This window comes from Natronocalculus amylovorans, from assembly GCF_023638035.1.
Classification (GTDB): domain Archaea; phylum Halobacteriota; class Halobacteria; order Halobacteriales; family Haloferacaceae; genus Natronocalculus; species Natronocalculus amylovorans.
This window is the reverse complement of record NZ_JAKRVX010000005.1, coordinates 113,900-163,188: the sequence shown is the minus strand read 5'-3', so window position 1 is coordinate 163,188 and position 49,289 is coordinate 113,900. Positions and strand designations below refer to the sequence as shown.

The following is a 49,289-nucleotide window of genomic DNA, read 5'->3' as shown; positions in this document are numbered from 1 at the left end:
AGAGTATGACGTATTCGCAATCCGGCTTCGAACTCAAAAACACGAGTGGCCGACATGCAACGTTAGAACTCTCCAAAGTAGGAGATGTGCAGATTCGCTACCACCGCGAAATCCCTGACCACGCCGAGATTAAGGAAGTCACCATCAAGAAGGAAACAACTGGCGAATGGTTCGTCTCCTTTGGACTCGAAACTGATGACACTGACTTGCCTGAGAAACCCGATGTGGACTCGATCGATACGAGCAACAGCATCGGAATCGACCTCGGCATCCTGAATTACATCCACACGTCGGATGGGAAGACTGTGGACTGGCTCGATCTTGAAGACGACTACGAACGAGTCCGACGAGAGCAACGCAAACTCTCGCGAAAGCAGAAAGGTTCGAACAACTACGAGAAACAACGCCTGAAAGTCGCCAAAGCCAAGCGTCGTATTCGTCGGCAGGTGCTAGACTACCAGCACAAACTCACAACGTGGCTCGTCAAAGAGTACGACGCCGTGTTCGTAGAAGACCTGCACGTTCAGAGTATGCTTCAGGGTGAGGGCAACGCTCACAACAAACAGAATGCGGCGTGGCGTCAGTTCATCACGCTCCTCGAATACAAAGGCGACTTGTACGGTACACACGTTGTCCAAGTAGAGGCCCGAGGAACGACCAAAGAGTGTGCGTCGTGTGGTGTGGAGACGGTGAAACCTATCTGGGTCCGGGAACACGCATGCCCAAGTTGTGGGTTCGAGTGCGACCGGGACGCGAACGCTTCGTTGAACGTCTTGCAGAGAGGCTTTTCTGAAGTAGGGCTGGGATGGCCCGAATCAACGCCTGTGGAGACTGCGCTCCCTACGGACACTCATTCGGTGTCTGCAAAGCGCGTCGTGGAAACGGGAAGCCTCGGGGCTTGACCCCGAGGTGGTTCACACAATTGAGACAAACACAGGTGCCTCCGACGAGTGGCAGTTTATGACCGGCAATCAGGTGACATCATCACCGACAGTCTCCGACGAACTCGTCTATGTTGGAAGCACGGATGGGACAGTCTATGCGCTCTCAAAGGCCGATGGATCCAAACAGTGGCAATTTGAAACTGATGGAGCTGTTGTGTCGTCACCAGCTGTTGTCAGTGGAGTCGTCTATATTGGAAGTACAGACGGGACAGTCTACACGATCAACGCTGCAGATGGATCTGAGCAGTGGGCTACCGAAACCGGAAGCGATGTCTACTCCTCGCCGACGGTTGTCAACGGGGCCGTCTATATCGGGAGTTACGACACTAACCTCTATGCGCTCGCAGCGACCGACGGAACTGAACAGTGGCAGGCTGCAACTGGAGACGAGATCTGGTCGTCGCCCACTGTCTTCGATGAGAGGGTCTACATCGGGAGTAAGGGCGGATCTGTCTACGCATTTGATAGCGAAACTGGAACCGAAGAGTGGGTGTTTGAGACCGAAGGAGATATTTATTCTTCACCAACGATCGCTGACGGGACCGTCTACATCGGAAGCGACGACAGTCATCTTTACGCCATTGAGGGTATACCGATGGCACCGAGGTGTGGCGGTTTGAGACTGGAAATCACGTCCAGTCATCACCAACTGTTGTTGACGGGACACTCTACGTTGGTAGCTATGACAACAGTCTCTATGCGCTTGAAATAGACGGGAATGGGTCCAGCGACGGCTCACGAGTCAAACAACAGACACTCGGTCATCATCACTAGTAGCACAGCAGATCAGATTATCACGACACTGAAAGATCGACTTAACTAACAAGGCAGAAGCTCACCCGCTTACGGGTGGGAGGAGTCCAACACTCAGGAGATAATTTTAGCGCCGTATCAGAATCGATCGAAGATATCACGGCGATTCAGGTCGAGTTCTGTGACTGTCGCTGGAGGATCTTGGTCTGCGGCGTAGACGATCGCATCGGCGACATCGGATGCATCCAAGGTAGTCGCGCTATCAAGGGCAACTTCATTCACGTGTTCACGATATTCCGAACCGAACTGTGTGGTGACACCGGATGGGTTAACGAGTGTGACACCGACACCGTCAGGCCCCACCTGTCCGGCAACGCTGAGCGCAAATCCACGAAGCCACCACTTCGACGCAGCATACACTGGTGTCGAGGTACTGGGATACTTTCCTTTATAACTACCAACAAATACGATCGATCCACCTGTTTCACGTAATGCTGGAAGCACTGACTGGGTGGTATAATATGCACCGTTGACGTTTGTCTCCGTTACACGTTCAAATTGTTCGATCGGCAGATCCGAAATTGGCACGTCGCGAGTTTCTCCGATGCCGGCATTCACCACTGCAGTGTCAAGCTGACCGAACCGTTCGAGTGTTGCATCGATGAGAGCATCCACAGCTTCATGATCTGTCACATCTGTTGGGACGGTTAGTGTATCGACACCCGAGGCCTCGCACTCTTTTGCAACAGCTGCTAGCGATCCCTCATTGCGTGCAGCGAGTACAACATCCATACCGGAGCCTGCAAACCGACGAGCTGTTTCGGCACCGATACCAGAACTCGCTCCAGTGATTAGTACAACACCGTTTGTCCTACGATCCTGTGTGTTCACGATGAATAATACAGGTGGTTAGCTGTTATATGGTTGATGCCCTTGACATCCACCCACGACTAAAGTCGTGGGCTTTCTCCTTGACTTTGTGTAAATCTCCCAAACCAGCAAGCCTCCGCTTGTGGGAAGCTCCGTCATCAGAACACATGTGTTCTGATTGGCCAACAAGACGCAAGCGTCTTGTGACGCTGTTTACGGCGGAGAGGATGTCACACAGCTGTATTTTTGTCTGCTGATGTTGCTGTTCAAAGAGTGGTATGTGATGCGCAGTAATACTTATTAAGTATTACTTCTTTAGTAAAGATATGCCACGCGTTACCACTAAAGGTCAAGTCACCATCCCCAAGGCAATTCGGGACGAACTCGGCATTGAACCCGGTGATGAGATAACCTTCGAAGAGTTTGGGTCTGGATACAAGATTGAAAAGAAACAACCAACCACGGCAGACGGAGATGATCCCTTCGAAAAACACCGTGGTAGCGCCGAAAGCGACGAGACAATGCCGGAGCGTATGCGCCGGCTCCGTGGTGAGTACCCTCGTGATATCGGTATCAAAAAAGACACTGAGTCGGGAGTAGATGCGTGATTACGGCAGTCGATACGAACGCTCTTCTCGCACTTTTGTACGAAGACGAACATACTGATACAAGCGAAGCGGAACTCCGCCGCGTCTATCAAAAGGGACGAGTTGTGATCACGCCGATCGTGTACGCCGAACTTTCTGCCGATGGGCACTTCGATACCGCGTCAGAACTGGATCAGTTTCTTACGGACTTCAGTATCCAGCTCGCTGAGCCATCACGAGAGGCGTTGTTCCGAGCAGGCGAGCAATTCCAGCAGTACACTGTTCGGAGGCCAGATGGTCTTCAGTGTCCATCTTGCGGAATGAAACAATCTGTCCGCTGCAATGAGTGTAATGAAAATATCGCCCCGCGTCAGCATATCGCGGCGGACTTTCTCATCGGTGGACACGCGAGTGTCGATGGAGATGGATTGGTAACCTTCGATACTGGCTTCTACGAGACATATTTCCCAACACTGACGGTCTATCCTGAACCAGGCACAAGCGACTGAAGCTGTTGGCTTCCGCGCTGTTACCGACTCTACATGCCGATCAAGGATTCCAACATGAACATGGACGTGGCTACATCGGTTCCCGTGACATCGATCTTGGAATCCATGTTGAGCCGGATTGGACGGCAGAAGAGTACCATGATACTGGTGTTGGGAAAACGTTAATAAATGGTTGATGATCATCTCGTCAAGACAGAGCTATACACTTGCAGGTGCGCTATCTGCGTCACGATCGTCGAGCAACGAATAATCAATGTGCATTTCGATGTGGTCGAAGGAGACGACAGGCTGGACTGTGCCGCTAGGTCCACCTTCCTTGAGTGAGAGAATACCAAGCACTTCGAGTTGTTTAAGATCAGAGTGGACGTCAGAGATATCCCGATCGACAAGACGAGCTGCTTCTCGCATACTTGTCGGACGCGTTTTTGCGATCGTTTGAATTAACGACAGACGAAGTGGTGTGAGGTGTGAAACAAGGTCGTCGTATGTTCCAAACTGGAGCACATGGCGATCATCGCTATTTTGTTCTTCAGCATTCGAAACGAATTGGAGTGTCTCTTCACGAAGCTGTTCTCGATCGCCAACCGTCATATGTAGTGTTGTCATGATTTTGTGGTGAGTAGTCATTGTTGCTGAACGAGGATTGTGGAGTCGTTGTTGGATTCACACGTGCTTGTCAGACGTGGTCTGGCAGGCAACCAGAACGCAAGCGTTCTGGTGACGGCGTAAACGACGGGGTTCTCTTCTTGAAGAAGAATAGTATGAAGTCTGTGTTAGCATCCTCAAAATCTGCAGACTGATCGCTAGTACTCGAGTGAACAATTTGGATTCACTGAGGCCCTGTTGGCAATTGTACGCCGATTGTAGTTCCATTTGTGGTGGTAGAGACAGACAACGACCCATCAAGATTTGTTATAGCCCAGTACGCCATCCAAAGCCCAAGTCCAGTACCATGTACCAGTGGTGTTTCGTTGCCGCGTTCTAACACCGTTTTTTCACTCTCAGGCAATCCTGGACCATCATCACTCACAAAGATTGTTGTGCTCTCATGTCCTTTCTCGATCGAGATCGGTACAGTGGGTGACTCACCACTATGCTTTGCAGCATTTTCGATGAGTTCTTTCAGTGCAGTTTCGATACGTGGTGATGTGTATACAACGACATTCACTGGTGTATTTAGGTTGATCGTCGCAGCGGGGTATTCCGACTGAACTTCCGTTACAACCCGGTTGAGAATCGGCTTTAGTCGTGTTTCTTTTAAACTAGTTGCTGTTTTCACATTGCGCTGAAGATTTTGCGCGGTTTCACTAATATCAAGCAACCGATCGGCAGCTGTTTGAATCCGATCGAGTGCTAGACGTGCATCAGCGTCATTAGCAACAGTCTGTTCAAGCATATCCGAATACCCTCGAATAACGCCAACATCATTCCGCAGGTTGTGCCGTAAGACGCGATGAATAACGCTCATGAAGCCTTGTCTGCGGCGACGGTCGGTTGCATCGCGAATGATCCCTTGGACGCCGATAATATCAGTTGTCGATCGATCTTCAACTGTAACTGTAGTGTCATAGATTGGTGCTCCCCGAAAATCAACATAACATATCTCTCCATTGCGCTTCTCGATCGGAAAGTCCCACTCCTCAACAGTTTCACCCGAGAGCGCTCTGTCGAGCATACCTTGGACGTCAATCGAGCCATACTCTTCGGCGTACAGTGATCCAACAAACGTACCTTCCAACTCGCGCTTTGTGTAGCCGATCAACTCTTCAGCTGATGAGGATGTATATGTTATTTGTCCACTTCGATCTGTCCGGAAAGTGACATTGAAATTGATATCGGTAAGAGCACGATTGATCTCTGCATGTTTTTGTAATTCTTCTTCTCGTGTGGACAGTTTGGATTCGTAGTCCTGTTGCTCAAATTCGTAGCCAACAATACTCGCAATCAGGTGGCTGAATGATTTTTCTTGTTCGGTAAACGCTGTTTCTCTGGCAGCTTGCGCAGCAAAACACACTGTTCCATATGGCTCACCGTCGACAACGATCGGGGCACCGTGATAACAATGTACGCCATATTTTTGTGTTGCTGGATGATTCTCTAGGCCGACAGTAGAAACGTCTGGAAATGCAAATACTGCTTCATTTTCGATCGTACGTTGACAAAATGTATTTGAGAGTGTGTCTGAAAGCCCTTTGAGACTTGGTTGCGTCTCTGAATTGGTGCTCACAATAATCTCTAAGTGGTCTTTTTCAGGATCCAGCTGTGTGATATATCCAACATCGACACCGAAATGTTCAACACCAATTTCAAGTGCATTTTCGAGACGATCGTGAAGGGGTTCTTCGTTGGTATGAATGACGTCGTAGAGACGTTTGTACGCTTTCGACTGCCGCATCGACTCAGACCGATCGCTCATAATGTAGAGATTTAATTTTAGTGCTGAAGCCACAAAAACGATCGGAGAGTTCCCACTACGTAGAGTGTCGGCACTGTGGTTCATCAGTCATCGACCAACAAGCAAATTGCTCTCACTGACTGTGGGTCAACTGAGTTCTCAGAATATAGTTTCGAGGGATGACAATGTGGGAATCAAACCGATCGTTTCCAGCGTGGATTGAGAATGCGTATGATGCAGTTGAAAAGCGATCGAGCGAATTATTGCTGTCGTGAAAGACTTCGACCCGCTGCTCGAAGGCCTCACGTTTGAGGTAGATGTTCACGATCGAGCGATTGAGCAGGGCCATACCAGCACGCCGATGACTGAGGAACATACGTCACAAACGCAGTTGGTCGATACCTAGTCAAGATCAAAAGGAGGCCCATCTTTGCAACCCACTGTGCGAACGATATCTGGAAGCTGAGCTAATCGGCTTTCTACAACAGCCATCGGATGTTTATTAAGGAATTCAGCGCGCTTACGGAATACCTCAACGTCTGGCTGGTTAATTTGAAAGTGAACTTCCCCATGTTCAGGATGGTCAGTATCTTGATGCCAGCCAAAAAGGAGATTCCTCTCCGGCTCAACCCAATTAAACCAATAGAAATCATGGGTAGCAGATCCCTCTACATCAAATCCAATTTCAAGTCGAACAATCTTCGTTGGATATTTACTCTCGCTCAACAACACCCGTGGATCGGTCTCTACAACGACTCGATATGGCCCAGGTTCACGATGTGTTGCAACTCGGAGTTGGACAGAGTCAAATGTGGCATCCGTCTGAAATCGATTGGCGATTCGACGGTGTACTCGTTTGTTTCGGAGGCTGTCTCTGTTAGCAAGAAAAATCATTTATATTATGCAGTAACAGGGTGGTTATCATCAGTTGAATCCGAAAGACGAGAGACATCCTCATAGAGTTGAAGAGCGTGCTTTGTGAGACTGATTTCGGCTTCTAGTGTTTCCCATGTTGATACTACATCTCTGATCTCTCTCAGTTGCTCTGTGGAGCGATCGTCTCTCACAAATTCGTCCCGGAGTTCAGACTGCGTCTTAACATCGTATTCATCTTGCAAGGACTCGATTTGTGATTTGTATGTAATAAGAGTAGACTCCAACTCGGCTCGGGTATTTTCACTAATGAGATCTAAGATCTCTTCGACGAGTATCTGGACAGGGTTAGGTCCATACTTTGTTTTTCCATCGGTTGTGTGTTCTTTGACCTTCTTTTTAGTCTGCAAATTCGTTAATTCGCTATCTGCGGTCCCCCATGCAACATTCGCACTCTCTGCGATGTCAGAGACCGTCGCGGGCTCGTCGAGTGTTTCTACGACCATCCGGATACGCTCACGTCCACTGTACGTGTCTTCCCACGCTTTTGGATCCAATTCAGTCATCTCTAGGTGCTCTTACGGGGTCAATACTCAAATAATTTTGTTTGTTCTATATAATTGAGAACAAATGATTCTAGCGAAGCGATCAAGGATCGAAATTGACGAACTGCTCAGCGCGGCACTGTCTATTTAAGAACCTCCTCAGCTGGCGTTCGATTATCTAGCGATTGGTGCGGTCGTTGATGGTTATAATAATGTACAAACTGTTCAATCCATTGGCGAACGCTTCTCCGACTGCCCACCCATGAGTGATAGAAGCGGTCGATGGGTTGTTTGAGTGTCTGAAACCATTTTTCAATGAGGTTTCTGTCAGTATAGTTTCGGCGACCGCGTAATCCTAATCGAGCAAGGGCAGTCTGATAGCCAAAGCCGTCGACGAGAAACACGGCCTTCACAAGACGAACGTCTTGTGGGCACACCAGAAACGCTGTTTCTGGGGATCGTCAGAGAGATCGTGTTTCTCGGCAAGGCGATAAAGAAACGCAGCCGCTGGATCAGTGCCATGCCGTCCGAACAATTCAGCGTCAAGAATCAATTTTGAGTCAAGGTCTATTGCAGTATACAACCAACACAACTCGCCGTTAATTTTGACAGCGGTCTCGTCAACCGCGACCCGCTTCGGCTTCACCTCAGGCGGGTCGGGAACGGCGTCAGAAATTTGATGCACCCACTGCCAAATCGCTTGATGAGAACGTTCTACGCCGAATAGCCGAAGAATTTCTTGTGTTTCTCTGAGAGAACAACCGGTCGCGTGGAGGCGGACGGCAAACACCCTGACGGGTGTTGCTGTCCGCTCACGCTCCCAACATTCAAGATTTGTCGTATCCAACGTCTCCGTGAGCAGTTCTGGTGACAGCATAGACAACTCAAACCACGAACTGCTCGCTTCTCAAACTGGCTTATCTAGACAGTGCCATTCGTATTAGCGTTGAATATCCATCCTGCGATCGAGCGGTGGATTGAGTAGTCAAGTGACGCGATTCACGCCCGTTGAGCAAACCTTCGGTTTGCGATGCCCGTCAGAACGCTTGCGTTCTGAGGACGCCGTAAACGGCGGGATTCTCTCGCTGTTTAAAGATAGGAACCTGTGGTAGGATTCAGTCTAGATATCAAAATCATGTAGAGTCGTTCTCGCTATCTCACCAACTGCTGAGCCTTCCTGTTGTTGGAGTAGCAATTACACTCCTACCACTGGAAGCATTGACGATCGCTAGTATGGATTTCAGAGCAGCGAACAGCCATCTTCTACGTATCCTCGTCCACCAAATAGCGGAAATCTAGCAAATCAATGACTCAGGGCCCACGGATAACCGCCACTGGAGTGGTGCGCCGTTCCTGAGTGATCATGGTGATCACAACCCCCATGACAGTCGGAATGGTGATGATCCGATTTCGACTCGGCGGCTGTTTCAACTGAATCAATACGGAGCACCATCGATGCGGCTTCGAACGCAGTACGTAAGCTGTGTTCAAAAACCACACGTGGCTCTAAAACGCCAGCTTCGCTCATATCGCGTGGCGTCCCAGACCGACTGATGCCAACGCTAGAGTTACCGTCGTTGTGTCGGTTGCGAAGAACCGCGAGCGTGTCTATCGGATTGTTCCCTGCATTCGTTGCGAGTACCCTTGGAACCCGTTCAAGAGCGTCAGCAAATTCTCTGATTGCAAGTTGCTGCCTACCGGATACACTATCGGCGAACGCCAAGAGGTCTTGAGCCAGCGCCATCGCTGTGGCTCCACCTCCAGCTATCACTGACCCATCTCTATGTGCGTGTTGGATGACTGTCGAACACGTCTGTGTGATGCGTTCTATCTCATCTGAAACATGGGGAGTTCCACCTCGCATACAGAGCGTTGCGTGCGACTCTTTGTTCTGACCAGAGATAGTGAGCACGTTCGCCGATCCAAACTGTCGTTGTCTTACTGATTCAGCATAGCCAATAGCCTGCTGAGTCAGCTCGTCGACTGACTGGAGAACGGTTGCCCCTGTGGACCGAGCGATGGCATCAAACTCGTCTTGCCGCGTGCGTTCGACGGCGAGAATACCTTCGGAAGCCAACTTAGAACGGATCTCCTTGTCGACCGATTTTTGACAGAAAACAATATCTGTTTCTACCGCACGCAGCTGATGGACGACTGTGTCCCGAACCGTCTGTTCATATTTTCGGAACGCATTTACCTGTTGTGGATCCGTAAGCGAAGCTCTCTCGACACGGTTGGGAGTGTCAACGGTGAGTTCGGATCCCACCAATGCGATACGTGGTCTGTTGAAACTCTGGAAGCCATACGAATCGAGCACTTCGATCGTTGTTGAGGACGTATCGAGATCCACAAGGATTCCATCGATAATATGAGACTCGCTGAGTTCGCCACCAGGATAAGCATCAATCGAAAGTCGATGCGGTTCGAAATCGACTGCACGGAGGGCCAAGACCGTACGTGAAGCGAATAATTCAGTCGACTGATCGTCCCACCGACCTGTTACAGCCGTCTCCGCAACGCTCTGGAGACGCTTATCACCGTTACTTGAGAGACTAAGTATGTAATTCGGAAGTTGCCCCTGAGCGAATATAGCGGCTTGATGATATCCTTCAATAATGGTTGTCGGATGGAGTCCGTCTTCTCTGAGCGATTGGGCGTTCGATAGAAGTGCTCCGATAAGCACTAGCGAAGTTGTGGTCCCATCACCAACCGCCTGCTGTTGAATCTGGACCATGTTCTCCAAGACTTTACCAATCGGTTGAGTGATATCTAACCGCTCAAGGATACTGGATCCATTGTTGGTAACAATAACTCGGCCATTGGAGCCGACCAGCATCTTGTCCATTCCGTTCGGTCCAAGCGTCGTATGAATTGCCTCCGCGAGTGTAATTCCCGATTCGATCGGTTCGGACTCAACAGGCTCAAAATCAACGCTATCAGTAGATTTGGGAGTGGTTGCCATTTATAAAATACGGGTGGTAAGAGAGTTACGACAGTGGATTGTCAGTCACGCAGACGTTACCGCGGTCTGTACTATTGTCTCCGAGACCGCTGGGAGAGATGTCAAACTCGAAGGCCCCTTTCGGAACGGCAAGTGTCGAACAGGCGTTGGGAATGTCAACGACACCACTCTGTCTACCTTCAACCGGAACGGTTCCGAGAATGTGGTAGGCTTGTTCGCCAGTGTAGCCGAACTTTTTGAGGTAATCGATTGCCTGCAGTGAGGCACGCCGGTAGGCGATATGAGAATCGATGTATTTCTGTTCGCCGTCTTCGGTGACCGAGTACCCACAGAAGGTGACGTAGTCCTCAAACGTGGGTCCTCGGTGACCTGGCTCAAAGATTGGATGGTCGACGCCGTGTTTTTCCATCCCGTTTTTGATCACATCGAACTTCACGTCAGCATACCCTGCCATCTCAATTGCCCCACAGAAGGTGATTTCGCCGTCTCCCTGAGAGGCATGGAAGTCTCCGAGTGCAAATTTTGCACCTTCAACGTAGACAGGGAAATAGACTGTAGACCCTATTGAGAGATCTTTGATGTCGTGGTTACCACCATGTTCACGTGGTGGAACCGTACGAGCAGCCTCTTCGGCAGCTGCTTCGGCTTCCTCGGGATCCATTTCACCCATCATTGCTCCTTCTGGAGTCGGGGGATTTGCGACACCAGGTTCCGCTTTCCCTGTTGGGTGATTTGGTATCGATTCCGGATCTTCAGCGTGTTTGTCGATCAACTCTTGTTCACGTTTGTTCCACTCTTCGAGGAGCTCTTGGCTCGGCGCACAGCCAGCAAGACCGGGGTGAATTTTTCCTTCGTAGCGAACATCTGGAATATGGCGAGACGACACTGTGTAGCCTTCGAGGTTCCAGATCGATTTTGTGGCGTTCGGGAAGTGGTCTGTGAGGAATCCACCGCCATTCTGTTGGGAGAAGGTGCCTGTGAATCCGAACTCTGAACGATTATTGAGTGGACCCATATCGAGGAATTCGACTTTGAGAAGATCTCCAGGCCCTGCACCGTTTACGTGCACTGGTCCGGCTAAATAGTGAACCTGACTGAGGTCTACATCTCGGACATCGTTCGCGTTATCATCGTCTTTGATCTGTCCGCCGGTCCAATCAAGAGCCTCCAATCGCATCGTTTCGCCGGGGTCGGCTTCTACCACTGCTGGAATATCTGGATGCCATCGGTTGAACGGTTTGGCATCCGGCTGCTCGCTCGGGGGGCTGTCAACGTCAACTTCAAAGGCAATCTCGGGCATTGATTATTAACCTACACACAAAAAAATTACACACACTGTCATAAATCTATTTCAGAAAAAGTGTTATAAGATATAGTAAAAGCAAAATTCGTTGTTAAAAGTTATCATTTTGTTGTTTAAAAAAGTAGTTTTGTAAAATAAATATTGGCCCGAAAGTCAGTCTAAGAGAGATAGATTCTGTTTTCAACCGAACCAATGATAAAAATAGTCTCCCGTGAGGCCTTTATCCGGATACGCTCGCGTCCACTGTACGTGTCTTCCCACGCTTTTGGATCCAATTCAGTCATTCCTGGGTGCTCTTCCGGCTTCCAATGCTCAAATAATTGTATTTGTTTTACATAATTGAGAAAAAGTGATTCTAGCGAAGCGATCCAAGATCGAAATTGACGAACTGCTCAACGCGATCGATCAGTCTGTTGTACTGTGAGAATAACGTCGACGACGCGTACAGACCCTTCGCCACCGGTTAATTGAATGTGCTGAGATATTTCCCCACCGATAATTAGTAGTACTTAGACGTTTTAGTACAACATATTATGTTAAGTAGTACTCGTAAACCAGAGGTTGTACGCGTCTCACAGAAGGGACAGGCGACAATCCCAAAAGCGCTCCGAGAGAAGTTCGGGATCGACACACCCGGTGAGGTGTTCATCTACGAGGAAGAAGAGCGGATTGTCGTCGAACCAATTCCATCACTTGAAGAGTTAGGTGGGATTCACGCCGACACCGATCGAAAGCGTGGCGACATGATCGAGCGAGTTCGCGAACTGAAACATGTGGAACACCGACGTGAAGAGGCCCGTGCTGACAGGCTTCGACCGACTGACACGGAAAACAAATGAGCGATCGGTACGTCTTTGACACTGAAGCAATCATCGCATACCTCTACGGCGAGCCAGGCCGAGATGTCGTCGAAGAATATCTTCGAAGTGTTCGTGATGGGGCTGCCGAAGGACTGCTGGCAGAGACCAACGCTGGTGAGGTACTCTATCTCGTTGCACGCTTCGAAGGTATTGACGACAAACCAACGACAGACTCACTTCGAACTGCCGATCGCGATCTCCGTGCGCTTGAACGGTGGGGTGTTCAAATTGAACGGGCTGGCTGGCAGCTTGCCGCCGAGGTGAAAGCAGACGGTCACATCTCGTTCGCGGACGCTCATGGCGTTGCACTCGCCCACGAGCGGGATGCGACGCTCATCGCCGGTGCTGATGACGACTTCGAGACACTTCCGATCGACGTTGATGTCGTTCGATTTCGCAAACAGGGCGTATAACCAATTTTATAATAGGTGCCTATCACACAATAGGTACCTACTCAACGTGAATCCCGCGTACGCCTCGAAGACGTGCCACTGTTGCGGAGAACAGGGATACCGTCCAAAGCAGGCGACATTCAAATGTTCCAACTCGGAGTGTTGGGTTTCTGAGTACCAAGCAGACGTTAACGCCGCACTCAATATTGCAGATCGCTATCTCGAAAATCAAGGATTTTCGACGAGTACGCGAATCTCCGATTCGCTTGACCTCAGCGGAGAGAGCTACTCAAGAGAAGACACGAGTGGCGATGACTCGGCTGAGGAAGGGGGACGTTTGACCGTCCCACAAGACAGCCAAGCCGATGCTGACACCCAGCAAGAGACGCTTGGAACGTATGCGTCTTGAAACCTTAGGGCCGCGCTCGGCCTGAAATCCCATGGTGGGATTCCCGCGACTTTAGGCGCGGGAGGAGGTCAATCTGTCTCAATCGTTTTGACTCATTTCTTGGGCTGTCTCAAGCCGATTGATAAGTTCTGCATCTGCTGTGCCACCAATCTCGTCAGTTGCAGCCATGTATCGCTCTATGAGTGCAATCTCGTCCATCTGTCGGTCTTGCGCTCGATAGATGGTTGCAAGACGTCTGTAGTACGCCTTCGGGAGCTCTCGGTATCTTTTAACCGTTGATTCTGCTTCTATAAATTCAATGCACCACAACAAGAGCGCTTCAGCCTCCTCATACTGATCACGATAGGTCAACTGTTTTGCATCACCGATCGCATCAGTATAATGTGTGTACGGATAGTCTTCGATCCGATCGAAGAACTGGTGTTCTCCTCCGTCAGTTTGGAGTGCACTTGTCGCAGGCTGGTAGAGCGGTGCAGTGGAACGTTGATCTTCTGTCATGGCGTCGGACGCGGTTGATTCGTCCTGATGTTCTTGTGTGTCTGATTTAGGTAGCCAGTTCAATAACGGTCGGATCATAACCACTCTTAGAGGTTGATATTTTAAAGTTCGCGGATAAATTGTCAGCAGGGGATGTCTGTTGGCTTCAAGATCCAACAGGTGCACATTCTTGTCGCTGGAGTTAAGCAACGGTTCTATTTGAATCGAGTCAATGAAATGAGTTCACTGATCGGGTTCAGTCGCTTGTTGAGGAGAATGAGTCACTTGAGGAGAAGTTTTCTAGTGAACGCGATCGGCGTCTGGAGCTTGAACGTGAGTTAGAGGCTCGGTCGGAGGTATCAAAATTTGGAGGCTCGCTTGACTCATCTCGATCGAGGTGGTGTTCAGGGGCTGGTTCTTTATGCTCAGTGAGGCAAGCCCGCGACTTCAGGCGTGAGGGGAGTCACGAAAAAGTCACAAAATAAAGAATGGGATCGTCCATATCGAAGCGTGGGCGATGCTGGGAACAATAAGATTATTCTTATGATATATGCGCACAGATACCACATATCCCCATCCCCCCCTCTCGGTTGATCACCCTCCAAACGGTTCGTATCGACGTCAAGATATCGCGATGATCGGCCCTCGCAAGCGTGCGTCTCTCTTCGGTATCAGTCATTCAAATTCGTTCGGGGGAAATTCTTTACACTTACTCGTTGAAATGTATGTATGGTGTCCCTCCCCACAGAGCCTCTCCACCATGTTTGTACTCGATACGGACCTGGAAGGCTTCCCGGCGCAAATCGCCCGGACGTCGGCGCAGGCTATGCAGCAGCAAGTGCCGCCCTCGGCGCATCGCTTCTATTTGCTACTGGAGCAATCGTCGGTGAGACCGTAGGATTGTTGTCGTCGAACGACGGGGTCGTGTGGTTTGCGTTCACCGGACTTGCGGTCCCGGTCGTAGTCCCGACTGCGCTTGTCGCCGGTGTGGTTGTTTGGCGAATCCTGCCTTCAGAGATCCCGTTTTTCGGAGCTGTTGCTGGTATATTTGGCACACTTGGGACGTACGTTGGTAGCCTGCTGGCCCTCATGCTTATTTTGACAGCAACTGCTACTCTCGGGCTATCCGGTAGCGATCCCCTGAGTGCAGCAGCCTTCTCGTTTGGCGTCATCTATATCGCATTTCTGCTCACGTGGTGGGTAACGTTCCCGGTCGGAGCTGTAAGCGGGGTTATATATACTGACATTGTTAAACAGTCCAAGTGAGCCAACGCAGCGAGTGTTTGCTAACTTCGAACGCCCCTCGCCGTGGTAATCGGTGGATTCCCTTTTTGTATGAAGATGTCGGAAGAGCTTGGTTGGTCCCTTGTCTTCGACGATTCCGTGTGAGTCATTGATTCGGATTTGGATTGTTTAAGTAACGAGAGTTAGTGAATGATCGGCTAAGGTTGGCCTCACGCTCGATCGAGGTTCTCAAGTTCTTCCTCAATATTCAGGTCAGTCACACGATTGCGATCGGGTTGTTGCTCTCTATTATTTTCCGTTACAGCATCAGTGCCCAGCAAGGTCTCCAATCGGCGTTCGAACTCCTCTTGCGAGACGATGGCGTATTAGCATTGTTCCTCCCAAAATGCACGTTGACGGGCTTCAATCTCGGAAAGAGCTATCGAGAGAACGTCACGCCAATCGCTGGGATGCGATGAATCATCTCCTGGTGTCGGTGCATTTGGACCAGGGTGGATGTGGTCGCGAGTGTTGTGACCCGATGGATGACGGTCCCATCGATGATCGAATTGTTCTTGTTCATAATCTTCGTGGTAGTGAAGCGAGAAGTCACCGTTCTCAAACCAGACGATTTCAATCTGAGCATTTTGGACGCTTGGAGGGTAAAATCGTGTATCGTACACACAAACTAGCCGTTCAGGGGCGAATTCAGGTCGATCGACTATTTGTGTGAATCGATCGTCTGTAGCAAATCGATCTCGGATGACGTCTAAGCGGTCAAAATCAACAGGAGCACCTGAAACCGAGTGAGTTCTTTTGCTCCCATCTTGTCCTGTCATACTGTTGTTCGCTGATCAGCAGCGTCGATCGACTCGGTTGCTAACGCTCGTTCAAGGAGCACAACTCGACGCCGAGCCGTCTTCCACGCAGAAACGTCCTCCCAAACCGCTTCTATCGGTTGGGTAGTAGCTACCGCATGCTGTGAGATAGAAACCGCGTCCGGTGATGCGACGTCGAACTTCTCAGCTAAATCCTCAGCCCGTACAGTCTCGGCTTTCAAGAACTCAACAAGCTCCGCTGGCGAATATTTATCTTGGAGTGTCTGGATGCGCCGCCAGTTCAAGTACGACTGGTTCCGCTCGTACGTGGCTGGCGATTCGGTGATCTGCCTTACAATACCCATTCTTTCGAACCACTCAAGATACTCTCTTGCAGCGTCGACACCGTGGCCTGCGAGATCAGCAACTTCGCTGGCGGTAGCTGGACTAGTGAGTCCCAGAACAGCATCAAAAAAGTCGTCCCGTGTCCGTTCTCCCCGAACAAGCTCCTCTGGCGAGACCAGAGCGTCGAAGTCTGGCGATTTACTTCGCTCCTCAGCATCAGCCAGTAGCTCAGAGCCTGGTTCTTCCATACTCACATCAGGTAATATAGCGTAATAAATCTTGTTAGGACGGAATATCCCGTTTATGCAACGAAACTTGTCTCACGAACGATCGACGCGTTGTTGGCCCTCACAAAGAACAGAGTAGCAATCAGACGCAAGACTGAACGAAAGAATGGCCTCTCGTATGTGGAACGACGGATCATCTTCCCCAGTGATGTCTCGATTCCCGGGGAGTTTGGTAATCCCTCAGTAGACGAGACACACGATCGGCCGAAGACAGGTGGTGTCCACGGGTAGGGGTGTCACCACGAATGGTTAACAGCTTCCAGAGGTTCCCAAGCGGGAATTAAGAGCTTACACAAAAACTATACCAGCATTCCATCGAGGATGTTAAATCGTAAATCTCCCAAACCAGCAAGCCTCCGCTTGTGGGAAGCTCCGTCATCAGAACACATGTGTTCTGATTGGCCAACAAGACGCAAGCGTCTTGTGACGCCGCTCACGGTGAGGAGGATGTTACAATTAGCTACGTCTCTGTGGTGGCATTGATATTGGCAAGTCGATCTCGTAGATACTCTCGAAGTTGATCGTCACAACAGTAGATGTAACACCCTTTGAGACCACGGCTCAGAAGCGTCCGATACGTATTTTTGATGACTTCATCAATGATCTTACCCGCTTGCTCCGGCTCTTCTCGAAGCATCTTTTTGACGCCAAATAGCGATCGATCGGTGCTCGCCCGCCCTTCATGATCGGTGACGATTTGCCCGTTTCTGTACTTGAGATCGGGCCCGATAATGACACCTGCGTAATCAAATTCAAGCCCTTGACACGTGTGGATACACCCAACTTCGTCGATCGATCCTTCGTCGATCGCCCATGGGTCGCCCCCATCTCGGTTCCAACTTTTCCTGTAGTCGCCGATCTCAATATCGTAATACGAAGAATCGTCTCTGCCTTCTTTGTCCCACTCCCAGCAGTACCCTGCAACGACACGCGAGAGTGTCCCCTGAGCATCTTTCTGTGCGATCTCGTCGTGCATCCGTTGTGGATCGTCGTAGAGTCTCACATCGAACTCCAAGTCGAAGCCATCAGCGTTCGCTGTATCTCTAATTTCTAGGACATCATCTACCCACGAAATATAGCCATCTGACCCACTACATCGGAACTGTGCCTCGAGTTTCAGCGTTTCAAGTTCTGCACCCAGCTCGTCTGCAAACTTCTTGATCTCTTGTTTTGAGCCGATATCGTTGATGTGAACGCGTTGCTTCTCATCAATGAAGAACGCGGAAAACTGCGCTGCATTGATGATCTCCATGATCTGATTTTCTCCCTTTCCAAAGAAGTTTGATTTCTCGTTGAGTCGATGGGCCTCATCTGCAATCAGCGCCGGCAGTTGATTGGATGCGGTCGAAACATAGCTTCCAGCACCCGTGAAGAGGTGATCAATCTCTTTGACGAGCATGCCACTACGTAGCTTCTCTTTGTAGACTTCGCGTGGAGCCCGATTTTTGGAGACGTACTGGGAGGTTAGGCCTTGCTGGATCAGTTCAGCAAGAATGTTTATTGCGACGACTGTCTTCCCGGTTCCGGGACCACCCTCAACAATCAGCACGTTTTTTGTGTCGGTAGTATTGGCTTGTTCGGCGAGTTCGACAGCACGTTCAAAGACGACTTTTTGCGAATCAATGAGTGTGAACTCATCGTTCGATTCCAGCATCTCGCCCAACGAATCCTGCAACTTGCGATTTGGTCTCAATTCCGCGCTCGCTACATCTCGAATTGATGTCTCACTCTCATGAGCTTGAATTTTCGATTCAAGATATGTCGAGAGGCTCCCTACGTCCTGTCGAAGAAATACTGGTGCTCGCGTCGTATACGGCTTGTAGGTCTCATTGTCAATCCGGTCTCGATACTGGGTATCAAAATTATGGAGGTATGCAAGCGGACACAGATTGATATCGTCTTGCTCAACTTTTGTATTGAAATCCTCAATTAGTTTTGAATATGACCACGCCTGATAGCTCGGATGTGTCGTCTCACGGATTCCGCCTCCAAGTAGTGTTTTGATGATTCCATCTTTATTCCGTACTGCTTCTGTTGTTGTCCCCTCCCACTGTTTTAACTCAATCACGCCGAGATTCTTGTGTCCTGCATTATCTCGTCCTAAAATCATGAAATCAACACGCCGGGAGGTTAGTGGGATCTGGAACTCGATCGCAACCTCAGTTTGGTCCGGAATCTCGGAGTCATAGAGAACGTTCATCATGTACTGCAGGGAGTTCTTCCACGATCGGATCTCGTTGGGACTCGCACCACCGACGCCCTGCCGTTGAAATCCAGACTGAATTCGATCGGCGATCTCGTTCCGAGCGACATCATTCATGAATCCCTGCGCCGTATTTTCGTAAATAATCATTGAGAGGACACATACTAACGTGTCATCCACACCGGATTAATTGTTCGCCTAAGGTTGACATTCTCCGCGCGCTGAAGTACGAGGCTTTCTCCTGGATTGCGGTAAAATGGTCGTTTTTAATTAGATGCCGAGTTCCCACTTGATGATAGGGAGAATGCCGCGGTAACACTCGCAAACAAAATTGACGCCGCCCTTGTCCTCTGTGATGAATTCAATTGTCTTGGTCTCATTCACGCTTCGCTGGTGGATACGTGGCTCGTGACGACGCCGACACTACTCTCGATTTTTGTCCGAACAGAGCAATTGATACCCGTTGAGGCACGCGCCATCCTCAATGATATCAGTATCTCTCGAAGTTGGAGCGCGAACAGCTACGTCCAACGGGCACACTCATTGCTTGAAAATATCTAGTGACGTTTGGTTCAGCAACTACTGTTTACGGCAGGGAGTGTGTCAGCTCTTTACAACTGATTGTCACAGAGACAAGCGACCTCAGTCTCTATCTCACATTTAATTGGTTCGAGTAACCAGCGTATGCTACTTTGAGAGCTCGAATCCAGTTTCTTCAACTGCATCAGGAATACTTCCAAATTCGTCTCGATACTCGAGAAAGCCGAAGTCCGTATGCTCGTCTAAATCTTCTGCAGTAGGAATACGTCCAAGCTGTTGGACAGTACCTGTTAATTGGATCAACATCTGTTGAGTGTTCCTCTCATTCTTGTCGCTTCTTTCAGCAGAAAAGCTCGATTCTTGCTGGGGGACAGATGTCCAATTAACACCGATATCTCCCTTAGAAATATTTTCAATGTTCTCAATAATTATCCGGTGTTCTTCTTCAGTTTCTTTCGGTGTTGGAAGTACCCCCTCACTACCAAACTGCGCACACGAAGGGCAGACTTGAAGAGAGGAGTCAAATTCAATAGTCCAGTACAGTAACTCCTGCTCAAACTGTCGATGGCAAACGTCACAGACTGTCGGGTCATCTGTTGGTTCATTGAACGTGAAGTCGTGAAAGAACTCACCCATTGACTCGTAGCACTGGCTTGCAGCAGTATACTTCCTGAGAGCTGCTTCGTGATTCCGCTGCTTGAATGCTCGGTCCCCTTCAGAGACGTGTTCACGAGCTAAACTGACAAGTTCTCTGAATTCTCTAAGTCCGCCAGAGAGTTTTTGACTTCTTTGAAGTAAATAAACTCGCTGGAGCCGACGTTTAATTTCGGGTATGCGTTCAGGTACGTCCGTCTCCGCTTTCATGAGCGCTCGTTCAAGTGTTCCGATGGATTGTCTGTACGCCTTAGATATTAAATTCGGATCAACCTCAAGATGTGTTGAGTATGCTTCTTCTGCAATGAGTTCTGCCTCATCAAGAAGGTCGTCTACTTCCTGAGTTTGCTTCTCCTGTTCGACTTCAGAGATCGTAGAGAGAACATCTCTGTACTTGTTATCGAGAGACAACTTGTGAACAGGCGAAATTAACCTCGCCTGTTGGTAATGCCAATTAGCACGTTCAAAACTCTTGATCGCAGTTTCGAAGCTGCCAACGCTACGGCTTTTCTCTCCCAATTCCTCCAACTCTTTACCCACCAGATGATGTGCTTCACCCCGGAACTCATCACTGTTCTTGTACCCGAGTGATTTCCATGCATGATCCACGCAAGAGGAACCTTCTACGTGGGTGATGACTTCGTTAATCGGTGCCTCGAATGAACACCCAAGCACTGGGCAAGGTGTCACCTCAGTCATTGGAGGCGTCTTGGCTGACAATATCTTTTGTGACCCATTCTCAACCTCAAATTAGATGTCTCTATGATTATAGTTTTCCGGACGAACCCCGAGTGGTAGAAGGCTCAAGTCTGCGGCCATGGATGCTGACACTTCACGGGAACTCACGTCTAACCGAGCCATAGCGACGGTGGCTGTATGGCGGTGATGAACCGCCGCTACTCCATCCTCAATCATCTTTGTACTCTCCCCGTGTTGTTTTTTGAACGGAGACTCGACCAAACTTTGACAGACTGGGAACTATCGTCGAACTTGCCCAACCGGCGGTCATAAGGACTCAACAGACTTCACAAGTCTAAAATTAAGAATTCAAAAATGATACCTGAGTCATCAATCCGGCGACTGATCGACAACATGCTCCAACAGCTTCTGCAATTTACTTTCTAATTCAGATGCCTGCAGAATCTTGATTTGGCTCGCTAACTGCTTTAGTGCGGACTGGCAGCAATCGATTGCGGGTTCTTGTAGTGAATAGGATGGCAGTGGATCAATTATCAGGGTCGTAATTGCCCTCGCGTACTGAGCCTTCTGAGCTCGAAACTGCTCCACTGGCTCTATCAGAGACGTACAATAGGTTTCTGTAAAGAGAGATCACAAGCGTCCTCACTCAACCAGTGCCCGTTGCAAGACTCGCGCCCTGCATTCAACACGCAGCTCTTATCAGTTTTTAAGTATTTCAACAGAACCGAATCTTGCTTATTTGAGAGTTATTGGTGATTGTTAGCAACTGTTTTAAATTGAAGTGTGATTTTTGATTAAATAATAGTATATAAACCAATCAATTATTATTTAAACCCAGATTCTTTGGTATTTTTATGGGGAGGTTTGCAACAACGGTTCAAGAATATTTCTGTGATTTTCTGTCTGAAAATTACACAAATCAAGTTTGGGAAACAGAGTATAAAATCTCAGGAACGCCAGTAGACCTTGCAGGCATTGGCAATAACCAGCTCTATTTGATAGAACTAGAATGGAGGCGTGCGGATCCCGCAGATAATGCTGCTAAACTGTTTCGCCACTTCAACACAGGCAATATTGATGCAAAATATGTTACTGTATTCCATATCTTCACCAAGTATTATAAGACTAGTCGAGGGGACTACAGTTCTAAACGAAAAAATGCTGAATTTGTTGGTGAAATGGCAGCAAAGACATTTAACCGGCTATCGTATCGTTCGATCGAATTTCCCTTTGATCCGCCAAAACGAGGTGAAGAGTGGCCAGTGCACTGGAAAGAGGCTGCTGATGAAGCCCTCACATCAGTCTGTAATGAAATTGAACAGTAGTAGAGTCTCTGAAGTTATTTTGTATTATTTGAATTTATGGATTTATTTGTCATTTTTCCTGGAAAACTCTTCGTTAAGGTAATTAGATAATTCTTGTAGGTTTGTGGCTCGAAAATGTTCTGTCAAGGACCTCATTTCTGGCTCTCTAGGGAAGACGATACCATCACCATATGAGTCAAGCGCACGAGAAATAACTGACCGATATGTCCTACTAGTCGCATAGCCTACAATTGTGTCAAATTCATTTCCGTATTGTTCAAGATATGCTACGAGTCGATCGACAACAAGATCCTGACGGTCTGATTCCACATTAGTTAATACATATTCATAAGATCTGACCTGTGATAGGTTCTCAAATTGCTGCGGAACAGGACCATACATGCCAGAGATGGAAACCTTATGTATCTCATCATGCCATGTTCTAGTTACGTCTGCAACGACGCGATGGGTACGTGATTTTGAATACGGCTTTGCTTGACTGCATGGTAGTAATAGTAGTACCTTTTTATTGGCAGGTGAATAGTCGTCACGCTCAAGAATGTTGAAATCTTCCGGGGTATATTCTAAAGAGATTTCTTGAGTTTCGATTGGTGTGTCGACATCTAGTCGCTTTTGTTCTCCCTCTTTTTTTGTCGCTACCAATCGGTTGTAACCAAGCTCTTTCAATTGTTTGGCTAGGTCAGTATCTCTGATAGTTGCTTTCTTTAATCCTTCTCGAACATTTTCTACATCATTTCGTGCCATTTTTGCAACGTATTCGAGGAGTTTACCATCTCCCTGTTTGATTAAACTTCGTACATAATTCATTTCTTTTTGGTAGACGTGGAAATTATGATACCCAATAAGTGCATAAAAGTCACTTTTCATATATGAACCACTTTCGTCGTATGAATCGCTTTCATAGAGAGTTTGTTGCATTTGTTCAAATCCAATATCACCTAATTTCGAGCATGCAGGGCACTCACATCCCCAATCGTCTGGCAATTTGTCAGCTGTAAATTTCGACCAATTAGTCTCCCTGCGGGTTTCGTCTGATTGCTCGATATCTACACCGAAGTCACTGAGGTCATGGTCTAATACATTCGGATTCCGAACTGTTGCACGGTCAGTGACACCAATTTCCATATTGATAAATTTCTTGAACTGAGCGGCACGCATATAGGTTGAAGAATCAAAAGAGTCTGCACCAAGCAATGCAAGGAGAGCCGTGAACTTACCACTGATTCCAAACAAATGGAGTCCAAGGTCATCGACACGATTCTCTGGAATTGCATCTTTTGCACCTTGTACAATATCAACAAGAGTTCCGATGTTTGTCCGTAACGGAACTAGAGATCCGACCGCGAACCCTTCGAACGATTTCTCTAAGTGTTTTGTACGGTCTAAAAAGGTCCCAACGTACCAATTAATTGTTTCATAGTCGTGACCGTGAATAGCCACATAAACTGCAGGTGGGTCCTCTTTGTCTTCTAAGAGTTCTAAACAGCGAATTGCACTCTCAATACTGTCTTCCATCCGCTGTGTAGTTTCCTCATCATTCAGATTTGGGGGGATTGGATAATCAAGTGTGGCAATAATATCTGCGCCATAATCGAGTTGTAAATTGAGAATACTCTCTGGGTTAGTATATATTGACCAATCGTTGCTGTCACCACCATCTTCTGGCTTGTCTCCAAACGTGTCTGAATTCAACAATTTGAATCCCCCTGAGTCAACAAAGAGAGGCTTTGTAAAGCTTGCAGGCGGATCATCAACGTCCCCTTTAGCACGATCGTGTCCTGTAAAATGGTCATGCAGAGGCTGCGATCGCCAGAAATTAAGCTTATTAGGTGATATATTAAAATCCAAAAAGCTCATCGCCTGAAACATCGCCCCTTGAAACTCTGGCTCATCAAAAAGGTGATTTCGAAGACGACTCCAAATACCTCCAGACTTCTGATTTGGTCCGCCAATAAAATTGACTACTGGAAAAAACGCAGGAGTCTCCACATCTCCATGAGACGTCTGAAGTGTTCCCAGACGTGCATTTCCGTAGCCGTCAGAACATTCAGATTCAAACGAAGCCATTATTTGCCCATTTTTTGAGGCACGAGGTCATAAATTCGCTCGTTACGTATTATTAGTGTTAATTTATTGATGAAAATCGATCTTGGACTGAAACAATGTCGATGGTATGATGGCAACCGTTTTGATAAGTCAATAGATTTCGATCGAAATTAATCGAAATACCACCACCATGGTAACCGTTTCGCTCAAGCTCACTCAGTTCGTCGAGGTCACCATACGACCAACAAATAATTTTATCAATACTTTCTAGAGGTTTGTCTGCCTCGAAATGATCAGTCAATCGTTGGTGAATAGAACTTGCATACAGTGAGTCGTTTTGGCGCACCAGTGCATTGACCTCTGCATTTGGATCGTAATCTTCGACGGTAATATGTTGCCTTCCATTGCAGTTTGAACGCTCTAACCCGAGCATAACTTCAATGCTATTTGAAGGTGAGAATTGATCGCGCTCTTGGATCTGCTGTTGACGCTCTTTCACAGAGGACCGTTGTGATTGCGCCCGCCGTGCTAGTCTTGCTTCCCGGCGTTGGTCAAGGTACTTTTGAAACCAAGGATCAGCGGTTATTTTTGAAAGATAGTGTGTCAACTCCTCTGTAATAGCTTGATACACGGGACTCGATTTGTTACGAACCTTCTCACGATTTGCAGATAATTCAATATCTTGACAATTGGCAACGAAAAAGAAGTGCAAAAACTCGTTGTCATGGGATATTGCCTCATTCAACCGTTCAACTTTAATATGATCTTTCGCAAGCCAGACACCGAACTGAACAGAGTGTTTACCATATGTCGGTAGCTCGTTACGAGCTTCTTTGCCACCGACCATACCCACTACCTCCACTACCGTCTGTTCCCCATTTTCCGTCTCAACTAGGAGCTCTCGTGGAGGATAGTGTTTACACATTCTCTCTTCTGGGAAGGGCCCATCACCCGGTTCAAGCTGTTCTGGTGGAAATTCTATTTTTTTATTTGTGATCAGCTTCTTTTGCGAATTGTCAATTTCTTCGCCCAATCGAATAGTAATGTCCATTTCGCGAAAATCATCAGTAAAAAAGTGTGCTGTTGACCCGGCTAGTGTTTTCCACTTGAGATAATGTTCTATTTTGTTATAAGTGAGTGATGCAGGAGAGAACCCATGGCCTGATTTGAATCCCGTTATTTTAATTCGTGTACCGCTGTTGCCGTTTCTAACTGGTGTTTCAGTTACTTCGTACTCTGGCATGGTACGGCTGTTAAGTTTCTCCCACGGCTTTTTCATACGGGCCCGGAGATTGCTTCCGTTCTTTGTTGTGTTGACCACAACTTCTTCACTTTTATAAAAAATTTTAGTCCCGTGGCCTTTGTATCCAATCGACTCATCATCCAACCCCCGCTTCGTTGAGTTTCCTAGATCAAAAAAAGATTCTAAGTCCCCGTGGTCCATCCCGTCACCATCGTCCTCAATGATGATTTCAGAACCAAGTGGTCGATCACGAACAGTTATTTCCACTTCAGTTGAATTTGCATCATGACTGTTGGACAGTGACTCACGGATGAGCTCGAGTGGGTCCTCAAAATCGCTTGCAATCTCTAGAAATTCGTTGACTTCGTTTACTTTCGGTGTTTTTGTCGTAGGCATGATTAAAAATACCCTCCAAGTGATTCGTTCACAACTCGGTGTGCGTGCTGTTGCATCGACTTATCTCTACCAAGTGACTGTTCAATGTAATTGATCAATGCATCGGAACTAGGTGACTGAATCGCGTCGCGTACCTTTTCAACCTCTCGTTTTTGTATTATTAGGTTGTGCACTGCTACGGCACCGAGTTTATCTTTTTGATACTTTACGTCACCTTGCATTCGGCTTACAAGTATCGGATCAGAACAAACTGGACAGTCACATTCTGAAAAATCCGCATCGTCGACTCGGACTGCGCTAAGCAGGGACGTACTGTACTTTCCGTTGATTGCACTCTGGAGATATGAGGATGAATCAAATGTATCCGCCCCGACAGCTGCTAGTAGTGGAATCGAACTCGATGAGATTCCGAGCACGTGAAGCGGGAGATCTTTGAATCCCCAGTCGTTGAGAACATCTCGACAATCACTAACAGCAGTGATCAGTTTTTCCTTGCTATCTTTTATTGGAACAAGTCCACCGAGTGCAACGCCGTCGAACTCGCAATGGACTCGATCACGACCAATAACGGCCTCAATCTCGGTGAGAAACGTGTCCAGCATCGAATAGTTGTAGCCGTGGAGCGTTAGATATCGTATCTGTGAACTCCCGTCTGTAAGATTGAGAAAAGTATCGACGTTCTCAGCAGTTAGTCGAGCTTTTTCAACGCGCTCTTGGTATCCATCATCGGGTGAGATTGGCCGGTCAAGGTTTACCATGATATCGCCACCCAGTTTTGATTGAATCTCGAATATGGACTTCTGATTGGCTTCTACCTCGAAATCACTCCCATCGAGTTTCCGGTCACCAAGAAATTTGAAGCCACCAGAGTCGACGAACAGTGTGCCGTTAAAATCTAACACCTCTCGTTCTTTGATTGGTTCAGCGATATAATCCTCATACCGCTCTCGGTTGATTCCGTAATCTGTGAGCGAGGAGACAGACGTCATGACACCATCAAAATACTGGCTGAAATCCGCTCCATTAACAGCTTCGTTACCATTGATGAACTCTTTTATTGTCCTGTGAATGCCGCCCCCGTACAGACTTTCTGACGTTCCTCCGCCATAGAAATTCACTACTGGCAGCAGATTTGGTGTCTCCAACTCCGTCCCATTAACACGTAACACGCCGCTTCGCGCGTCGCCTGATTTCTCAACAATCTCAAAGAAATCCGTATCACGTTGGCGTGTTTGAGAGTGAGCCATCAGACTGCCTCCTCCACCAAACTATCTGACCGAATCAACGTCTTGAGCTGTCGACCTTTGAATCCGATTCCATCTCCGTCGATTGATTTGACGTGTACAGTTTCCTCCTCGGACAGCCCATCAACAGCCATTTCGTATACGTTGCCGAGGTTGAGGATGATTGTCTCGTAGTCACTGTTTTCATGACGGGACTGAAGTTCACTCGAAACGGGTCCACACAACTCAGCAGCACGCTCTGCCGTCATGCGCCGATCATACGTCGTTATTTCGTCTTCAGGGTCGAGAATTCCATGCTCGGCTGACAGAATACAGAAATCGAGGTCAGACCGAAACTTTCCTTCTCTCATAGCCTTTTTGATGATTCTGAAAAAATATCCATCATAGACCTCAATTGCCGGAGTCGGCTTGGTGACCTGATTTTTAGTTGCTGAACAGGACTGAACGAGGAGTGACGGCATTAGAACCGTATCGATCACGCTAAGGCAAAAGGTTTGTCCTATTCGGCGAGTGAATGGCTTATTCGACATCTGCCTTAATCCGAAGTGCAAGATGATCAGGTATTGCAGCTAGCTCAGAAATTGCTTCGTAAGGGGCTTCTCGAAGGTCTGCAACAGTTTCGAACCCGGCTTCCCTGAGAACCTCTGCATCGGCTTCGGTAACGCCACTGACGCTTGTCAGGCCTGGTTCATCTTCTTCGTTGGATGCTGGCTGGCCACCAGCTCTTGGCGTTTCAGGGAACGTTGCCAGCAGTGACTGGGCCCTTCTGAGGTCGGCTGCTGACTCAACTACAATTGGAACTGGTGTTTCTTCTGACGGGGCTACTGGAACAGTTACGTCACTCACGCCGCCCAAAACCTGACACATTTCTTTAACAAATGTGTCCGGCTCAACGGTGGTAATCTCTTGGTATGTAGTGACTCGGTCACCATCACCGAACTGCTCGCGATATGTCTGTGCAGTGATGGGTGAGCGGTCGGCCTGCTGTGGTCCATAGCCTGCTTCCCATCCATCACATCCTGATTCTAAGAAGCTCCGAAGAGCCTCATGCCAGTCAACCATCGGGCCCTCCTCGACAGCAGATTCGGTAATCAGCGCGCCGATAGTGGTACTGAGTGACCGGAACACCTCATACAGCTCTGTGAGCTCTGCTGGTGAGATGGTAGCTTGGCCGTCTGTGTCAGTCGAAGTGGACGTTGTACGTTCTGGTTCGTCAATTTCGATGTCAGCCGTTGATTTGTCTGTTTGATTTTCCGTACCATCTGCCGATAACTCTCCTTTTTCAGCTGAGATACTATCAGATCCAATGGTTGCTTCAGTTGTTGTCTCAGCCTCGTTTGTAGATGTCCCCTCTAGAGACGTTTGGCTTCGCTGTAACTCTACATCAACTTCGATTGGTCCACTCTTTCCATTGAGGAGAGACATCAACTCATATGATTCATATCCTGGGGCAGTGACCGATACAGTGAACTGTCGACTGTGTTTTGGAATCTCGAATCTATGACTCCCATCAGTGGTTGTTTCGCTGATCCACTGAGATTCCGTCGTTGAGAGTTCTACTGAGGCATTTCCTAATCGGTTCTGTTCCTCATTATCAACTGTGACAGAAATTGTTATTCGGTCAGCGTCTGTGTTGGCTTCTGAATCGTTAGCATTGGATCTGCGTTCATTTGAATCATCGCCTCCATTCCGACGCTGTGCTCTCGATTTGAGTGCGGTCTTAATCGGTTCAACCGATGGGTCGACTGTCTCACCGACCCAAACATCGGGGAGCACTGGATCGGTAGCCTGGTCACGATTGGACACTGCATCGAGCAGTTCATGAAGCCATTCTTGAGCAACATCGTCAGCAACCATTTCCTCGACGGTACGGTGATCAGCACTCGTGGCGAGCGAACCAGCGATTTCTAACTCCGCGAGTATTGAGGCACTCGTATCGTCAGGAGCCCCGAAGCCAGGTAGTTCTCGAAAACGAGAGCCAAGTGCACGGAACTCTGCGGCCCGCCGAAGCAGACGCCTCCCATCCTCGCCAGCGAGCCGGGCTGCAGGTGTCTTCGGTAGTGTGACAACCTGATAGAAGTGAGATCGTCCGTCTCCGGTTGGGTTTCTGAGTACACGCCCTATTCGCTGAATAAGCGATGCGTTCACACCACCTTTCGCTAGATTGATTGCGACATCGGCATCCGGAATATCAACACCGACACCGATTACGTCTCCGGGACCAACAATAACGCCTCCGTCTTGTGTTTTGAACCGATCTATCTGCTCAGTCTGAGACGTTGTGTCGCCGTTCTGGATCTCGACTACTTTATCGCCAAGTTCAGCCCGGAGCATCTCCGCGACGTGTTCGGCTTGCTGGTAGCTTTGGACGAGCACGATACGCTTTGAGTCTTCAGCGTGTCGCAATACTAACTGTCGAATCGTTTCTCGGGGAGGGTGAAGCTGCCAGCGTCGTGGTCGACGGGAGAAGGCAGCAGTAGCAAGCCTATCGAATACTTCGGACTGTCCTCGTGCCTGCGAACCATCGTTTGATTGCGCGAATGATCTGAGATCCCGAAGCGTTTCGAAGGTTTCTGGAAAATCATCGGGCCGCTGTTTTAGCTCTCCGGTGAGGAACTTGTGATTCGTCCGGTCATAGACCTCGTCAAGTGGTTCGGTCGACTCTGCGACGCCCGAAAGCGTCTCATCATCCGCACTGGCCGCATACAGCACCTCCCAACTGAAGTCGGCGATAACGTTTGCCTCACGCGCGTCCGAAATACTGAATTTTGCACACTCGGTAAGGTTCTCTTCGAGTGCTTCTTTGGCATTCGTATCACCGATCCAGTCTTGATCAATCGAACCAGACATCGCAAGCAGTGCATCCGAACGCGCAGTCAGTGAGTCAAACAGATTTCGCCAGCTCCGCCCGTCGCTACCACGGCTTCGGTATCGATGGGCTTCATCAAGAATTACGAGGTCGTAGCCACTGATCACATCCGCACCCAGCAGACCCTGTGCAGTGCGAAAATCGACTGAACCCCACGTTAACTCGATGGTCCGTTCTTCGCCAGATCGAGTCCGGTCTCGTGGAATATTCAAGTGTTCGTCGAACTCACTTTGCCACTGCTCCAACAGAAGCTCCTGGCCAGCAACAACCAAAATCGATACATCGGTGTCGGTAGTGCCACCGTCTGGCAGCTCGTTGGCATCGTGCGGATGCAACTCACCGAAGAGATGAGCAATAGCAGCAAGCCCGAGAACCGTTTTTCCCGTCGCAGTCGCCATATTGACGTAGCCAGCATACCCCGCTTTGCACCAGTTAGCGAGTGCTGTCTGTTGGTGATCCCACAACGGCGTTACCATCTGCGGCATATCAAGATACGCCATCAAGTCGACGCCACCATTCCGCTGACTAACCTTGTTGAGCGATTCTAGTAGTCCATCGGCGTACTCGCTGGCAGATGGATCTGAAAAAAGCTGGTGAACAATGTCGACGACTGCCTCGGGATTGTGTAGAGGTTGTCGACCAGTACTTGCGGTGATTCCCTGTGTGGCGAGTTTCTCAACGATAGATTCAATCGCTCGGTCGACATCACAGATCCCACTGTCGACATCGTTTGCAAGGTCATACCGTAGCTTTGAGAGTGCAAATGCGAACTCTCCGATTGCAGTGGTCTTGTGCGTCGAAATCAGCGATGGGAGATCAGAGTGTTCACCGACAAGATAGATGAGGCCGTCAACATAGTATTCCCCAGTTGCGCGACCAAAATCCATCTTCCCGATAGTCCCACCGTGATCAAAGCTGTCGGTCCGTCCGATTGCAACACCATACAACAAGTCAGTCGCAGCTCGGTCGATCTGGCTGGGCCAGTCGGCAGTAGAGAGATCAGAACGGTCGAGTCGCTCTTCGTAGAACTGCTCCGAGACATCCGAATATTTTGTACGCTTATCGACTAGATCGCGAAATGGGTCGGGTGACATTATCTATCAATTGTTTACCTAAGAGGATATGATTCGGGTACTATAACGTTTTAGTAAATCCGAATAAATGTAGGTAGGAATGTAGCCAAGAAATCAAAACTGGGTGACCCTCGGTAGTGGTATGAGCACTGAGCTGACAACAGTTCTATCACTGTTGAATATATATTGGCTACTACAAGTGACTCAGGACCAGGCGTGTCGACCAATAATAACCTCTCAGGACCACCATTCATCAAACCTGTGTTCGGATGACCAATAAGAACGCATCCGGGGAGACTACAAAAGAGGCTCCTCAACAGGAGACGAAGACTGATTCAGCAGTTGAAGTCCTCGTCTCGGATCAAGATGGTACTGCGCTAGCGGGAGCCACGGTGTCGCTAACTGGAGCAGTATTCGAGACCACAGCGAAAACATCCCAAATCGGTCGATGTCGGGTTGGGTTTCCAACCAGTGTTGGAACTGCAGAACTGCAGGTCGACCATCCAGCATTCGACCCGATGCAAGCAACAGTAGCGGTAGCCGATGGTGCTGTAATCGACGTTGGGCTTGGAGTCTCCGTGGATGAATCAGATACAAAACGAGACGAAGGGCTCTCATCAGATTCCCTAACGAAACCAGCATGTCGAACAGTCGACAGTACTGAAACTGTCGAGACTGGTTTCGAGTGGATTGGAGAGCCAGAAGAAATAGAACAGAAAGACAATGAGACTCCGTCTGGGACATCCATTGAAGACAAACTCATTGGTGTCGGTGGAGCAACCAAGAGTGATGTTGATGCGCTCGTCGACTCTGGATATACCTCGATAGAAAATATTCAACAAGCCTCGCTCGAAGAGCTACGTTCGGTTTCACAATTAGATAGCGGCACTGCGCTGCGACTGAAAGCTGAATTCGGGTGAGTGATTTGCGGCATATATGACTACTGCTCTATTTCCCCCAAATGTTTGTCAAATCTGACGTGATAAATACAGTGCGCATATCTCGTATTTTGGATAATATTTTTTAAATCGCCGTGATTTGCTAATTATATGGCTGAAATTAATTGGAGCAAGGTCCCACAGCGAGGTGGAGTGTACTGTATGTATGACTTGGATGAAAATCCCGTCTATGTCGGCTATGCATCCGAATCTGATTCGCGGAGTCTGCTTCCGAGGCTTCGGGAACACTTCACACAGCAGAATTCGAGTGTAGTTGCGCACGGCAGAATTGACCTACTTGACGTGTGGTATGTGGAAATCTGGATTTCATCCGAATATGAAGTAGCGGAAGAACAGCTAATTGCGGAAAAGGAACCAGTCTTCAATCGGGGAGAACCAACTCCGCGATCGAATCCTATTGATACTGACGATCCAGATGAAGTACTGTATATATGTGATAACAATGAGCGAGAAACACGTCTCCATCTCCCGAATCGTATCCGCTCGAAGATGGATCACATTCAGCGAATGGTTGACTCCGATCAGATTGCGCTTGAAGCTCTTTCAAGAGGAAAGCAAAAGAGGTTGGAATCAGCTCGTAATGCAGCCCAATATCATCTTTCCATCCTCGAATCCGCGATAGAAAGACACTACGAAGCTGAGTAGCCAGTAGAAGATCTAACCTCTATATTCTGCTGTGTTGAATAGCGGCCTCTGAGCATGAGAGAGGCGAGTCGGGTTTTGGGATCACACGGCTCACCAGCTCACAACCTAATTCACATTCCGCTTACTCACTCGATTACCGCTATTCAACAGAGCAGTGTAAAAAGGGACTAAAGCGGTCACCAGATGCGAAAAATCATACCATACTTACATATGTGGTAAAATAAGATTCAAAAATGATCCAGCTGTCAATTAGCAGCGTCCTGGTTATTTCCAAACAGTTAATCAATATTACCGCTAGTTCTCACAAATCTTTTAATTAAATCATTCAACACGTATGTATGTCAAATGGTGTAGTCATAGATCGCTTTCCAAAACAATCATCGGCGGTGCAACTGGTATTGAAGACGAACTTGGCGCAAACGTAGAGTCAATCGCTGACGACTTGGACGTGGAAGTCAGTGAGAGCGAGGAGATACTCCATGACATTTCGGAAACGCTTGAGCCCTCTAGCTCCTATCTCAGCAACATCGTTACCTCTGGTAGGGATCTGTATGTCCCTGGTTTTCAGAGAAAATACTTATGGGATGAATCCAATCATAACGGATTCTGGTACTCACTAACCAAGCTGTACTCTCAAGTCGATGGAGCAGAGCTTGAAGATGACAAAATCAGTCTCTGGGATGCAGGCTCGGATGACCGGCTTGAAGAATTCTACTTTGGGACGATCTATCTTGCAGAAGCTGAGACAAGTGAGGGTGAAGAGATTTTTGAAGTAATTGACCACAGGAATGTAAACCAACCAGTTGACAAACATTCCAATAGAGCCATAGCTACGAAAGTGTGAGCTCAACGTGGTCGACAAGATCAGACTCTCGAAGCTGTACAATCTGTTCGTCGGAGAGTTCGTCCAACGAGAGCCGATCATCAGACAACAGCCTGTCGACGATGGGTTCCATCGGGGTTCCTTCGTATGGACCAAATATCTGTTCTCTGCACTCCTCGAAGTAGCGACGCATATCTTCGCCGTACTCTGCAGCACGTTCTTTGAGTGTCTCGAAATCGTACTCCTCTTCTCGGTACACCTGCCCCTTCCAGTCCCAATCCGAGAGCAGTTCACGAATCGCCTCTAGTTTGACCTTGCTGACGCGCTCGACACGCTCGTTGAGGCGCATTATTCCCTTAACCCTGCTTCGCATGCTGATTCGGACCTCATGGATTTCGTTACTTATCTGTCGCTTCTGATCTTCAACTTTCGCCTCAACGTCGGCGAGCCGTTCGCCGAGTGTTTCGAAATCACCGTTTTTGAGGAGTTCTTGTGCCTCTGAGACGGCTTTTTTGGCTTCAGAGTCAATCTCTAGCTCTGTCTCAAGGAACTCTTCTGCAAGAATTTGCTGGAGAATCGTTTCCTCGATTGTTTCCGCAATCTCATCGAGTTGATTTGCGAGTTGGCGATGCCGATACTGTTGATAAATCTTCTCAATACTCGCCTCAAAATTTTGTGTTGTATTTTCAGTCGACATAATGTTTGCTCACCTCTGTAAAGTCGGCACCGAGTTCACCAAAAGAACTCGTTCCAGTCAGCGGGACTGACTCGAAATCGGTTACGATGGAGTCGTGCTTCAACTTGAGACTAGCTAGTGTCGCAGTTACAGTCGAAAGTGAATCCACACCGTAGAGTCGATCAGCGAGTTTAGCGGCCTCGATAGTCACGTCTATAGCAGATTGAGAGTGGTTACAAACTTGCCCTAATCGTTCAGTCAAATCTGGGTCCACACCATCATAGGTCTTCAGCTTCTCGTATCGGTCTGCAACACGTCCGATGTCTGTTCCAGTGAGTGTATCTAAAACGTACTCAACCGTCTCTCTTTGATAACCGTGATCTGTTGCTTCATCAAGTGATTTCTGCACATCGTACATTGTATCTGCAAAATCCTTGACCGTGTGTCCTGATGCAAATCGAACTCTGAAATCGATATAATTGATTTGACTCCGTCCAAGCATCTCCAAGACCTCATACGGCGAATTTCGCTTAAGACGTTCACGGACTGCCGGTACATCGAGTGTACTTGCCGACACCCCCAATAGCGAGCCAAGCACATCTTCTATGTATTCGGCTTTATCCATCACTGACTTGATACTCTTGACTTCCTCGTGTCCAAGTATCGTATCAAGGCCGTCGAGCAGCTGTTCATTTACAGCAAACTCCTCATCAGATCGATATCGGTTGTTGAGTTGTTTGGCAGTAATCTCTGTCCATGGATTGTCCAATAGCGTCAACACCGCATACGTTGAAAGAACGAAATCTGTGAATCCATATTCTCTGTTCCCTTTATATAATCTGTTACTATGCTCTAGTTGACTCTCAAAGATACGCTGACGCCACTCTTTTACATACCCCGTGATCTGTGTCCCAGAGGCCTCTAAGAGTGCATCATAATCCGCCGATCTGGGTTCCATATCACGTCGAACACCGAACTCGACGAGCCGCCGAAGGTCGGATCTGCGGAAGTCACCCCGGTCGAGAACAATCTGATTGTCTTCTGGAGCATTATTCGAGTCTGGATATACAAACGGTGACTGCTGACTGCTGAGGTTGTAGCGGAGTGGTGTCCCTTCGAGAAGTCTGAAATCATCGCTAACTGCTTCGAACAGGTCTCGAAGTGCTCGTTTTATATACTCATTCGTTTCAACGTACTTTTTTGGATCTTCGATCCACGAATCGATCCGTGATTTTTGTGTCTCAATCTCCCGTTCGGTTGGAGAGGTACCCCCACCACCACCAGGACCGCTGACACCATACCCACAGCTTGAACAGATACGATTACCGTCATCATCGACAGCCCAGGCGTGTTCACCACACTCTGGACAGGTGTCGCCGGGTGGACTGCTTCCGGTAGATGCAATCCTAATCTCCGTTTCGTCTATCTCAATCGCATCGGGGAGTCCAGACATCTCAAATCCGAACGCTTCGACAAACTTTCGGTCGACAACGACTGTATCGCCCTGTGGTCGACCATACCATTTCGCCAAATCAGCGTACGCCTCGGCATCCTCATACACTGCGTCTGCAACAGAGATTGTGTTTTCGAGTGGTCGAAGAATCTCTGCAGATGACGGCGACATAACGAATCCATCGTGGAAGTCCTGGAGGACCTCAAAGACAGTCATGATGAACTCACGAGGAGACTGCTGGCTCTCATCGAGCCCGGCGTAGATACGCTGCAAGAACGGCTGATTAAACGGGTACAGATCACGGAACGATTCGTCACAAAACCCGCACTGTGCACAGATTGATTCGTCTGCTGGCGGTTCGAGTTCAAAAGTTCCATCCTCGGTGTCACGGTCGTACGTCACGCTGCTGTCATGTGATTTGATATAACCGAGGTAGGGACGGACGAAGTCGACCGACGAAACCTCGTCGAGGAACAACACCGTGTTCGAGTCCTGTTCGTTCGTTTGGAAGAACTCAAATCGATCCTCCGCTGTTCGAGTATGCAGCACATTCGTTGCGTCACGTGTTCCTGCGACAATGAAGTCCCAGTTGTCGGAGGACTTGTCGCGTTCCATATAGTTGCGGAGCTTTTCAGCCTCCATTGCGGCGATAGAGAAGTCCTCGAACACGATGACGGGACGAGTATCCTCGAACCGTTGCCCGACCTGCTGAAGCACATCGTCGAGTGAGGCGGTGTTGTACCGGTCTCGAACCTCATGCCAAAGTGCATCGTTGAAGGCGATGACTGCGTCTTCAACGTCGACGCTGTCGTCGAATATCTGGAGTTCCTCACGCTGCTTGTACTCGTTTTCGCCGACAAACTGGATCTTTTGAGCGTATTCGCCTCGTTCGACGAGCCGTTGGAGTTTCTCCGCGACGTAGTCTCGAATTTGATCTTCCTGTGTTCCACTTGGTGTTACGTTGTGGCCCTGTCGGCGGAGGTTGAGAATCGCACCGGAGGTCGCGTTGTTTGCGACCGCCTGCGGAATGTCGACGATGTCATCGCGCAGGTTCTTGAAATCCGAAGCTCCAGGAAGCTCTTCGCTGAACTGCGCTTCGTAAAACGCAGGAATGCGCTCCGAAAGGATGGACATGAGGTTGTCATCCTTGTCGATGTGGAGCATTGGCCGTCCCTCTTGACGGAGTTTGTGTGAGAGGTACGCACAGAGTTCGGATTTCCCGGTTCCAACCTCTCCCTCAATAACGACTGCGAAATTGCCGACACGACTGTCCGAGAACTCTCGATAAATTCGGTCTTCGGTCCATGTTTCGCCACCAGCAGAGGTTCCACGGTACACCTCCATCGACCGGTGGGTGAATTCGAAGAGATTGTAGTCTTCCGACCGGACTGCTGCAACTTTACTAAACAGCCGACGGAGCGTTGTTTCGTCGACTTGCTCGAAATGTGGACACCGAGCGTCTGCTTCGGCGTTCGGCTGGAGAATATCAGTCATTGGAGCACCTCAATCGAGTTTGCATCTTTGTCGATCCCCGATCGTCGTGGGACACCGTTGAGACCGACAACGGCGGCATCCCCTGATTCCACGATACGGATCTGCTCGTCTCGAACGAGCTCAAAGAGGACACGTGAAAGTGTCGCTGGCACGTTACTGTCAGCAGTAAGTTCAACAAGCAAAAGGTTCTCCCACAGCCAGTCGACATAGTCAGAGATCGTCAGGCGTGTTCCATTCCCAACATCGTTGGCTGCCAGCCGAATCGATTCGGCGATCAGCTCCGGCTGAGGGTAGACAGTGTGGGTTCGCCCACTTGCCTTATGAACTAGTCCAAGGAAGTCGACAAGTCTCGACCAGTTGACGAATTTTGGCTCATTCAAATCGATTTCCCCCTGTTGGGATCGTGGTGCGTACCCACGGTCTCGTTGCCAGCGATTGATGCGCTCGTACAGGGCTCCATCATTCGATTTAAACGCCTGTCGTTCCTCCTGCAGGAGATACTGGTAATTCAGCAGTACAACCGACTGTTTCCCCCAATCAGCCTTCTCGGCATCGGTGGCAAGATTATGTAACACACCGAGCCGAAAGTCGAGTTCGGAATCGCCCGTATGCCATGGAAGCTCAACTGTGTAGTAATCAGGCTCCTGTCGACCGATCAATCCGACCGCGCGAAGTCCTGTTAACCCTTGATTAAGAAGATCGCTGGTGAGGTCGGTGTTATCGATGAGTTCGTCTTCGGTCGTATTACCTCGCTCGACCGATTTGTACACGGTTCGCAGTGGAGTCGGTGTCTGTACCGCATTCAAAATGTATGGGGATATTTCGCTCATAATGGATTCTGTAACCAGTCGTGATATCGCGCTTCGATTGGGCTTGCATCTGGGTCAAGCTCGTCACACGCCCGGCGTGCATCGCCTATTTTTGGGCTCTGCTTTGCATACGATGGATCAAATGCAGTTCCTTCCATAGAAACCGTCCGGTTCAACTCATGTGCGACCTTGGATGCGGTTGCTTTGTCCCATTCAATTCGCCGGCGTAACCACCCACCAAAGGCCTCGACCATATCCTCGCTTTCCAGCGGCTCAACGCCGAGCTGATTTTGACGGGCAAATATCTCGGAGAATGGTCTGTACAGCGGGAGATATGGTGCATCCGGGAGTATATCAAAGAGTTTCACAGTGGATTTGATCGACATATTCTCAACAAGTTGGTAAAGGTTCGCATTATCTTGTAAAAATAGGTTCTTTGTATCCTGTAGTGGGAGTTCCCATCCCTCCTCAGTGAAGTGGTCCTCAAATGCGTTGTAGAGCCTATCATACTCGCCGATACGTTCACAGAACGGTTCTTGATACAACGGGCGGAGTCCCTTTTCTGGTTGGAATCGCCGTTCATCAGCAATGACGACCAACGTACCGTCTATCTGTGTATACCGGTCGACGAGTTCGTTGATAGAGTACTGTGTGTGCTGCTCATAGTAGCTCGTCGTCACGACACAGAGGTCTTCACTCGGAGCGAGGTCGATCCCACCGAGAACGTGATAGTGGTATCCTGGAAAACTGTACTGTCTCCCACCACGCTCGTGTTGCCACGTATGTTTCAGTTGTCGCCACGAGGTAGGGTAAGTAGCGTTTCCAATCCCGAGATACGAAAGCGCCGGGAGGGACCGTAGCTTCCAGTAATGAATGCTCCCATCGGGGTCATAGATGTACGCGACATCTGCATCGGTGAGCCGCTTTTGGAGTACGTCGAGACTCACTGTCCTGGGTGTCCAACAACTGTGGCGAGCATTCGGTGGTCGAGCAGATTGTTTTCGAGGTAGTGGCTCGGTGTCCGTGAGAGCAGCAAACACTCATCACAGTAGTCGACACACCGATCACAGTCAGCAACATCAACTACCTGGTCAGCGACCTCACTAAGGCTGTCGTGGACGTGCCAGCCTATTCCGTTGCCACCCTGCCGACCGTCGACAATGTAGACCTCGATAGTCTCGTTTGTAATCGAGGCCTTAACGCGATAATCGGACCGATCACACTTGACGACCACCGGAATCGCCCGGTCGAGAGCCTGCTCCAGACTTGTCAACAGCTGTGGCCATGATACCGTTTCGTGGGTCGCCTGTTCGAACCGCTCGAAGATTGTATCGCGGTCGAACGAGAGACGAAGCCCTTGGGTGTGGTGTTGCTGACCAACTGGACGGTACAACTCCTGTTCAGCCTCGTCGAGCCGATCTCGCCACGAGAGTCCAGTGGTCGAGTTGCCTCCATCATCCTGCTCGATCAACGCTTGGGAGCGGAGGATATTTGTCGAGGCACTCATCGAGTGACCACGCTCGAACGCATAGACGAAGTCCGTGATCTCGAACTGTCCATACTCAATCTTGCAGTCAATATCAAACAATTGCCTCTCGGAACGGTCGCGCTCGGCATCAGTCGGACGGACGTAGGTCGACATCTGTGCGTGCGTTCGGTACCCCTTCTGACCCCCCATTGCCGTTGAACACTCGACCGAAGAGATGCCGTGTATCTGCGTTTCGGCAAGTTCTGAATCACAGTGTGGACAGATCTCTTCGTCGGGGTCGAAGCTCTTGAACCGGCGATCACACTCATCGTTATCACAGACTGCAACATCGGTCAATGGTGTTGGCGTCCCACGAACGTCTTTGACGATGTAGTCGGTTCCATGTAGCGACACCATGCCGCCAAGATTGTTTTCTTCACCAGGGTACATATCGTACAGTCGACCACTTCCCTCGAAGGAAATCTCCTCACGACGCCCACTGAAATTAACAGGGAAGTTCTGGCCGAAGCTTCGGTAGTTTGCAAGATATCCGAGTTTGCTCAGCCACTGATCGAGCCGCGCAGTATTACTCGTAAGATTGCGGTTTGCTGTCGCGCCAGTTGACATCCCACGAAGCCTCGAAAACGTCTGTTCGACACGACGTGATAGCGAAAGGGGACCATCCCCGAAAAACACCTGTTCGTAAACATCGACGCCATGGTCACCAAAAATATCTTTGACGTACTCACGGAGAACGGGGTCCATTTCCTCACGAATAAACTCGCCAAAGATATCGAGTCGCTCTTCGACAGTACTGACGAACTTCTCCAAGTTCTCTAGTTCCGGCTCGGGGACCTTGTACATTCGTTCGAAGACACCCGATTCATGCGGATTGCGTGCAAGGTATGCAAACACCTCGGTTACGATGTGGCTCGCCAGAACCTCATCGAAATCGTGTGGGTCCGGGATTCGGACCGGTTCGAACTCTCCAAGATAGCTGTCTAAGTTCGCATAATAGTGGCCATCAACCGGATGTTGACCACGAATTACAGTCATAACAAGCGAGGAACTCCCTCGGGTACGACCAGTTCGACCAGATCTCTGGACGTAGTTCGTCAGTGTGGGCGGCACTCCCACCTGTGCAACCGTGTCAAGACTTCCGATATCTACACCGAGCTCCATTGTGGGCGTCGAGCTGACGACGTTGACCTCGGGTGGGTCCTTTCGGAACCCCTCTTCGATAGCACCGCGGATCGCTGGCGAGATGTTTCCTTTGTGTATCCCTGCAGTAACAAAATCCGGTTCTGCACCGTTTCGAATCGGTTCGGTGACATCGTGGGCCCAGTGGTCCACAGCGTACTCCCAGCCGGAGTCCACAACCGCATATCCGGGGTCACAAATCAGCTCTCCATTATCCTGTTCGGTGAATCGAGTATACGCCTCGACTGGAGCTCCGCATTCGTGGCAGCTATCAATCGAATTACCTGATTCAGTAGTCGGGAACGATGTATAGCAGTCCATACAGAATACAGCCTCCTGAACCAGCGTTAGTGCAGAGTCGTCATCACGGACGTTTCGACTGAAAACGCCACTGTCAGCTGGCGGCTCGACGATCCCGCTCTGTTCGAGTTCATCGCGTGTCTCTTCGAGGAACGTACCGACAGCAGTTCGTTTGTCCTTATCGGTCAGATTGGCATCGTCAACTGCGCGCTTGAGGGATTCGTGTGTTGCGATTGAGATAATACCTGATTCCAAAAAGTCGGCGAGAATCGTATCAAGTGATGCCTCGATCCGACTGCGATCAATGATAAGATCTCCGGAGAGCCGGTCGAGTATTTTCGCTCTGGTCAGTCCATCGATTTTCACGCCTGAGTACTGGAAAGAGGCATCACCGAGGACAAACCGTTTGTACAGGGCATGTGCGATTGTCACGTCGACCGGATCATCATAGGCGGCGACCACATCTGCAGTCACGAGTGCACTGTCAAGCAGAGACTCACAGTTTGAGAGATATGCGTGGGCCTCAATATCCTCACGCAAGGGGATCAAAAAGTTGTAGGCCTCCGCATCCTCACTGAGATTGTTTTGGACGAGTGGTTCCCAGTACTCTTTGCGGAGTGTATGGGCCACAGTTCTGAACAACTCGTACTGGTCGGCCTCCCCGCCAGCGGCAAGCAGTTCATTGAGGTACAGCGTCTGTGCCATCAGTCCGTACTCCGTATCTATTATTTTTTCACCGACACTTTCGGCCGCGCTGTGGGAATCTGAAAAGACGAGTGTCTTTTTCGATGGCGAGACGCGACATACCTCCGACAACATATAGGAAAGCAATGACGATGTTGGAACACCAATATCTGTGAGGCGGGGAGATTTACCACAGCCAGGACAGTCTCCGTTGGCGTCTCCACGTATTGGAACGAAGTGTTCGTCCCCTTCATCATCTGTGACCGCAACATGTGGTTCGTGACAGGTACCGTTACGACAGAATTGAATCTCAGGAATCGGTGCATGACCGCACTCCCGACAACGGTTGTCTCGTGAGAGTGCCCCGCACTCACCACACCAATGGACGCTGTGTGGTGGCTTCAGAAAGACGTGGTACTTCTCAGTGACAATGCCAGCAAGCCGACCGAACGCCATCACCGTTTCGAGGATTCTCTCTGGATTCGCTACGTCCTTGCGTTCGGCTTCCGATACGAGTCCGTCGTAGGAGCGAAAGCCGACTTCTCCAGTTGTGTCCCGGTCGAACCATTCAGTGAACGAAGCTACCTCCGGCAATTGGGTAAGAACAAACTCATACCAGCCGCTAGAGAAGCCGCCGGACTCAACAGCGGCTTCAATAAGTTCTTCACACCCATCTTCTGATCGGAGTAACTCATCGACCGTGTTCGCTTTTCCAGCTGCAATCCATCTGTTGGCAGCTGTCTGTATCGGCTCGAATGCCCAGCTTGGTGCATCCGACGCAGGAGCAATCAGTTCCGTGTCAAGGAGTCCTATCTCGCGAAGTGTTGTGACTGCGTTTTCAAGCCCCTGCTCGATCACGAATTTGTCTGGATTAGTAATATCAAGCCCAGCCACAGCGAGGGCTACGATAATCTCGTCGAGTCCGCATGGAGCGAACCGGTCAAAGTTTGGTGTGCTAGTTACGGAAAACTGTCGACCGGTGAATTCGATACTGTTGATACTCTGCATACTGCTCCCAGTAAGCGATGCAGCAAGCTCGGTAGGATTGTCAACAGTTGCCGAGACCATCGTCACCTGCGGGTCGTTGTTAGCATAAAACGTCTTTAGCCGCTGAGAGAGCAGCGAAATTGCCGCACCTTGGATACCGCTCCACACGTGGGCCTCGTCAAATACGATATGTTCCAACGGTTGGTCATCTAGAATTGCTCTCGTCTCCTCATTATCGCTAACAAACATATAGTCTAACGCCTCGGGGTTGGTCAGCAGGATGTCGACTCCCTGCCGAATCGAATCACGAGTGACCTTGATCCACGAGTAGGTGTTGTCATCAGTGCCGACTGACGCATCGTCGTTGACACGGAGCTTCTCGTCGGGATTTCGTGGGTCAATGAGTCCGCGAACATAGGTTCCCTCTTCGATCTCGTAATCACGAGTTCCAACACGAGGTGCTGTATCTGAATCCCAGATGCCAATTGTAACCCGGTCCTCGGGGGACCGGTTTCGGTTGATGTGATCGAGATAGGTTATGAATCGGTTGAATTGGTCGGACCCCAGTGTCTTCATCGGATATAGAATTGCAGCCTTTACCCCAGGGTCATCGCTTGAGAGACATGCGTTGAGGATGGGTAGAAAGAATGACTCAGTTTTTCCGCTTGCGGTTGGGACTGCAAGTACGTTATTGCCAGGCTCGTTTTCGATTGCGTTGATGGTTTCAGCTTGGTGTTGGTATAGCTTTCCCTCTCCATCACCACCAAATAACTCTCTGACAATCGCATCTATGATTGCCTCGTCATAATCGAGCCCTGTAAGGAATTCCGCTGCACTCTGGTTGTGAAACGCCGGGGCATCGACGAATTCAACAAATGGACCTTTTCGCTCAATTGTTTGGTCGGCGACAAACCGTTGAGCCCCTTTGACCCCGTCAATTGTATTGAGTTTGGTCATTGCGCGGTTCCACCAAGTAATCTCTGCGGCCCTGTTCGTTGCTGCGTCAAGTCTTGATTGCGGTGAATCCATGTTACTTAGGGTCTATTTTATTTATTCGCTTACAGGGTATTATATATGGGGCAAAATTGATATCCATGACACAATTTTGCGTAGCAGACCTATGTGTACATTTATAACATCATAATTGTTGAACAGTGTACTGTTCTATTCTGGTGATGTATGACGATTTAAAAAGCGGGTTTGGGATATTATTTATCAATAATCATAAGAACGCATTGTTTAGCAATATATTTTTCATTTTACCGATGTCGAAAATTTAAATTATCTAAGATAGCATACAGGAAATTTATAAAAGAAAGAACGTACAGTATTTGAGAATTAGTGCTATCTTTGACCTCAGTAGCGGTTACACCTTGCTTCACGATGCGCTCCGGTACTAGAAAGACAATGCAAGAGCAGATTCATCAGATACACTGACCAGCTACCGACTAATTATATTCCTTTGATTTTAGTGGAGACAGAGACAACTCAATATAATCCCCGAGTTTGGACCTCTGTAGCGACGAGAAGTCATCATTGCCCAGGCTCGTCAGATGGTAGGGCTCATCGCTGATCAGCTTGGATGCTAATTCAGTGCTATCGTCGTCAAGAAGTTCTGTGAACATATCGGACTGAATTTCACCGAGAGTTTCAGCGGTAGTCTCGCCATATTCTTTCGATGAGATAAGCTTCTCTCCCGTTGTATCCCCGTTGATCGATTCTACCCACTGCTCATCATTCAGTCGAGTTTCAAGATTATCGAGCTTAGACTGTTCTAGTACATCGAATTTTTCATTGAGTTGTTGCATAGCATTGAGCTGCTTGTTGTGATCTGCGTGTGGGATGCTGATTTGACGGTCAACTCTCGACCTTTGTTCTTCTACTTTTGTACGTAAATCTGGTATTTCAGACTCCAGCTCATCATATTGCTCTTTCTTCAACAAGTTGATAGCTTCTGAAACCTGGGTTCTCGTCTCCTCGTCTATTTTTATATCAAAATCATTAAATAAACTTTCTGCTATCATAGCCCGGATGAGAGTGCCTTCTAGAGTGTTGGCTATTTTGTCCAGCTGGTTGGCCAGATGCCGATGCTGGAGTCGGATATAAACAGCTTTGAGCTGTTCGTCAAGTTTTTGACTATAAGCCCCCCCGTCTTCTTCAGACTTAGCCAACTTATTCGACATAGAAATCACCTACTTGTAGGAAGTATGCCCCAATATCCTCCGCATCTTCGATATTTTCAAAATCCAGATTACATAGAACATGATAGATTTCACTATCTCTAAGTTGTTGTTCAATCAGAATTTGTTGTATGCGGTCCTGCTTGTCGCCGTCTTTGAGTGATTGGGCGAGTCGGCTATTGTCTATTTGCTCCTCAATCTCATCACGATCAAGTTGCTCCAGCTTCCCTAGTGCTTCGTACAAATAAGTGTCAATTTCATCATCGTACCCACTCCTTATGATATCACCCGTTGACTGTATCTCTTCTAAATCGGCACCATCTAAGCTCTGAAGAATTAATTCACTGGCTGGTTCGCTACTTTCCCGGGCTTCCAGTGTTCTCAGAGCAGCATTAACTCTGTATAGGTCAACCCCCACAGATTTAAACGAGGTACCATCGGTGAATTGAACATCTGATGATAACCTAGAGATAGCTCCGATTCCTAGCGTATCAAGAACGCTAAAGGGGCGATTTGCAGCCAATTTTTCTTCGATTGCCTGTCTGTCCAGAACTGAACTAATAACTCCGAATTTCCATTTCATGAGATTTATTATTGTTTCAGAGTTATCCATCAAGCTTCTAAGATGGTCATAATCGTCGTCATCGAACTCTTCCTCGAGATAGGAGTCAAGATCTGTATCTAAGGAAAGTTTATTGCTGAAATCTTCGGCGATATTGTTTGCGGTTAGCTCTCGGTCGGGATTACTCAATAGATACACCAGCCCGTAGGATGCGAGAGTAAAGTCTGCGAGGTCGTAGTGGTTCCCTGCATTGGTGAAAATTTTCTCTGCTGGATCCAGTTCTCGCTTGTTGACATTCTTTTGCCACTCCTCAGCATAGCTGGTGAGTTGTGACCCGAATTTCTGAAGAAAGGTATTGTGAGACGGATTCTTGTCGAACCTCGTTTCTACGCCCACTGAAACAAACCGGTAGAAGAGGTCAAGTGATAGCTCCTGAGTTCCGACAGGTAGTTGGTAACCCTCAATTTCTTCTCGTATCGCATCATCGTCTCTTGGATTCGACCCTCTATGGAAAGAGAGAGGCTTTTTTTCGCCGCCCATAGAGTACCGGATCGGTGCGCGCGGTTTAATTTTAAAATCATCAGTCAACTCCTGAAGAATCGATCGAGCACCAGTGTGAATGTCCGTATCAGTTGTTACGAGAGCGGGGTCGGTAGGATTGTTGCGCCACGGATGAACCTGTCCCTGTCTTTTTTGAATCTCGTTTCTGACGCTCTCAGAGTCCTCAAGGTCGGTTTCTCGTTGAATATACTCTGTGGCATCTGAAATTGGTACGCGAACTTCACTTTCATTCACTTCAATTGGCGCTTCGTTAAGATCCCACTTATTATCAATAATATTGAATGCATCGAGGAACTTTTTGTTAACCGTAAAAAATCCTTCGTCTTCATTAACATTCCCGTACCACAGAGCACTGCGAGTGAGAGGCTTCGAGAAATTACGTACCTCCTCGCTTGGCCGCGTATTAAACCCAACATTCTGAAGAACATCAGCGTCGGCAGGGGAATTGATATCACCTCTTGCCCACCGTCTCAAGATCTGACTCACGCGTACGATGTAAGCCCTTGGTGTCGGAGGCTCTAGCGACTCAAACAATCGCTCGATGAAATTTTCGTTAAATGGGAAAAGATCTCGGAATTCGCGGTCACAGAACTCACATGTGGTACAGATGGTATTTTGGAGAGGATCTTTTATTGATTTCACTTTGTTGTACTCGTCGCGCTCATAACTAACACTCCCATCGTGGTTCTTGATATAGCCCAGATATGGGCGGATGAACTGCACTGCATCCTCTTTTGTGAGATGGGGAACCTGATTCCCATCAATATTATCAGTTGTTTGATATATATTGAATCGGGCTTCTGAGGTCTGTGATTTGAATTCCTCCGTTGAATCTGTTGTCCCAGCAAGAATGAAGTCCCAGTTACTCTTCGTGTCCTTGTCCTCCATAAAATTGGTGAGCTTGTCCGCTTCCGAGCCTGTAATCGACACGTCCTCAATAACGAATACAGGCCGGGTATTCTCGAATTTGTCACCTACATCACGGAGGAGCTCGTCTATAGGCGGAACCCCATATTTTCCTTCAATGGCGTTGATTATCCGGTTATTCAGCTCGTCAATTGCCTTGATAGGCGGCCATTCTTTTTCATTGTTGAATATTTGAATATCGGAGTTATTTTTATAATCGCCTTCGTCAATCATCTTTTTGGACTCTTTCTCATCCTCTTTTTCATCATTCTCCGATTGTTCCAGCAGGATATCAAGCCTCTCATAGATGAAATCTGAGAGTTCGTCGACGTTGTCCTTTATGTCGTAATTTGCTAGTGCAGAGATTGCGTCACCAGCTATTTGAGATGCGACTGTCTTCGGAAGTTTCTCGATCTGTTCCTCGAATTGTCGAGATTTGGCAGTCGTCTCTGGCGGTTCCTTCCCGTGATTCTCACAGAATTGGGGTATTCTCTTATTTATTATCGTTAGAATTCCGTCACTCTTTTTAATATAGAGTACCGGTCTTCCTTCTTCCTCCAACCGCAAAGAAAGGTACGCACACAGTTCGGACTTCCCCGTCCCCGTGTTCCCTTCAATTAATGTGACAAAGTTAATTTCTCTTTCTTCTTCGAACTGGTCATAGATCTCATCTTCCCAATACTCGACTTTTCCCTCCACCCGATCGTCAGTTCGGTACGCCTTGATCCGAGTATGGGTAAAATAGAACAGGTCTGGATGTTGCTGTCGATACTTTGCAGTTGTAGAGAATACGTTTTCTAAATCGACATTCGAATAGTAGTCAAAGTGTGGACACTGTAGACTCCTACTTTCAATTTGGTCTCTGGATGTATCGCTCATGATTTGATGATGCTAATTGAATTTACGCTGTCTGGATACTGACTTGGTTCTATGCCTGCAAGGCTTGCAGTTGCACTATCACCTTCCTCAACGAAATTTAACCATCCTGTACGAGAAAGCAGGTGGAGTGTATGGGATATTGAAACTGGTACAGTATTACCTTGTGTTGGGCATGGAACAACGTTTTCATCTAACCAATTGATATACTTGGAAATCGGGAATGAGTATGTACCAGTCTTATCACTATACCACAGTAGTGTACCTCTCAAAATCTCTGGGTCAAAATACGTCGTATAGAATGAACCTTTTGTCTTACGAATCAGACCCAAGTGATCTGCAATTACGGTCCAGTGAGTCCACTTTTTTGTATTGAATTGATAGTTATCTCCGTTCTTCTTTTTGGGTTCATAACCTCTGTCTTCTTCCCAGTTTCGGATTTTTTTCCAGAGCCCTTCATCGTCATCTCGAAAGTATTGCTCTCTCTCTTCGACGAGGTATTCGTAGTGCAAAAGAACACCAGCATGTCTGCCCCAGTTGTCAGGAACGTGTTCGTCCATTAAGCCTTGGAGCCCTGTTAGGCGATACCGGATAGAATCGGAAACGTCGTCTATCTCGATTAGGGGATTTTCCTCATACGGTTCATTCCTATCATTAATCAGACGCATCGCTGCTAACCCTTTTAGAGCTTCCTCTATATGAATACCTGATAGCCCCGTTCCATCTTTGAGTGCATCATCGGTAACCTGCCCATCCTGAATGGAAGAGTATACCACTTCCCACTGTGCCGCAGACTCGTTGTTGAGGATGAGAGGGACGAATTCTGTATCTGTCATGTGTTGATTTAAGTCCGAAGCAAATTTTCGTCAATGCCGGGCGGATATATTTAGTTCGGTATACTCCACTCAACTCGTGTGATTGATAAAAATTTGTTCAATCATCCTCTTACCAATTGGTTGATCAACCCGTCGTTCGGTATTTTTTTATCGGGGCGCTCCAATCTCCTCGCGTCATTATGGTAAACCAATCCACAATTTTTCTAGTGCCATGTGATTCAGCAGAAGCGCGTGAACGGCTTCTGCGTACAGTTAAATCTGGTATCTCGATTGATGAACTTGATATAGAACCACCCCCACCCCACACGGATAGAGGTGTAGTACGGTTATGGGCAACAACGGAGGAAGAAGAAGGCAGTTGGTCTAAAGTGAGTAAGGGAGATTATCTTCTTTTTTATACTCGGAATGAACCAGATGAGAATCCCTATTATAATACAGCAGCGAAGGTTATTGGACGAGAGGAAAATCGCAAACTCGCAGGGTATATTTTCCCCGACCCAGATGAAGATTCGTTAGCCAAATCCAGCGGAATTGGTGACCGCCTGATTTATTTACAAAACCCAGTTGAAATAGAGATCACGACTAAAGAACTCGCAACTTATTACGAATATGTCTCTGAAGGACCTCATTCCTTCCAACGGCTCGATAACCCTGCGATGGAGGCGATTAGGGAAGACTACGACACTGTGGAAGAATACGTCAAGAAACACATACCGAATCAGGATACCAGTCGACCACTTGATATTCCTACAATAGAGGACGAAGAAAGGTATAGGGAGACTATTCGGCAGTTAGAATCAAAAGGCCAGGTTGTATTTTATGGACCACCTGGAACTGGAAAAACTTACCACGCACTTCAATATGCCAAAGCATGGCTTGGACAACAGAATAATGAACCAACCACTGAGAATCTCCAGAAAGTCACATTCCATCCATCATTCACTTATGAGGACTTTATAGAAGGATTGAGCGTATCTGCGGACAGCTCGGATGAGAATAGTGAACATAATTTGCGGTATGAACTT

General features: G+C 48.4%; 39 protein-coding genes and 5 pseudogenes (1 of these 44 cut by a window edge). 18 read left to right on the top strand and 26 right to left on the bottom strand.

Annotated elements, in window-relative coordinates; all coding sequences use genetic code 11:
• From AArcSt2_RS12735 to AArcSt2_RS12725, 3 genes and pseudogenes are all read left to right on the top strand, one after another.
• The coding region (locus AArcSt2_RS12735) for an RNA-guided endonuclease InsQ/TnpB family protein (protein ID WP_250585168.1) at window positions 1-902 on the top strand (902 nt) is incomplete at its 5' end.
• Window positions 903-909: 7 nt separating this feature from the next.
• Window positions 910-1,470, top strand: a pseudogene (locus tag AArcSt2_RS12730) (outer membrane protein assembly factor BamB family protein); the annotation flags it as partial.
• An 80-nt stretch (window positions 1,471-1,550) separates the two neighbouring features.
• Entirely contained in the window at window positions 1,551-1,718 is a 168-nt protein-coding gene (locus tag AArcSt2_RS12725) for a PQQ-binding-like beta-propeller repeat protein (protein ID WP_174654824.1), read from the top strand.
• A gap of 117 nt (window positions 1,719-1,835) precedes the next feature.
• Here the strand turns inward: AArcSt2_RS12725 and AArcSt2_RS12720 are convergent, their stop codons facing one another.
• Window positions 1,836-2,588: an SDR family oxidoreductase gene (locus tag AArcSt2_RS12720; protein WP_174654823.1), complete on the bottom strand. Its 753-nt coding sequence runs from the start codon at window positions 2,586-2,588 to the stop codon at window positions 1,836-1,838.
• Window positions 2,589-2,893: 305 nt separating this feature from the next.
• Between AArcSt2_RS12720 and AArcSt2_RS12715 the strand changes: the two genes are divergently transcribed.
• The 3 genes from AArcSt2_RS12715 to AArcSt2_RS12705 are packed head-to-tail and all read left to right on the top strand — an operon-like array spanning window position 2,894 to window position 3,839.
• A complete protein-coding gene (locus AArcSt2_RS12715) occupies window positions 2,894-3,175 on the top strand; it encodes an AbrB/MazE/SpoVT family DNA-binding domain-containing protein (RefSeq protein ID WP_174654822.1) in 282 nt (93 codons plus the stop codon).
• Window positions 3,172-3,663, top strand: coding sequence for a type II toxin-antitoxin system VapC family toxin (locus tag AArcSt2_RS12710; RefSeq protein ID WP_250585166.1), 492 nt, complete (start codon window positions 3,172-3,174; stop codon window positions 3,661-3,663). The genes AArcSt2_RS12715 and AArcSt2_RS12710 overlap by 4 nt, the downstream gene beginning before the upstream one ends.
• A 5-nt stretch (window positions 3,664-3,668) precedes the next feature.
• Window positions 3,669-3,839, top strand: coding sequence for a hypothetical protein (locus AArcSt2_RS12705; protein ID WP_250585164.1), 171 nt, complete (start codon window positions 3,669-3,671; stop codon window positions 3,837-3,839).
• 22 nt (window positions 3,840-3,861) lie between these two features.
• Here the strand turns inward: AArcSt2_RS12705 and AArcSt2_RS12700 are convergent, their stop codons facing one another.
• Both AArcSt2_RS12700 and AArcSt2_RS12695 read right to left on the bottom strand, forming a co-directional pair.
• Complete coding sequence (locus AArcSt2_RS12700; RefSeq protein WP_250585162.1) at window positions 3,862-4,269, bottom strand: HVO_A0114 family putative DNA-binding protein; 408 nt, start codon at window positions 4,267-4,269, stop codon at window positions 3,862-3,864.
• Between the two features lie 223 nt (window positions 4,270-4,492).
• The gene (locus tag AArcSt2_RS12695) at window positions 4,493-6,079 is read right to left on the bottom strand and encodes a GAF domain-containing sensor histidine kinase (RefSeq protein WP_250585160.1); all 1,587 of its coding nucleotides are present in this window, start codon (window positions 6,077-6,079) and stop codon (window positions 4,493-4,495) included.
• A 250-nt stretch (window positions 6,080-6,329) separates the two neighbouring features.
• Between AArcSt2_RS12695 and AArcSt2_RS16740 the strand changes: the two genes are divergently transcribed.
• Entirely contained in the window at window positions 6,330-6,464 is a 135-nt protein-coding gene (locus AArcSt2_RS16740; RefSeq protein ID WP_302928944.1) for a hypothetical protein, read from the top strand.
• Here AArcSt2_RS16740 and AArcSt2_RS12690 read toward each other — a convergent pair.
• The 5 genes and pseudogenes from AArcSt2_RS12690 to fmdA all read right to left on the bottom strand — a co-directional run bounded on the left by AArcSt2_RS12690 (window position 6,461) and on the right by fmdA (window position 11,738).
• A complete protein-coding gene (locus tag AArcSt2_RS12690) occupies window positions 6,461-6,952 on the bottom strand; it encodes a hypothetical protein (RefSeq protein WP_250585158.1) in 492 nt (163 codons plus the stop codon). The two genes, AArcSt2_RS16740 and AArcSt2_RS12690, sit on opposite strands and share 4 nt — an antisense overlap.
• A gap of 5 nt (window positions 6,953-6,957) precedes the next feature.
• Window positions 6,958-7,497, bottom strand: a complete 540-nt coding sequence (locus AArcSt2_RS12685; RefSeq protein WP_250585156.1) for a DUF7342 family protein — start codon at window positions 7,495-7,497, stop codon at window positions 6,958-6,960.
• A 122-nt stretch (window positions 7,498-7,619) separates the two neighbouring features.
• Window positions 7,620-8,353, bottom strand: a pseudogene (locus AArcSt2_RS12680) (IS6 family transposase).
• A gap of 426 nt (window positions 8,354-8,779) precedes the next feature.
• Window positions 8,780-10,438: a TCP-1/cpn60 chaperonin family protein gene (locus AArcSt2_RS12675; RefSeq protein WP_250585154.1), complete on the bottom strand. Its 1,659-nt coding sequence runs from the start codon at window positions 10,436-10,438 to the stop codon at window positions 8,780-8,782.
• A 25-nt stretch (window positions 10,439-10,463) separates the two neighbouring features.
• Window positions 10,464-11,738 (bottom strand): formamidase, encoded by a 1,275-nt coding sequence (fmdA, locus tag AArcSt2_RS12670; RefSeq protein WP_250585152.1) that lies wholly within the window; start codon window positions 11,736-11,738, stop codon window positions 10,464-10,466.
• Between the two features lie 536 nt (window positions 11,739-12,274).
• On the opposite strand from fmdA, the gene AArcSt2_RS12665 reads away from it, so the two are divergent.
• The 3 genes and pseudogenes from AArcSt2_RS12665 to AArcSt2_RS12655 all read left to right on the top strand — a co-directional run.
• Window positions 12,275-12,580 carry an AbrB/MazE/SpoVT family DNA-binding domain-containing protein gene (locus AArcSt2_RS12665; protein ID WP_174654772.1) on the top strand — a complete coding sequence of 102 codons (306 nt, stop codon included), beginning with the start codon at window positions 12,275-12,277 and terminating at the stop codon, window positions 12,578-12,580.
• A complete protein-coding gene (locus tag AArcSt2_RS12660; RefSeq protein WP_250585150.1) occupies window positions 12,577-13,014 on the top strand; it encodes a PIN domain-containing protein in 438 nt (145 codons plus the stop codon). Before AArcSt2_RS12665 ends, AArcSt2_RS12660 begins: the two co-directional genes overlap by 4 nt.
• A gap of 46 nt (window positions 13,015-13,060) precedes the next feature.
• Window positions 13,061-13,402: pseudogene (locus AArcSt2_RS12655) on the top strand (zinc ribbon domain-containing protein); the annotation flags it as partial.
• 78 nt (window positions 13,403-13,480) lie between these two features.
• On the opposite strand, the gene AArcSt2_RS12650 reads toward AArcSt2_RS12655, so the two are convergent.
• A complete protein-coding gene (locus AArcSt2_RS12650) occupies window positions 13,481-13,900 on the bottom strand; it encodes a hypothetical protein (RefSeq protein ID WP_174654770.1) in 420 nt (139 codons plus the stop codon).
• A 708-nt stretch (window positions 13,901-14,608) separates the two neighbouring features.
• Here AArcSt2_RS12650 and AArcSt2_RS12645 point away from each other — a divergent pair.
• A complete protein-coding gene (locus AArcSt2_RS12645; protein WP_250585148.1) occupies window positions 14,609-15,145 on the top strand; it encodes a hypothetical protein in 537 nt (178 codons plus the stop codon).
• Window positions 15,146-15,489: 344 nt separating this feature from the next.
• Here AArcSt2_RS12645 and AArcSt2_RS12640 read toward each other — a convergent pair whose 3' ends face one another.
• Window positions 15,490-15,942 carry a toxin-antitoxin system TumE family protein gene (locus tag AArcSt2_RS12640; RefSeq protein ID WP_174654768.1) on the bottom strand — a complete coding sequence of 151 codons (453 nt, stop codon included), beginning with the start codon at window positions 15,940-15,942 and terminating at the stop codon, window positions 15,490-15,492.
• The gene (locus AArcSt2_RS12635; protein ID WP_174654767.1) at window positions 15,939-16,514 is read right to left on the bottom strand and encodes a DUF7342 family protein; all 576 of its coding nucleotides are present in this window, start codon (window positions 16,512-16,514) and stop codon (window positions 15,939-15,941) included. The genes AArcSt2_RS12640 and AArcSt2_RS12635 overlap by 4 nt, the downstream gene beginning before the upstream one ends.
• A gap of 54 nt (window positions 16,515-16,568) precedes the next feature.
• Between AArcSt2_RS12635 and AArcSt2_RS16845 the strand changes: the two are divergent.
• Window positions 16,569-16,784 (top strand): annotated as a pseudogene (locus AArcSt2_RS16845) (DUF8008 family protein); the annotation flags it as partial.
• Window positions 16,785-17,013: 229 nt separating this feature from the next.
• On the opposite strand, the gene AArcSt2_RS12630 reads toward AArcSt2_RS16845, so the two are convergent.
• On the bottom strand, window positions 17,014-18,873 hold the full coding sequence (locus tag AArcSt2_RS12630) for a DUF2075 domain-containing protein (RefSeq protein ID WP_250585146.1): 1,860 nt from the start codon (window positions 18,871-18,873) through the stop codon (window positions 17,014-17,016).
• 153 nt (window positions 18,874-19,026) lie between these two features.
• Here AArcSt2_RS12630 and AArcSt2_RS12625 point away from each other — a divergent pair.
• Window positions 19,027-19,317 (top strand): annotated as a pseudogene (locus tag AArcSt2_RS12625) (hypothetical protein); the annotation flags it as partial.
• Window positions 19,318-19,443: 126 nt separating this feature from the next.
• Here the strand turns inward: AArcSt2_RS12625 and AArcSt2_RS12620 are convergent.
• Complete coding sequence (locus tag AArcSt2_RS12620; RefSeq protein ID WP_250585144.1) at window positions 19,444-20,649, bottom strand: homing endonuclease associated repeat-containing protein; 1,206 nt, start codon at window positions 20,647-20,649, stop codon at window positions 19,444-19,446.
• A gap of 854 nt (window positions 20,650-21,503) precedes the next feature.
• Here AArcSt2_RS12620 and AArcSt2_RS12615 point away from each other — a divergent pair.
• Entirely contained in the window at window positions 21,504-21,974 is a 471-nt protein-coding gene (locus tag AArcSt2_RS12615; protein ID WP_250585142.1) for a hypothetical protein, read from the top strand.
• Window positions 21,975-22,016: 42 nt separating this feature from the next.
• Here AArcSt2_RS12615 and AArcSt2_RS12610 read toward each other — a convergent pair whose 3' ends face one another.
• The 5 genes from AArcSt2_RS12610 to AArcSt2_RS12590 are packed head-to-tail and all read right to left on the bottom strand — an operon-like array spanning window position 22,017 to window position 30,866.
• Complete coding sequence (locus tag AArcSt2_RS12610; RefSeq protein ID WP_250585140.1) at window positions 22,017-24,041, bottom strand: tRNA-guanine transglycosylase; 2,025 nt, start codon at window positions 24,039-24,041, stop codon at window positions 22,017-22,019.
• Between the two features lie 58 nt (window positions 24,042-24,099).
• Complete coding sequence (locus AArcSt2_RS12605) at window positions 24,100-25,659, bottom strand: ATP-binding protein (RefSeq protein WP_250585138.1); 1,560 nt, start codon at window positions 25,657-25,659, stop codon at window positions 24,100-24,102.
• 2 nt (window positions 25,660-25,661) lie between these two features.
• Window positions 25,662-26,906, bottom strand: a complete 1,245-nt coding sequence (locus tag AArcSt2_RS12600; protein ID WP_250585136.1) for a tRNA-guanine transglycosylase — start codon at window positions 26,904-26,906, stop codon at window positions 25,662-25,664.
• On the bottom strand, window positions 26,906-27,364 hold the full coding sequence (locus tag AArcSt2_RS12595) for a DUF6884 domain-containing protein (protein WP_250585134.1): 459 nt from the start codon (window positions 27,362-27,364) through the stop codon (window positions 26,906-26,908). The genes AArcSt2_RS12600 and AArcSt2_RS12595 overlap by 1 nt, the downstream gene beginning before the upstream one ends.
• A gap of 58 nt (window positions 27,365-27,422) precedes the next feature.
• Window positions 27,423-30,866, bottom strand: coding sequence for a DEAD/DEAH box helicase family protein (locus AArcSt2_RS12590; protein ID WP_250585132.1), 3,444 nt, complete (start codon window positions 30,864-30,866; stop codon window positions 27,423-27,425).
• Between the two features lie 248 nt (window positions 30,867-31,114).
• Between AArcSt2_RS12590 and AArcSt2_RS12585 the strand changes: the two genes are divergently transcribed.
• From AArcSt2_RS12585 to AArcSt2_RS12575, 3 genes are all read left to right on the top strand, one after another.
• A complete protein-coding gene (locus tag AArcSt2_RS12585; RefSeq protein ID WP_250585130.1) occupies window positions 31,115-31,765 on the top strand; it encodes a carboxypeptidase-like regulatory domain-containing protein in 651 nt (216 codons plus the stop codon).
• A 129-nt stretch (window positions 31,766-31,894) separates the two neighbouring features.
• Complete coding sequence (locus AArcSt2_RS12580) at window positions 31,895-32,449, top strand: GIY-YIG nuclease family protein (RefSeq protein ID WP_250585128.1); 555 nt, start codon at window positions 31,895-31,897, stop codon at window positions 32,447-32,449.
• A gap of 334 nt (window positions 32,450-32,783) precedes the next feature.
• Entirely contained in the window at window positions 32,784-33,293 is a 510-nt protein-coding gene (locus tag AArcSt2_RS12575; protein WP_250585127.1) for a DUF262 domain-containing protein, read from the top strand.
• Here AArcSt2_RS12575 and AArcSt2_RS12570 read toward each other — a convergent pair.
• The 8 genes from AArcSt2_RS12570 to AArcSt2_RS12535 all read right to left on the bottom strand — a co-directional run bounded on the left by AArcSt2_RS12570 (window position 33,280) and on the right by AArcSt2_RS12535 (window position 48,264).
• Window positions 33,280-33,969 (bottom strand): hypothetical protein, encoded by a 690-nt coding sequence (locus AArcSt2_RS12570; RefSeq protein WP_250585125.1) that lies wholly within the window; start codon window positions 33,967-33,969, stop codon window positions 33,280-33,282. The genes AArcSt2_RS12575 and AArcSt2_RS12570 overlap by 14 nt on opposite strands.
• The gene (locus AArcSt2_RS12565; protein ID WP_250585123.1) at window positions 33,959-36,895 is read right to left on the bottom strand and encodes a hypothetical protein; all 2,937 of its coding nucleotides are present in this window, start codon (window positions 36,893-36,895) and stop codon (window positions 33,959-33,961) included. The genes AArcSt2_RS12570 and AArcSt2_RS12565 overlap by 11 nt, the downstream gene beginning before the upstream one ends.
• Complete coding sequence (locus AArcSt2_RS12560) at window positions 36,892-37,725, bottom strand: hypothetical protein (RefSeq protein ID WP_250585121.1); 834 nt, start codon at window positions 37,723-37,725, stop codon at window positions 36,892-36,894. The genes AArcSt2_RS12565 and AArcSt2_RS12560 overlap by 4 nt, the downstream gene beginning before the upstream one ends.
• Entirely contained in the window at window positions 37,722-38,651 is a 930-nt protein-coding gene (locus AArcSt2_RS12555; protein WP_250585119.1) for a hypothetical protein, read from the bottom strand. Before AArcSt2_RS12555 ends, AArcSt2_RS12560 begins: the two co-directional genes overlap by 4 nt.
• Complete coding sequence (locus tag AArcSt2_RS12550) at window positions 38,648-43,372, bottom strand: DEAD/DEAH box helicase (protein ID WP_250585118.1); 4,725 nt, start codon at window positions 43,370-43,372, stop codon at window positions 38,648-38,650. Before AArcSt2_RS12550 ends, AArcSt2_RS12555 begins: the two co-directional genes overlap by 4 nt.
• 419 nt (window positions 43,373-43,791) lie before the next feature.
• Entirely contained in the window at window positions 43,792-44,526 is a 735-nt protein-coding gene (locus AArcSt2_RS12545) for a hypothetical protein (RefSeq protein WP_250585115.1), read from the bottom strand.
• Complete coding sequence (locus AArcSt2_RS12540) at window positions 44,516-47,431, bottom strand: hypothetical protein (RefSeq protein WP_250585114.1); 2,916 nt, start codon at window positions 47,429-47,431, stop codon at window positions 44,516-44,518. The genes AArcSt2_RS12545 and AArcSt2_RS12540 overlap by 11 nt, the downstream gene beginning before the upstream one ends.
• Complete coding sequence (locus AArcSt2_RS12535; protein ID WP_250585112.1) at window positions 47,428-48,264, bottom strand: hypothetical protein; 837 nt, start codon at window positions 48,262-48,264, stop codon at window positions 47,428-47,430. Before AArcSt2_RS12535 ends, AArcSt2_RS12540 begins: the two co-directional genes overlap by 4 nt.
• A 206-nt stretch (window positions 48,265-48,470) precedes the next feature.
• On the opposite strand from AArcSt2_RS12535, the gene AArcSt2_RS12530 reads away from it, so the two are divergent.
• On the top strand, window positions 48,471-49,289 hold the 5' portion of the coding sequence (locus AArcSt2_RS12530) for an McrB family protein (protein ID WP_250585110.1). It continues 723 nt past the right edge of the window; 819 of the gene's 1,542 nt are visible here — the first part of the coding sequence; the start codon lies at window positions 48,471-48,473; the stop codon falls past the right edge of the window.

What these genes read in the sequence shown, in the direction of transcription:
- AArcSt2_RS12715 (WP_174654822.1), top strand. Translation starts at nt 2,894, where the DNA reads ATGCCACGCGTTACCACTAAAGGTCAAGTCACCATCCCCAAGGCAATT.
- AArcSt2_RS12700 (WP_250585162.1), bottom strand. Translation starts at nt 4,269, where the DNA reads ATGACAACACTACATATGACGGTTGGCGATCGAGAACAGCTTCGTGAA.
- AArcSt2_RS12695 (WP_250585160.1), bottom strand. Translation starts at nt 6,079, where the DNA reads ATGAGCGATCGGTCTGAGTCGATGCGGCAGTCGAAAGCGTACAAACGT.
- AArcSt2_RS12690 (WP_250585158.1), bottom strand. Translation starts at nt 6,952, where the DNA reads ATGATTTTTCTTGCTAACAGAGACAGCCTCCGAAACAAACGAGTACAC.
- AArcSt2_RS12685 (WP_250585156.1), bottom strand. Translation starts at nt 7,497, where the DNA reads ATGACTGAATTGGATCCAAAAGCGTGGGAAGACACGTACAGTGGACGT.
- AArcSt2_RS12675 (WP_250585154.1), bottom strand. Translation starts at nt 10,438, where the DNA reads ATGGCAACCACTCCCAAATCTACTGATAGCGTTGATTTTGAGCCTGTT.
- fmdA (WP_250585152.1), bottom strand. Translation starts at nt 11,738, where the DNA reads ATGCCCGAGATTGCCTTTGAAGTTGACGTTGACAGCCCCCCGAGCGAG.
- AArcSt2_RS12665 (WP_174654772.1), top strand. Translation starts at nt 12,275, where the DNA reads ATGTTAAGTAGTACTCGTAAACCAGAGGTTGTACGCGTCTCACAGAAG.
- AArcSt2_RS12660 (WP_250585150.1), top strand. Translation starts at nt 12,577, where the DNA reads ATGAGCGATCGGTACGTCTTTGACACTGAAGCAATCATCGCATACCTC.
- AArcSt2_RS12650 (WP_174654770.1), bottom strand. Translation starts at nt 13,900, where the DNA reads ATGACAGAAGATCAACGTTCCACTGCACCGCTCTACCAGCCTGCGACA.
- AArcSt2_RS12645 (WP_250585148.1), top strand. Translation starts at nt 14,609, where the DNA reads ATGGTGTCCCTCCCCACAGAGCCTCTCCACCATGTTTGTACTCGATAC.
- AArcSt2_RS12640 (WP_174654768.1), bottom strand. Translation starts at nt 15,942, where the DNA reads ATGACAGGACAAGATGGGAGCAAAAGAACTCACTCGGTTTCAGGTGCT.
- AArcSt2_RS12635 (WP_174654767.1), bottom strand. Translation starts at nt 16,514, where the DNA reads ATGGAAGAACCAGGCTCTGAGCTACTGGCTGATGCTGAGGAGCGAAGT.
- AArcSt2_RS12630 (WP_250585146.1), bottom strand. Translation starts at nt 18,873, where the DNA reads ATGAATGATGTCGCTCGGAACGAGATCGCCGATCGAATTCAGTCTGGA.
- AArcSt2_RS12620 (WP_250585144.1), bottom strand. Translation starts at nt 20,649, where the DNA reads ATGACTGAGGTGACACCTTGCCCAGTGCTTGGGTGTTCATTCGAGGCA.
- AArcSt2_RS12615 (WP_250585142.1), top strand. Translation starts at nt 21,504, where the DNA reads ATGGGGAGGTTTGCAACAACGGTTCAAGAATATTTCTGTGATTTTCTG.
- AArcSt2_RS12610 (WP_250585140.1), bottom strand. Translation starts at nt 24,041, where the DNA reads ATGGCTTCGTTTGAATCTGAATGTTCTGACGGCTACGGAAATGCACGT.
- AArcSt2_RS12605 (WP_250585138.1), bottom strand. Translation starts at nt 25,659, where the DNA reads ATGCCTACGACAAAAACACCGAAAGTAAACGAAGTCAACGAATTTCTA.
- AArcSt2_RS12600 (WP_250585136.1), bottom strand. Translation starts at nt 26,906, where the DNA reads ATGGCTCACTCTCAAACACGCCAACGTGATACGGATTTCTTTGAGATT.
- AArcSt2_RS12595 (WP_250585134.1), bottom strand. Translation starts at nt 27,364, where the DNA reads ATGCCGTCACTCCTCGTTCAGTCCTGTTCAGCAACTAAAAATCAGGTC.
- AArcSt2_RS12590 (WP_250585132.1), bottom strand. Translation starts at nt 30,866, where the DNA reads ATGTCACCCGACCCATTTCGCGATCTAGTCGATAAGCGTACAAAATAT.
- AArcSt2_RS12585 (WP_250585130.1), top strand. Translation starts at nt 31,115, where the DNA reads ATGACCAATAAGAACGCATCCGGGGAGACTACAAAAGAGGCTCCTCAA.
- AArcSt2_RS12580 (WP_250585128.1), top strand. Translation starts at nt 31,895, where the DNA reads ATGGCTGAAATTAATTGGAGCAAGGTCCCACAGCGAGGTGGAGTGTAC.
- AArcSt2_RS12575 (WP_250585127.1), top strand. Translation starts at nt 32,784, where the DNA reads ATGTATGTCAAATGGTGTAGTCATAGATCGCTTTCCAAAACAATCATC.
- AArcSt2_RS12570 (WP_250585125.1), bottom strand. Translation starts at nt 33,969, where the DNA reads ATGTCGACTGAAAATACAACACAAAATTTTGAGGCGAGTATTGAGAAG.
- AArcSt2_RS12565 (WP_250585123.1), bottom strand. Translation starts at nt 36,895, where the DNA reads ATGACTGATATTCTCCAGCCGAACGCCGAAGCAGACGCTCGGTGTCCA.
- AArcSt2_RS12560 (WP_250585121.1), bottom strand. Translation starts at nt 37,725, where the DNA reads ATGAGCGAAATATCCCCATACATTTTGAATGCGGTACAGACACCGACT.
- AArcSt2_RS12550 (WP_250585118.1), bottom strand. Translation starts at nt 43,372, where the DNA reads ATGGATTCACCGCAATCAAGACTTGACGCAGCAACGAACAGGGCCGCA.
- AArcSt2_RS12545 (WP_250585115.1), bottom strand. Translation starts at nt 44,526, where the DNA reads ATGTCGAATAAGTTGGCTAAGTCTGAAGAAGACGGGGGGGCTTATAGT.
- AArcSt2_RS12540 (WP_250585114.1), bottom strand. Translation starts at nt 47,431, where the DNA reads ATGAGCGATACATCCAGAGACCAAATTGAAAGTAGGAGTCTACAGTGT.
- AArcSt2_RS12535 (WP_250585112.1), bottom strand. Translation starts at nt 48,264, where the DNA reads ATGACAGATACAGAATTCGTCCCTCTCATCCTCAACAACGAGTCTGCG.